53 protein-coding genes and 1 riboswitch (1 of these 54 running past the window's edge) are annotated in these 57,671 nt (G+C 42.0%); of the genes, 15 read left to right on the top strand and 38 right to left on the bottom strand.

Features of this window, described 5'->3' with window-relative positions:
• Window positions 1–237 precede the first annotated feature (237 nt).
• A complete protein-coding gene (locus tag O2Q26_RS14095) occupies window positions 238–1,296 on the top strand; it encodes a hypothetical protein (protein WP_289216504.1) in 1,059 nt (352 codons plus the stop codon).
• Between the two features lie 34 nt (window positions 1,297–1,330).
• Here the strand turns inward: O2Q26_RS14095 and O2Q26_RS14100 are convergent, their stop codons facing one another.
• Window positions 1,331–2,185 (bottom strand): MurR/RpiR family transcriptional regulator, encoded by an 855-nt coding sequence (locus O2Q26_RS14100; RefSeq protein WP_289216720.1) that lies wholly within the window; start codon window positions 2,183–2,185, stop codon window positions 1,331–1,333.
• Between the two features lie 138 nt (window positions 2,186–2,323).
• Between O2Q26_RS14100 and gnd the strand changes: the two genes are divergently transcribed.
• From gnd to gntK, 3 genes are all read left to right on the top strand, one after another.
• Window positions 2,324–3,220: a phosphogluconate dehydrogenase (NAD(+)-dependent, decarboxylating) gene (gnd, locus tag O2Q26_RS14105; RefSeq protein ID WP_289216505.1), complete on the top strand. Its 897-nt coding sequence runs from the start codon at window positions 2,324–2,326 to the stop codon at window positions 3,218–3,220.
• Window positions 3,221–3,273: 53 nt separating this feature from the next.
• Window positions 3,274–4,629 (top strand): GntT/GntP/DsdX family permease, encoded by a 1,356-nt coding sequence (locus O2Q26_RS14110; protein WP_289216506.1) that lies wholly within the window; start codon window positions 3,274–3,276, stop codon window positions 4,627–4,629.
• Between the two features lie 87 nt (window positions 4,630–4,716).
• Entirely contained in the window at window positions 4,717–6,261 is a 1,545-nt protein-coding gene (gene gntK / locus O2Q26_RS14115; protein WP_289216507.1) for a gluconokinase, read from the top strand.
• A 102-nt stretch (window positions 6,262–6,363) separates the two neighbouring features.
• Here gntK and O2Q26_RS14120 read toward each other — a convergent pair whose 3' ends face one another.
• Window positions 6,364–7,203 (bottom strand): MBL fold metallo-hydrolase, encoded by an 840-nt coding sequence (locus tag O2Q26_RS14120; protein ID WP_289216508.1) that lies wholly within the window; start codon window positions 7,201–7,203, stop codon window positions 6,364–6,366.
• A 232-nt stretch (window positions 7,204–7,435) separates the two neighbouring features.
• Between O2Q26_RS14120 and manA the strand changes: the two genes are divergently transcribed.
• Complete coding sequence (manA, locus tag O2Q26_RS14125) at window positions 7,436–8,392, top strand: mannose-6-phosphate isomerase, class I (protein ID WP_289216509.1); 957 nt, start codon at window positions 7,436–7,438, stop codon at window positions 8,390–8,392.
• A gap of 910 nt (window positions 8,393–9,302) precedes the next feature.
• On the opposite strand, the gene O2Q26_RS14130 is transcribed toward manA, so the two are convergent.
• The 7 genes from O2Q26_RS14130 to O2Q26_RS14160 all read right to left on the bottom strand — a co-directional run bounded on the left by O2Q26_RS14130 (window position 9,303) and on the right by O2Q26_RS14160 (window position 16,777).
• Complete coding sequence (locus O2Q26_RS14130; protein WP_289216510.1) at window positions 9,303–10,169, bottom strand: ROK family protein; 867 nt, start codon at window positions 10,167–10,169, stop codon at window positions 9,303–9,305.
• A 4-nt stretch (window positions 10,170–10,173) separates the two neighbouring features.
• Window positions 10,174–11,610, bottom strand: a complete 1,437-nt coding sequence (locus O2Q26_RS14135; protein WP_289216511.1) for a sucrose-6-phosphate hydrolase — start codon at window positions 11,608–11,610, stop codon at window positions 10,174–10,176.
• Window positions 11,611–11,676: 66 nt separating this feature from the next.
• Window positions 11,677–13,077: a sucrose-specific PTS transporter subunit IIBC gene (locus tag O2Q26_RS14140; protein WP_289216512.1), complete on the bottom strand. Its 1,401-nt coding sequence runs from the start codon at window positions 13,075–13,077 to the stop codon at window positions 11,677–11,679.
• A 192-nt stretch (window positions 13,078–13,269) separates the two neighbouring features.
• Window positions 13,270–14,259 (bottom strand): LacI family DNA-binding transcriptional regulator, encoded by a 990-nt coding sequence (locus O2Q26_RS14145; RefSeq protein WP_289216513.1) that lies wholly within the window; start codon window positions 14,257–14,259, stop codon window positions 13,270–13,272.
• A gap of 70 nt (window positions 14,260–14,329) precedes the next feature.
• Window positions 14,330–14,539, bottom strand: coding sequence for a hypothetical protein (locus tag O2Q26_RS14150; RefSeq protein ID WP_289216514.1), 210 nt, complete (start codon window positions 14,537–14,539; stop codon window positions 14,330–14,332).
• 132 nt (window positions 14,540–14,671) lie between these two features.
• Complete coding sequence (locus O2Q26_RS14155) at window positions 14,672–15,268, bottom strand: class I SAM-dependent methyltransferase (RefSeq protein WP_289216515.1); 597 nt, start codon at window positions 15,266–15,268, stop codon at window positions 14,672–14,674.
• 525 nt (window positions 15,269–15,793) lie between these two features.
• Complete coding sequence (locus O2Q26_RS14160) at window positions 15,794–16,777, bottom strand: ABC transporter substrate-binding protein (protein ID WP_289216516.1); 984 nt, start codon at window positions 16,775–16,777, stop codon at window positions 15,794–15,796.
• A gap of 161 nt (window positions 16,778–16,938) precedes the next feature.
• A riboswitch (purine riboswitch) is annotated at window positions 16,939–17,041 on the top strand.
• 229 nt (window positions 17,042–17,270) lie between these two features.
• Here O2Q26_RS14160 and ade point away from each other — a divergent pair.
• The gene (gene ade, locus O2Q26_RS14165; RefSeq protein WP_289216517.1) at window positions 17,271–19,043 is read left to right on the top strand and encodes an adenine deaminase; all 1,773 of its coding nucleotides are present in this window, start codon (window positions 17,271–17,273) and stop codon (window positions 19,041–19,043) included.
• Window positions 19,044–19,120: 77 nt separating this feature from the next.
• Window positions 19,121–20,542 (top strand): hypothetical protein, encoded by a 1,422-nt coding sequence (locus O2Q26_RS14170; RefSeq protein WP_289216518.1) that lies wholly within the window; start codon window positions 19,121–19,123, stop codon window positions 20,540–20,542.
• A gap of 185 nt (window positions 20,543–20,727) precedes the next feature.
• Here the strand turns inward: O2Q26_RS14170 and O2Q26_RS14175 are convergent, their stop codons facing one another.
• Complete coding sequence (locus O2Q26_RS14175) at window positions 20,728–22,299, bottom strand: EAL domain-containing protein (protein ID WP_289216519.1); 1,572 nt, start codon at window positions 22,297–22,299, stop codon at window positions 20,728–20,730.
• A gap of 189 nt (window positions 22,300–22,488) precedes the next feature.
• Between O2Q26_RS14175 and dhaK the strand changes: the two genes are divergently transcribed.
• From dhaK to O2Q26_RS14195, 4 genes are all read left to right on the top strand, one after another.
• On the top strand, window positions 22,489–23,484 hold the full coding sequence (gene dhaK, locus O2Q26_RS14180; protein ID WP_289216520.1) for a dihydroxyacetone kinase subunit DhaK: 996 nt from the start codon (window positions 22,489–22,491) through the stop codon (window positions 23,482–23,484).
• A gap of 18 nt (window positions 23,485–23,502) precedes the next feature.
• Window positions 23,503–24,120 carry a dihydroxyacetone kinase subunit DhaL gene (gene dhaL / locus O2Q26_RS14185; RefSeq protein WP_289216521.1) on the top strand — a complete coding sequence of 206 codons (618 nt, stop codon included), beginning with the start codon at window positions 23,503–23,505 and terminating at the stop codon, window positions 24,118–24,120.
• A 3-nt stretch (window positions 24,121–24,123) separates the two neighbouring features.
• Window positions 24,124–24,504, top strand: coding sequence for a dihydroxyacetone kinase phosphoryl donor subunit DhaM (dhaM, locus tag O2Q26_RS14190; protein ID WP_289216522.1), 381 nt, complete (start codon window positions 24,124–24,126; stop codon window positions 24,502–24,504).
• Window positions 24,505–24,718: 214 nt separating this feature from the next.
• Window positions 24,719–26,908 (top strand): FUSC family protein, encoded by a 2,190-nt coding sequence (locus O2Q26_RS14195; protein ID WP_289216523.1) that lies wholly within the window; start codon window positions 24,719–24,721, stop codon window positions 26,906–26,908.
• A 26-nt stretch (window positions 26,909–26,934) separates the two neighbouring features.
• On the opposite strand, the gene O2Q26_RS14200 is transcribed toward O2Q26_RS14195, so the two are convergent.
• Window positions 26,935–28,977 (bottom strand): catalase, encoded by a 2,043-nt coding sequence (locus O2Q26_RS14200; RefSeq protein WP_289216524.1) that lies wholly within the window; start codon window positions 28,975–28,977, stop codon window positions 26,935–26,937.
• A gap of 273 nt (window positions 28,978–29,250) precedes the next feature.
• On the opposite strand from O2Q26_RS14200, the gene O2Q26_RS14205 reads away from it, so the two are divergent.
• The 4 genes from O2Q26_RS14205 to O2Q26_RS14220 all read left to right on the top strand — a co-directional run bounded on the left by O2Q26_RS14205 (window position 29,251) and on the right by O2Q26_RS14220 (window position 33,846).
• Window positions 29,251–30,273 carry an AimR family lysis-lysogeny pheromone receptor gene (locus tag O2Q26_RS14205; protein ID WP_289216525.1) on the top strand — a complete coding sequence of 341 codons (1,023 nt, stop codon included), beginning with the start codon at window positions 29,251–29,253 and terminating at the stop codon, window positions 30,271–30,273.
• A 248-nt stretch (window positions 30,274–30,521) separates the two neighbouring features.
• On the top strand, window positions 30,522–30,665 hold the full coding sequence (locus O2Q26_RS14210) for a hypothetical protein (protein WP_289216526.1): 144 nt from the start codon (window positions 30,522–30,524) through the stop codon (window positions 30,663–30,665).
• Between the two features lie 239 nt (window positions 30,666–30,904).
• Window positions 30,905–33,367: an alpha-amylase family glycosyl hydrolase gene (locus O2Q26_RS14215; protein ID WP_289216527.1), complete on the top strand. Its 2,463-nt coding sequence runs from the start codon at window positions 30,905–30,907 to the stop codon at window positions 33,365–33,367.
• 131 nt (window positions 33,368–33,498) lie between these two features.
• Window positions 33,499–33,846 carry a YflT domain-containing protein gene (locus O2Q26_RS14220; RefSeq protein ID WP_289216528.1) on the top strand — a complete coding sequence of 116 codons (348 nt, stop codon included), beginning with the start codon at window positions 33,499–33,501 and terminating at the stop codon, window positions 33,844–33,846.
• 65 nt (window positions 33,847–33,911) lie between these two features.
• On the opposite strand, the gene O2Q26_RS14225 is transcribed toward O2Q26_RS14220, so the two are convergent.
• The 27 genes from O2Q26_RS14225 to fabG form a co-directional block, all read right to left on the bottom strand.
• A complete protein-coding gene (locus tag O2Q26_RS14225) occupies window positions 33,912–34,955 on the bottom strand; it encodes a galactitol-1-phosphate 5-dehydrogenase (protein ID WP_289216529.1) in 1,044 nt (347 codons plus the stop codon).
• Window positions 34,956–34,973: 18 nt separating this feature from the next.
• The gene (locus tag O2Q26_RS14230; protein ID WP_289216530.1) at window positions 34,974–35,129 is read right to left on the bottom strand and encodes a hypothetical protein; all 156 of its coding nucleotides are present in this window, start codon (window positions 35,127–35,129) and stop codon (window positions 34,974–34,976) included.
• A gap of 18 nt (window positions 35,130–35,147) precedes the next feature.
• Entirely contained in the window at window positions 35,148–36,179 is a 1,032-nt protein-coding gene (locus tag O2Q26_RS14235) for a zinc-binding dehydrogenase (RefSeq protein ID WP_289216531.1), read from the bottom strand.
• A gap of 14 nt (window positions 36,180–36,193) precedes the next feature.
• Complete coding sequence (locus O2Q26_RS14240) at window positions 36,194–37,453, bottom strand: galactitol-specific PTS transporter subunit IIC (RefSeq protein WP_289216532.1); 1,260 nt, start codon at window positions 37,451–37,453, stop codon at window positions 36,194–36,196.
• A gap of 51 nt (window positions 37,454–37,504) precedes the next feature.
• Window positions 37,505–37,789, bottom strand: coding sequence for a PTS sugar transporter subunit IIB (locus O2Q26_RS14245; RefSeq protein WP_289216533.1), 285 nt, complete (start codon window positions 37,787–37,789; stop codon window positions 37,505–37,507).
• 20 nt (window positions 37,790–37,809) lie between these two features.
• Window positions 37,810–38,094 carry a PTS sugar transporter subunit IIB gene (locus O2Q26_RS14250; protein ID WP_289216534.1) on the bottom strand — a complete coding sequence of 95 codons (285 nt, stop codon included), beginning with the start codon at window positions 38,092–38,094 and terminating at the stop codon, window positions 37,810–37,812.
• A 13-nt stretch (window positions 38,095–38,107) separates the two neighbouring features.
• On the bottom strand, window positions 38,108–38,581 hold the full coding sequence (locus tag O2Q26_RS14255; protein WP_289216535.1) for a PTS sugar transporter subunit IIA: 474 nt from the start codon (window positions 38,579–38,581) through the stop codon (window positions 38,108–38,110).
• Between the two features lie 26 nt (window positions 38,582–38,607).
• Entirely contained in the window at window positions 38,608–40,665 is a 2,058-nt protein-coding gene (locus tag O2Q26_RS14260) for a BglG family transcription antiterminator (RefSeq protein WP_289216536.1), read from the bottom strand.
• A 211-nt stretch (window positions 40,666–40,876) separates the two neighbouring features.
• A complete protein-coding gene (locus O2Q26_RS14265) occupies window positions 40,877–41,536 on the bottom strand; it encodes a carboxymuconolactone decarboxylase family protein (RefSeq protein ID WP_289216537.1) in 660 nt (219 codons plus the stop codon).
• 272 nt (window positions 41,537–41,808) lie between these two features.
• Window positions 41,809–42,117, bottom strand: coding sequence for a PaaI family thioesterase (locus O2Q26_RS14270; RefSeq protein WP_289216538.1), 309 nt, complete (start codon window positions 42,115–42,117; stop codon window positions 41,809–41,811).
• Between the two features lie 113 nt (window positions 42,118–42,230).
• Entirely contained in the window at window positions 42,231–43,415 is a 1,185-nt protein-coding gene (locus O2Q26_RS14275; RefSeq protein WP_289216539.1) for a thiolase family protein, read from the bottom strand.
• Between the two features lie 20 nt (window positions 43,416–43,435).
• Window positions 43,436–44,587, bottom strand: coding sequence for an acyl-CoA dehydrogenase family protein (locus O2Q26_RS14280; protein ID WP_289216540.1), 1,152 nt, complete (start codon window positions 44,585–44,587; stop codon window positions 43,436–43,438).
• An 86-nt stretch (window positions 44,588–44,673) separates the two neighbouring features.
• Window positions 44,674–45,894, bottom strand: coding sequence for an acyl-CoA dehydrogenase family protein (locus O2Q26_RS14285; protein ID WP_289216541.1), 1,221 nt, complete (start codon window positions 45,892–45,894; stop codon window positions 44,674–44,676).
• 51 nt (window positions 45,895–45,945) lie between these two features.
• Window positions 45,946–47,181: an ABC transporter substrate-binding protein gene (locus tag O2Q26_RS14290; protein ID WP_289216542.1), complete on the bottom strand. Its 1,236-nt coding sequence runs from the start codon at window positions 47,179–47,181 to the stop codon at window positions 45,946–45,948.
• A gap of 81 nt (window positions 47,182–47,262) precedes the next feature.
• A complete protein-coding gene (locus tag O2Q26_RS14295) occupies window positions 47,263–47,970 on the bottom strand; it encodes an ABC transporter ATP-binding protein (protein WP_289216543.1) in 708 nt (235 codons plus the stop codon).
• Window positions 47,963–48,727, bottom strand: coding sequence for an ABC transporter ATP-binding protein (locus O2Q26_RS14300; RefSeq protein WP_289216544.1), 765 nt, complete (start codon window positions 48,725–48,727; stop codon window positions 47,963–47,965). Before O2Q26_RS14300 ends, O2Q26_RS14295 begins: the two co-directional genes overlap by 8 nt.
• A gap of 3 nt (window positions 48,728–48,730) precedes the next feature.
• A complete protein-coding gene (locus O2Q26_RS14305; protein ID WP_289216721.1) occupies window positions 48,731–49,753 on the bottom strand; it encodes a branched-chain amino acid ABC transporter permease in 1,023 nt (340 codons plus the stop codon).
• Between the two features lie 9 nt (window positions 49,754–49,762).
• Window positions 49,763–50,626 carry a branched-chain amino acid ABC transporter permease gene (locus O2Q26_RS14310; RefSeq protein ID WP_289216545.1) on the bottom strand — a complete coding sequence of 288 codons (864 nt, stop codon included), beginning with the start codon at window positions 50,624–50,626 and terminating at the stop codon, window positions 49,763–49,765.
• A 120-nt stretch (window positions 50,627–50,746) separates the two neighbouring features.
• Window positions 50,747–52,426, bottom strand: coding sequence for a long-chain-fatty-acid--CoA ligase (locus tag O2Q26_RS14315; RefSeq protein ID WP_289216546.1), 1,680 nt, complete (start codon window positions 52,424–52,426; stop codon window positions 50,747–50,749).
• Window positions 52,427–52,466: 40 nt separating this feature from the next.
• The gene (locus O2Q26_RS14320) at window positions 52,467–53,234 is read right to left on the bottom strand and encodes an SDR family NAD(P)-dependent oxidoreductase (RefSeq protein WP_289216547.1); all 768 of its coding nucleotides are present in this window, start codon (window positions 53,232–53,234) and stop codon (window positions 52,467–52,469) included.
• A gap of 15 nt (window positions 53,235–53,249) precedes the next feature.
• Complete coding sequence (locus tag O2Q26_RS14325; protein WP_289216548.1) at window positions 53,250–53,651, bottom strand: acyl-CoA thioesterase; 402 nt, start codon at window positions 53,649–53,651, stop codon at window positions 53,250–53,252.
• A 76-nt stretch (window positions 53,652–53,727) separates the two neighbouring features.
• Window positions 53,728–54,297, bottom strand: a complete 570-nt coding sequence (locus O2Q26_RS14330) for a TetR/AcrR family transcriptional regulator (RefSeq protein ID WP_289216549.1) — start codon at window positions 54,295–54,297, stop codon at window positions 53,728–53,730.
• A gap of 108 nt (window positions 54,298–54,405) precedes the next feature.
• On the bottom strand, window positions 54,406–55,575 hold the full coding sequence (locus O2Q26_RS14335) for a thiolase family protein (RefSeq protein ID WP_289216550.1): 1,170 nt from the start codon (window positions 55,573–55,575) through the stop codon (window positions 54,406–54,408).
• A gap of 22 nt (window positions 55,576–55,597) precedes the next feature.
• Complete coding sequence (locus tag O2Q26_RS14340) at window positions 55,598–56,371, bottom strand: SDR family oxidoreductase (protein ID WP_289216551.1); 774 nt, start codon at window positions 56,369–56,371, stop codon at window positions 55,598–55,600.
• Between the two features lie 90 nt (window positions 56,372–56,461).
• On the bottom strand, window positions 56,462–56,863 hold the full coding sequence (locus O2Q26_RS14345) for a MaoC/PaaZ C-terminal domain-containing protein (protein ID WP_289216552.1): 402 nt from the start codon (window positions 56,861–56,863) through the stop codon (window positions 56,462–56,464).
• A complete protein-coding gene (locus O2Q26_RS14350; protein ID WP_289216553.1) occupies window positions 56,860–57,309 on the bottom strand; it encodes a MaoC family dehydratase N-terminal domain-containing protein in 450 nt (149 codons plus the stop codon). The genes O2Q26_RS14345 and O2Q26_RS14350 overlap by 4 nt, the downstream gene beginning before the upstream one ends.
• Before the next feature lie 18 nt (window positions 57,310–57,327).
• A protein-coding gene (fabG, locus tag O2Q26_RS14355) for a 3-oxoacyl-ACP reductase FabG (RefSeq protein WP_289216554.1) crosses the window boundary here: on the bottom strand, window positions 57,328–57,671 show its 3' end. It continues 421 nt past the right edge of the window; the window shows 344 of its 765 coding nt (coding positions 422–765); the start codon falls outside the window, past its right edge — the gene reads right to left on this strand; it ends in the stop codon at window positions 57,328–57,330.

Here is a 57,671-nt window from a genome sequence, read left to right on the forward strand (position 1 = left end):
GGAAGAGAGTGCTTGGTGAGATCCCGCAGGACGGGACGTCCGAGGAAGCTCACCGCGCTCCCACGGAAAGCGAGTCATTCCCCGCCGCCCTGATCCACTCACCAAATGTCTCGAAATCAAGTCTTCCACTATCCTGCCAGTTAGTTTAACTAATGAAACTCACAACTATTTCAGGACGTTCACCCACTTCTTTTTCTTTGCATAAAGTACTTACAAATGCAGAGAGGATGTGAGGCGATGAGTACAAACCAGCTTCACTATTATGCTGGAGACCATACCGCTAAAGGATTTTACCCATTATATGCTTCGAATCTCCAGGATCTAGACCATGTCATCCGGTTAAAAGGTGGCCCAAATGATATTAAAACAAATGTCTTGAAAAAAATTGCAGAGAAATGGAGCCGTGAGGGATTTCTTTTAGAATTCATGCATAGCTCTTCCGATCATGAAGCCCTTGACGGGTTGATCAATCCTGAATTGAAGATCGGTCTATACAGCGGTCCCAGCCACACTCGAGGGTTTGGCCGATGGACGATGAACTGTATCGATATTGATAAACTGTTAAAAACAGAGGAACAGGAAAAAGTTGCACACTATCGATCAAAAATAAAAGAAGCTTGGAATTATGCCCATGAGGCTTTTCAAACAGGGCTTGAAATTCATGATGATTTAGAGGTCATTTATATATCCAACATGGACTTTCAAAGAGCTGATCAACTAACAGATGACTTTATTCAACATTTAAAAATGAAGCCTCTAAATGCCTCCCCCATCACTAAGCATCGATTTTTCGGAGCTTCGACTCCCGGCGGTGTGTTGGATCACATTCCTAACTTGACCGAAAATCTAACCCACCGTTATTTTGTTAAAGGTCGGGCAGGAACAGGTAAATCAACCTTTCTAAAAAAAGTCGCTGCTGAAGCAGAGCTGAAAGGTTACAACGTAGAACTTTACCACTGTGGATTTGATCCTGAAAGTATAGATATGGTCATTGTCAGAGAGGTGGGGTTTTGTGTGTTTGACAGCACAGACCCTCATGAATATTTCCCTGAAAAAGATGGAGATTCTATCGTGGACCTATATGCTGAAACAGTTAAAGCCGGAACCGATGAGGCACATGCCGAAGAAATTGCTGAACTGACTACGGGCTATAAATCATTCATGAAAAAAGGCATCGATTATTTAAAACAGGCTAAATATTTTAATGATGAACTAAGCAACCTTTATGTCGTACCTCCCTCGTTCGAGAATGAATTGTTTCATTCAGTTCTCCAGGACATTAGCCAATATGCGTAAAAAAAAGCGGGCTGAGTGTTTTCAGCCCGCTTTTTCATAATCTTTTCAGGGACATCGCTTCCCTCATATTTTCCAATGAATTTTTCCCTTTTTGCTGAAGAGCGATCATTAGATTGGTATAAAGGGCATCCATAATGCTCAGCTGTGCAATTCTGGAAGAAAATGCTTCTGACCTGAAATCTGTTTCTTCTGAGACCGTGTAAAGTGAAATATCCGCTTCTTTTGTAAGAGGTGACTTTGCGAAATTCGTGATGGCAATCGTTTTTATTCCACGCTCATTCAATATTTGCAGTACATCGAGTGAATCTTTTGTTGTACCAGAGTGGGATATGATGACGGCCACATCATCTTTAGTCAGTTGAGATGCAGACATTAACTGCATATGTGAATCAAGCTGCGTGCTGACCATTAACCCCGTCCGTATGAATTTATGGTAGCCGTCTAACGCCACGACAGCGGATCCCCCGCAGCCATAGAATTCTATCTTCCGCGCATTAAGTAATAGCTGGACAGCCTCTTCGATGGCCGTTCCATCCAGAATCTGCAACGTACTTTCTAACGTCTTACTATTCGAACGAAAAACTTTTTCAGAAACAGTGGACACGCTGTCTCCATCATTGATCTCTTCGTGGAGATCTTTGATTGGTGTAACAATTTCAGCTGCAAGGGCAATTTTGAACGCCTGGTACCCCTTAAAGCCGATCCTTTTACAAAAGCGAAAGACGGTCGATTCAGCCACATCCAGTTCATCTGCAACCTGGTTAATCGTGTGGTGAACGATGATCTGCGGGTTATCCAAAATGTAGTCAGCAATTTTCTTTTCTTTATCACTGAACTTTGAATAATGACTTCTAATTCGTGCTAATCCATGTTGTCCTTCAGTCTCCATCATATTGACCTCCTGTTTTAACTATTATTCTCATTATATAAGAAAAAATATTTTTTTAAATGTCTTGATAACGAAAAAATTTTTGATATAATTGCCTCAAGATAAAAAAATATTCTTTTTACAAATGGAGGAACTACGATGAAAATAGGGATGGTCGGCCTTGGAAAGATGGGTCTTAACCTCACACTTAACATGCTTGATCATAACCACGAAGTATTAGGTTATGACACAGATTTAACAGTACAGGAAAAAATTGATAATGAAAATTTCACTTATCACAGCTCTTTAGATCAGCTTGCAGCTAGCCTGCCGAAACCCCGAGTGCTTTGGATGATGGTTCCAGCAGGTAAAATCACAGAACAAGTCATTGAGACACTTTCTTCCCATTTAGAAGCTGGAGATATGATCATTGACGGGGGAAACTCGAATTACAAAGATACTCTTCGCCGCTCTGAATTTTTAGAAGAAAAAGGAATTTACTTCTTTGATTGCGGAACAAGTGGAGGCATGGATGGTGCAAGAAACGGCGCATGCACGATGGTCGGAGGAAATCCTGATAAATTTAAACATATCGAACCTATTTTTGAAGACGTTTCCATAGAAAACGGATACTTGTATACAGGAAAAACGGGCAGCGGACACTTCCTTAAAATGATCCATAACGGCATTGAATATGGAATGATGCAGTCCATAGCCGAAGGTTTTGATATTTTAAGTAAAAGTGAGTTCGATTATGACTATGAAAAAGTCGCCAAAGTGTGGAATCATGGATCTGTGATCCGCTCCTGGCTGATGGAACTGACAGAGCAGGCTTTTGGGAAGGACGCCAAACTAGACGATATCAGAGGGGTGATGAATTCATCTGGTGAAGGAAAATGGACAGTCGAAACTGCACTTGATGTACAAGCCGCTGCTCCTGTTATCGCCCTATCATTAATGATGCGTTACCGTTCACTTGAGGATGACACCTTCACAGGTAAAGTCGTCGCCGCTTTGCGAAATGAATTCGGAGGTCACGAGGTCGTCAAACAATAGTCTATGTCACAACCATTTGAAAGCGTTTAATTATTTTAAAGGGAGGAATTTTTATGTCTGATGTATCATTGATTTTTATAGCCATGGCCGGAATTTTTCTATTATTATTTCTAGTTATCCGCACAAAACTTCATGCTTTCGTAGCTTTACTGCTTGTCAGTTTAATCGTAGGGATAGCAGCAGGAATGCCGCTTGGAGATGTTATCGATTCAATGGAAAGCGGTATGGGCGGAACCCTTGGGTTCGTTGCGATCGTTGTAGGTTTAGGTGCGATGTTCGGGAAGCTGCTTGAAGTTTCTGGCGGTGCTGAACGTTTGGCACAAACATTAATCGCCAAATTTGGTGAAGATAAAGCCCAGTGGGCGCTAGGAATCACAGGTTTCCTTGTAGCTATCCCGGTATTTTTTGATGTCGGTTTCATCATCCTCGTCCCTATTGTGTATGGTTTAGCTAAAAAAGCTGGAAAATCCATCTTGTATTACGGGATCCCTTTACTTGCGGGTCTGGCCGTTACACACAGCTTTATCCCTCCGACACCAGGACCAATTGCCGTTGCTGACTTAGTCGGCGCTGACTTGGGATGGGTTATCTTGTTTGGTGTTCTAGCAGGTATTCCATCTATGATTCTAGCAGGACCAATCTTCGGTCGTTACATCGCTTCTAAAATCGATGTCGGAGTTCCCGAATATATGCAAATCAGTGAAGAAGAACAACAAAAAGAATACGATAAGGACCTTCCAGGATTCGGTCTGATCACTACGTTGATTCTAATTCCTTTAGTGTTGATCTTAGTGAATACCATTTCTGAATTAACCTTAGCAGAAGGAAACGTGTTCAGAAGTATCGCTACATTCATCGGTCACCCGTTCGTAGCTCTGACTTTTGCTACGTTACTCACTTTTACACTACTTGGAACAAAACGCGGATACACACGTGATGAAGTGCAGGAGATTGCTACAAAAGCGATGGAACCTGCCGGAATCATAATACTAGTAACAGGTGCTGGTGGTGTATTCAAACAAGTATTGATCGATTCAGGCGTTGGAGATGTTCTTGGTGAGATTATGATTGATTCAGCATTGCCGCCCGTGCTCCTTGCGTTTGTCATCTCTACGGCAGTTCGTTTGGCTCAAGGGTCAGCTACCGTTGCGATGGTAACAGCTGCAGGACTTGTCTCTCCATTGATTGAAACATTAGGATTAGAAGGTCCAGTGCTTGGATTAGTCGTTATCTCCATTGCTGCCGGTGCTACCGTTTTCTCTCACGTCAACGACTCTGGTTTCTGGCTTGTAAACCGTTACTTTGGTCTGGATGTAAAGGATACCTTGAAATCCTGGACCGTCATGGAAACCATCATTGGTTTCGTCGGTTTTGGAGTAGTATTCGCCATCAGCTTCTTTATATCGTAAAATTAAAATTATAGAAGAAAAAGGGATAGCATATGCCTGTCCCTTTTTCTTGTTAAACTATTCAAATCGCATGGGAGGATAACAGCTATGAATGCTCTATCTTATTACTTAGGTGTTGATATTGGTACAACAAGTACGAAATCTGTACTTTTCAATAAAAAAGGTGAACTCATTACGAAACACACAATCAATTACCCTCTGCACACTCCCAATCAGCTGGTGGCTGAACAGAACCCGGAAGAAATATTCGAGGCCGTTCTAGGAACTATCAGAGAAGCTCTCAGAAAAAGCCACATACAGCCTGAGGATCTTCAGTTCGTTTCCTTCAGTTCAGCAATGCACAGTTTAATCGCTGTCGATGAACACGGGGAGTTGTTGACCAACAGCATTACATGGGCCGATACCCGAAGCTCTATCTATGCAAAAGATATTAAAGAAAATCAAAACGGCCACGAAATTTACTTACGGACAGGCACTCCGATTCACGCGATGTCCCCACTTTCAAAGTTAGTGTGGCTAAAAGCCGAACAGCGTGAAATTTTTGACCAAACAGCCAAATTCATATCGATTAAAGAATATGTATTTCATAAACTATTTGGAGAGTACATTGTCGATCATTCCATAGCTTCTGCTACCGGACTATTCAATTTGGAAAAGCTTGATTGGGATGAAGAAGCGTTAGCTGTAGCCGATATATCAATCGATCAATTATCAGACATCGTTCCTACCACTCACTCCATCTCCGGTTTAAAAGAAGAATATATAAAATTCCTCGGCTTGAAGGAAAATATTCCTTTCATCGTCGGTGCGAGTGATGGCGTATTATCTAACCTCGGAGTCAATGCCATCGATCCTGGTGTAATTGCTGTAACAATCGGAACAAGCGGGGCGATTCGAAGCGTAACCAACAAACCAACCACAGATCCTAAGGGTCGGATCTTTTGTTATGCGCTGACTGAAGACCACTGGGTCATTGGTGGTCCTGTAAACAATGGTGGAATGGTGCTTCGCTGGCTGCGGGATGAATTTGCAGCCGCGGAAGTAGAAACGGCCAAGCGTCTTGGAATCGATTCTTATGACGTGTTGACCAAGATTGCGACAAATGTTCCGGCCGGATCTGACGGGTTGATTTTCCACCCATTCCTTACAGGCGAGCGGGCACCGCTATGGAATTCAAGTGCGAGAGGTTCATTTTTCGGACTCAGCATCCACCATAAGAAACAACACATGGTCCGTTCCGTTTTAGAAGGGATCATCTATAACTTATATACGGTCCTGCTCGCGCTTGAAGAGCTCACGGGCGAACCTAAACGCATCCAGGCCACAGGCGGATTCGCAAGATCGGAAGTTTGGCGGCAAATGATGACAGACATTTTCGATAAACCTGTTGTAGTCCCTGAAAGCTACGAAAGCTCCTGTCTCGGAGCAGTAGTCCTTGGGATGTACGCTACAGGCGAAATTGAAGATTTCAGCATCGTATCGGATATGCTCGGGCACACTCATACGCATGAACCAGTAGCAGAAACATCAGCTGTATATCGTGAGCTTCTTCCGATTTACATCCGTTTATCTCGTAGTCTACAAGAAGAGTACGAATCGATAGCCGAATTTCAACGTAACCACATTCAGTAAAATAAAGCGCTCCCTCCTAGTGGAAGGGAGCGCTTTTGATTTGTACCCTTTTTCATACTTCCAATGAGAAGTTGGTTAAGTACATAAAGGGAGCTGTCCTCTCTAATCTTTTTTTTCATCACCTACGAATTTTCCATGTTTAGGCACAGCAATCTGTTCAAATTGGGAGTCTAATTTATCCAGATTCTCCTTCAAGGTGGCACCTCTCATAGGAAAACCATGCCCAGTAACGGCTAATTTTGGGTTCAGTGAATTGAGTTTTGCCACAGACGTCCGTGCCTGCTTCCAATTCATAGTCAAGTAGCGAGGCGGACCGCTGATCTCCTGCTTCTGAGTAAGAACCTTTGATAAATCCTCTTGTTTAACGGTAATAAATGCATCCCCCGCTATCAGTGCTCGATCTTCTTCACGGAATAAAGAGATATGACCTTCCGTATGACCTGGGGTGTGAATTGATTCCCACCCTTCCATGTGAGGTACTGTACCATCTTCTGGAAGTGGACGAATATGTTCGCTAATATCGATTCCTTCGTTCGGGAACATACGTGACATTTTAACGACCAGCCCGCCTTCTACGCTAGTATCCGGTTCAGGATAATCTTTTTTTCCAGTTAGATATGGCAGCTCATCACGATGCGCGTAAACCGGTACTCTCCAATGCTCAGCAAGTTTCCCTACTGCACCGACGTGATCGAAATGACCATGAGTGAGAATGATAGCTTTCGGGCGGTTGTGCTCTCCATATATTTCATCTGCCGCTTCCAGTATGCGATCCGCTGATTTAGGCATACCTGCATCGACCAAGACCCAGTCTTGTGGTTGGTCCGGATGACCGACAAAACACACGTTAACGACTTGGATCGTAAGGCAATGAATATCGGCAGCGAAGGATTGTTTAATGCCTGTGGCTACTGAAGTGACAGGAATCAATCTATCTTCCATTTTTATGCCCTCCTTTTTAGGTACATGTTCCCGCTGTAATTTGATCCTACACTTCAACGAGAGGTTTAAAGGAATCAATTAAGGTTTGCTTTTATATCAACTTTAAAAACCCGATATATATGGGTAAATAAAATCTTTTCTTTGCTTTAAAACGCTGTCATCTTCACCGTAAACTTATGGTACAATGACCGTTAGAACGTATAATAAGCGACGAAGGTGTGTGTAAAACGCCATGTATAAAGAACCCATTTTTCTACATCCCGAATTTAAAGAGCGTATTTGGGGCGGAACAAAACTTAAAAAGATTTTCAACTATGACATCCCCTCTGATACAACAGGGGAATGCTGGGGGATTTCCGGTCATGCAAATGGACCAAATACCATTTTAAATGGACCTCTTAGTGGTAAAACCCTGGCCGAAGCATGGGAGCAGCATCGTGAACTATTCGGAAATGAGGAGGGCGAGGAATTTCCTTTACTCGTCAAAATCCTTGATTCCAAGAAAGACTTATCAGTCCAGGTCCATCCTGATGATCAATATGCACGTGAAGTAGAGAATCAAAACTACGGCAAAACAGAATGCTGGTATGTAATCGACTGTGAGGAAGAATCAGAAATTATTTTCGGTCATCACGCTAAAAATAAAGAGGAACTCACTTCTATGATAGATCGCGGGCAGTGGGACAGCTTACTGCGCAGAATTCCCGTGCAGCCAGGAGATTTCTTCTATGTGCCTAGCGGGACTATTCATGCTATCGGCGAAGGTATTCAAATATTAGAAACTCAGCAGAGCTCAGATATTACGTACCGCGTCTATGATTACGACAGAACGGGTGCCGACGGTCAAAAACGGGAGCTGCATTTAGAACGTTCTTTAGATGTAACAACGGTACCTCACTTGGATCCTGATCTAACTAGAGAATCTTATTTAGAAGCGGGGCTCCGCTTTGAGAAACTCGTCGGGGAAAAATATTTTACTGTGCACCACTGGGATCTTGATGGAAAAAGTAATGATCTGATCCCAGGTAAGTATACGTTAGTCAGTGTACTTGATGGGGAAGGATTGGTTCATATCGGTTCAGAAGATTTTTCGTTTAAAAAAGGCGACCATTTCATTATGCCTGCTACAGTGGCACACTTTAAGATGAGCGGAAAAGCTAAAATGATTAGTTCACGATCCAACAAATAGCATATTCAAACGTACAGCTTAAAGCAGCCGTACGTTTTTTTATTTACTGCATTATTATCCTAAGCACTATTCTTACATTTGCAGAACCACTTCTTACATTTCCCTAAATAAAAGGCTAGATTAAAGTTCCGTGTTGATATTCAAATAAGCTCCCTATTCTTTAAGACTCAGTTTCGAGACTTTTGTAAGAGAATATGGTACCTTCAGAAAACGGATCGCTTTCCGCGGGCATGTGGTGAGTTTCCTCAGGCTTCGCCTTCCGGGATCTCACCTATCATGTACATCCCGCAGGAGTCTCACCGTTTTCTAAAGCCACCATAAGATTGTAAGGTACTCGAAACTATCACCAAGTTCAGAAATATTAACCAGTGCTTGAAATAATTTAAAAATACCGCGTATCCCTGGAGTCTCTCCATATCCTGGATCATCTTGCTTTTGTGAGGATAATGGAAACATCTTATACGGTTCTTATATAAAAAATAACTGCTTTAGAGTGATAACCAGCGAGACTTTTTGTTCAAAAAAATGCCTGGAAATACCTTAAAGTACAGCGAGTATTAAATCTAAAATACTATATACCCTCCACTGGAGTTTAATCCTCCCAGTATTACTAAGAAAGTTTTTAAAGCGATTTCGAGAAGCAAATCATAGTTAGGGGCAGCGGGGAATGGTGAAGACTCCTGTGGGAAGAGAGTGTTTGGTGAGATCCCGCAGGACGGAACGTCCGAGGAAGCTCAACGCGCTCCCACGGAAAGCGAGTCATTCCCCGCCGCCCTGACCCACTCACCAAATGTCTCGAAATCAATTCTTTAAATATCCTGCCATATTGTTGAATAACTCACTTATCAATATCAACAACCACCTTTAACTTAGCCAAATAAAAAAAGATTTCGACCGAAGTCGAAATCCTTTATTTCATAGCCAGTCCAAGAGCACCTTTGACTCCTGCTTCATTCGTCAATCCTGGCGGCACGATATATTCATTTATATTTTCTTCAGTCAGTCTTGGGGAACTTACATATCCATTAAGCATCTCGACGACCTTTTTACGGATCAGATCAAATAAGTGGGTCTGCTGCATGACTCCGCCTCCCATGATGATCCGTTCTGGAGAGATAATATAAATATAGTTCACTAACGCTTGAGCTAAGTAGTGCGCCTCAATTTCCCATACGCGGGGATCCTCAGACAGTTCTACACCAGCCTTTCCCCACCTTGCTTCGATTGCAGGGCCGGAAGCCATCCCTTCTAAACAGTCCTGGTGATAAGGACAAGCTCCTGAAAAAGAATCTTCCTCATGTCGACGGACTCCGATATGCCCCATTTCAGGGTGAGACAATCCTTTTAATGTTTGGCCATTAACGACGGCACCCGCTCCGATACCTGTACCCACTGTGATATACAAGCATGTATCTACGTCGGTCGCATTCCCCCAGCGTGATTCAGATAGCGCTGCCACGTTAACATCCGTATCGACTGTTACAGGTACTCCCAGTTTTTCGGATAGGCTATCCGCTAAGGGAAAACCGATCCAATCGATTTTAGGGGTTTTCTGAATTTGACCGTATGTGCCCGCTTTTTCATTGAGATCGATTGGGCCGAAACTTCCCACTCCCATGCGTTCAATTCCTTTACCCTTAAAAAACTCGTAAACTTTAGGCATAGTAATTTCTGGTGCTTCAGTCGGAATTACGATTTTTTCAAAAATACTTCCTTCTTCATCTCCAATAGCACATACAAATTTCGTGCCTCCTGCTTCTATGGCTCCTAATTTCATCTCATCACCATCCTTGACTAGTTATATCAATTGTATCATTTTTTAAATTCCAGGCTTGTACATTTAATTCACCTTTTACCTGAAGAGAACGATTATCTTCCTTAGCAAAAATACGCGAGGTAAAAACTTCTTCCCCATTGTTCACAAAAACCTCTAATGAGGAGTGGTCAATAAATAACTGAAGATGACGCAGGCCTTTAGGTAAACGACAGCTTCGTGTTTCCAGAGATCCATCCACATAGCTTGGCCTTTCCATTGTCAGAAGTGATGTTTGTCGGTCATAACGTAACGTAGTGTAATCAAATAACTGTACTTCTTCCACTTCTCCCTCTAATTGAAGTTCAGAAACTCTTGAGATTGACCCAGACCATTCCCCTTTCACATCTTCAGAAAAGCTTTTAGAAGCGCGCAAGTTTTTCATTTCTTCTAATGGAAGCTGATGAATACGCCCATCGATCAGCACTAATTCACGGGGCAGTGTCATCTGATGGATCCATCCATTCTTAACAGTTGGCTGCTCTGCTTCATTTTGGTCAGGGACGCCCATCCATCCAATAAGAATCCGGCGGCCCAAATCATCCATTGTAGTCTGAGGAGCATAAAATTCAAATCCTCGATCAAGCTCCACGAATGGATCGTGTGACAGCTCCGCTTTTTCATAATCAAGTCGACCGACAACATAACCAGATTGATACTGATTATTAAAATCTATCCTATCAGCCTCAAGCCCTTGAGGAGAAAACAGTAAAACCTCCTGCCCGTCCAGCTCAAATAGATCAGGGCATTCCCACATATAGCCAAGATCGCTAAACGGAGGACGATCAGCTTTTGCAATCATTCCCCTGTGTGTCCAACTTTCTAAATCTTCGGATTCGAACAACGCGACGGAACCAACCTCATCTTCTGTCTGAGCCCCGATGACCATATACCACAGCCCATTATGAAACCACACTTTCGGATCACGGAAATGAGGAGTGTATCCTTCTGGGAGTTCGAGTTTTACTCCCTTTTTTGAAAAAGTTACACCATCTGCAGATTCCGCAAGGCATTGGTAACTTTCTCTCTGTCCGGATTCGTCTTTTACATTTCCTGTGTAAAAGAGCTTTAATAGGCCATCGTCATCTACCGCACTTCCAGAATAACAGCCATTTTTATCAAACCAATCGCTAGGCGTGAGCGCAATCGGCTCTAGTGACCAGTCAACTAAATTCGTTGTACTGTAATGCCCCCAGAACTTCGCCCCATGACCCGTGTGGAACGGCATCCACTGAAAGAAAAGATGATATTTACCTTTCCATTGGATCCAGCCATTAGGATCGTTCAATAAGCCAACCGGCGGCGCCAAATGATAGGAAGGGTAGTACGGATCGTTCCTTATGTCACCGTGGTGATTTTTAACCGCCTCGTAAGCTTGCTCTCGTAATTTGCTGTCATGCGTCATAGAAATATCTCCTTATGGAATAAAAGGAGACCTAGCCGCGTGCCCAGGTCCCTTTTGAAAATATAATTATTTTTTCTTGTCTAGCATCTTATCATTAAATCCAAACAAGTACGTCAAGATGAACGCTACCGCAATCGCGACAATATTGACGATCAGGTAACCGATGATTTGTTCATTCAAGTAAAGCAGTGATCCTGGAATAACCGTAATAGCTAAGCCTGTTGCCTTCAAGTTGAAAATCGAAGCAAGGAAACCAGAAACACCGCCACCGATCAATCCCATAAGAAACGGCTTCATGTAGCGAAGGTTAACACCAAAGATTGCCGGTTCTGTAATACCCAGAAACGCAGACAATGAAGATGGGTAAGCTAGCGCTTTAAGTTTATTGGAGCTCGTTTTAACACCAACTGCAAGAGCCGCTCCACCTTGAGCTGCAATCGCACCTGTGATGACAGGGTTGAACGGGTTATACCCTAAATTCTCGAACAATTGGATTTCTAAGAAGTTGAAGATATGGTGTACCCCAGTGACAACTATGACCTGGTGGAACAGACCGATTGTCAAACCACTTAAACCGAATGGAAGATCCAGCAAGAATAGCATAGCCTGAAAAATTCCGTCCTCTGCCGTATGCAGAATAGGTCCAAGTACGAAAAGGGACAAAGCTATCATAACTAGTAATACAATGAACGGTGTCAAAATTAAATCAAGCGCTTCAGGTATTCGTTTACGACACGCTTTCTCTAGTTTAGCACCAACCAAGCCGGCAAAGAATGCTGGAAGCACAGAACCTTGATAACCGACGATCGGGATGAATCCAAACATGTAAATTGGTTCAGCATCTCCCGCTGCCACTGCCCACGCATCAGGTAATGCAGGCGATACAAGCATGAGTCCTAATACGAGACCGATGACCGGGGTTCCTCCAAAGACTCTAAACGTCGACCACGCCACTAATGCTGGCAGGAATATGAACGCAGTATCTGTTAAAACTTGAGTGAACAGAATGATATTTTCAGGTACACTATCTGGTGTCAAACCGAACATAGCTAAGAATCTTTCCTGGATCAATAGTCCGCGAAGACCCATAAACAGCCCTGTAGCTACAAGAACGGGGATAATCGGTACAAATACATCACCGAAAGTACGTACAGCCCGCTGGAACATCGTTCCCTGCTTTTTAGCTTCTTCTTTCATTTCAGACTTGGAAGATCCTTCGACTCCAAGATTCGTTACTTCTTCATAAATACGGTTTACTGTTCCTGTTCCGAAAATGATTTGGTACTGTCCAGAGTTATAGAAAGCACCTTTCACTTTTTCAATGTTCTCTAAGCTCTCTACATCAACTTTTTCCCTTTCATGCACCATGACTCTCAAGCGTGTTGCACAGTGTGCGATCGACTGAATATTTTCTTCACCGCCGACCGCTTCAATGACCTGCTTAGCAATTTCATTGTTACTAGCCATTGTTAAACCTCCCTGTTGGTTAGATATGTGATCGATTACACAACGCTAAAACTAAAATGATTGCGCTATCAAATTTCAAAACAAGGAATCGATTACACATTAAGTAAATAAAAAATGTAAGCGTTTGTAAATTGTTTTCGTAAAAAGATTACAACTGTGTGTAATCGATTACATATCATTTATTGATTTATACTATACACTATCTCTTTTTATAAGTCTATAGGTTTGAATAAATTTTTCTTTTTCTTTTTTTTGTTTCAGTTGCTGGAGCAACAACTCCGCTGCTTTTTTCCCTGCTTCTTTATTGAAATAATCAATCGTTGTCAGAGCGGGCGTCACATATTGAGACAAGGTTGACGCACCAATTCCTGCAACGGCCATATCCTGAGGAATTCGGATTCCTTGTTCTCTTAAATACTCCATCGCGCCAATAGCCATGCGATCGGTTACGACAAATACGGCAGTAGGAAGATTGCCTTCATTGCGCTTTACTATTTTCTTCATACTTTCATAGCCAGATTCAATACTGAAATCACCTAGTTGTATCCATGAATCATTAGTTGGAAGTTGGTGCTTTTCAAGCGAATCAAAGTAACCTTTTTTTCTCTCGATCCCGACTGAGGGATCTTCCTCTCCTACTCCGATAAATGCTATTTTTTCATGACCCTGACTGATCAGCATGTTGGTCATATCGACAGAAGCGTGATAGTCATCATATACGATAGAAGTTACCCCAGGAAGATCTTGCCCTAAGGAGATAAAAGGAAGAGCGGCACCCTCGATGGTAGAGATCAAGCGGTCGTTGATGTTTGTAGCAAGTAAAATAATACCGTCCACGTGACGGCTTTGCAGCAAACGAATGTATTCGATTTCTTTCTCTTTATTTAATTCGGTGTCCGTCAATAAGATCTGGAAGTTTTCACCAGCTACTACTTCGTTGATCCCACTGACAACACGGCTTGCTGTCTCTGTACTTATTTTCGGCAGGATGACGCCAATGACCCCTGATTTCTTTGTGCGCAGTGATTTGGCGGATAAACTTGGGATATAGCCGGTCTCTTCTACTATTTTCATAATGCGCTTCCGAACTTCATCACTCACATACCCGTTATTGTTCAATACCCGGGAAACCGTAGTTCGAGAAACATTAGCCAATTTTGCAATATCATTTATAGTCGTCATATCCGCGCCTCCAACTGTCATTATCTACAATTATTTTAGGGGATATACGAGCTATTGTCTATGAGAGCTATTAACTTCTTTGCTTACCAAAAGCAGAAAACTTTTTTATGTCTCTATAAAAATCGTAGCAATCCCGGCACAGTTCCATCCATTTTGTCTTTCCATCCGTTACCGTCACCATATCTTTTTCTTCTACGAGTTCCTTACATTTCCAGCAAGTCGTTCTTATTTGAATTACATCCTCTAAACCTTTCCTATCCAGCTCATTGAAATAGCTCATCAAAAGGTCACTCCTTCGTATGTTTGTCCATACTATACTCCTTCGTCCGATAAGCTGCTAATCAGCAAAATATAACCTTCTATGCTTTTCTTTATTAGTAAAACTACTTTTACAGGAGTGATTTTCATTTTTTCACTTATTGATAGAAGCTGTTATTTGAAGAAACAATCCGTTATAAAAAGATTTAACCGTGTCAATATCAACACCTGCTTGTTTGAAGAGCTCTAAAGTGTCTCTATTTAAGTGGCAGCCATCACACACCTGCTTCCATAAAGGTGTCAAAAAATCCTGTGTACGAGCGACCCACTGTGGATCTGTTCTCACATGTTCAAAAAGAAGTATTTTAGCTCCAGGGCGACTTACTCTCTTCAATTCTTTAATTGCTCGATCAGGTTCCGGAATTGTACAAAATACGAGTGTTCCAACAATTGAATCAAACGAGTCATCCTTAAAAGGAAGAGTTTCGGCTCCTGCTTCATGGAAACGGATAGTAACGTTTGATTTCATTGCATTTTTGAAGGCATGATTAATCATCCCAGAGTTCGGGTCAATAGCATCAACAGAATGTACATCTTTGTAGTAAGGAAAATTCAAACCTGTTCCAGCCCCTAACTCCAACACTCTTCCTTCTGCAAGTGTTACTAGTTCTTCTCTTATTCTATGAAACCTTTTTTCTTCAATTGGCTTCATGGCCGCGTCATAAATAAAAGGAAATACTCTTCCAGTCATGAAACTCCCCCCTTTTTATTTGTTTGTTTACCCTTTATTAAAATCAAAAATCCATCTTTAGCGTTATTGTTGATTTTTTCATAAGAGAATTATTCAATGATATGGCAGAATTGCTGAACAATTGGTTTCCAGAAAACTGGAGTTCATTGCCGTATTAAAAGTCAGGGGTGGCCGGAGTTGAAAAAGAATCCTCTCCCAGAAGGAGCCGCTTCAGTCATTCCTGTACTATAGGCAGTGTGCGCTCTATAGCAAGTCTTTCAATTTGAAACAAATACTTACATCTAGATTTCTGCTTTTTTCATTGCAGCGGTTTCGAGATACTTCTAGGGAAGAGGGGCGGATGGAAACGGTGAGACTCAAGGAGGCTCAGCGCCCGCCCCGCTGAAAGCGAACCTTTTCCCGCAGCCCCTAAACTCCCTCTATGTCTCGAAACTGTTCAAAAATACGGAGCTTATATGAATATTAACTGGGAACTTTAAGAGAGATAATCCAAAAAACCTCACATCGAAATGTGAGGTTTTAAAGCTACTCATTTTCTATCAAAGCGTCTGTCAATTCAACCGCCAGTCTTTCTGCTGATAAGGGGCCAGCAAACGTACCCATATCTCCTGGAAGCTCATACGTATGACCTTCTTCTACAAAATCAAGGTTTGTCCATGCTGGATTATCCTCTAATTGTTCGAACACATTATCCTCCTCTAAAACTAGATAGAAGAATCGAGCATCCTGGTAATTTTGAAGTGCCTCAATATCAGTTTCCAAAAATCCATAAATCTCCGGTTCTTCTGTTTCCACGGCATTATCAACGCCGATTTCTTCTAGAACTCCTGCTACCACCGAGTTATCAGTGAAGTGTCTCATTATAGTAGAGTCTTGGGCTGTGAAGGCTTGTGTAACAACTGCCTCAATAGTGTCCAGGCCAGCCTCATCTAACCGCTCGGATTGCTCGCTGAAGGTATCATCCAACTGTTGTTTCGTTTGTTCAGCTTCCTCCTGCTTGTCAAAAATCTCGGCCGCAGTATCGAATTCATTAAGTAAATGTTCATATTGATCATCTGCGTCTTCTTCCGAATAAGGCGAGAACATGACGGTTGGAGCAATTTCTTCAAGTTCCTCAGCGATACCTTCGTGATTATATTTAGCTCCAATAATTAAATCTGGCTCTAATCTTGCGATAGCTTCAAGGTTCGGTTCAGCACGAGTCCCTACATCTTCTGTCGAGTCAGGAAGCGGATCCCCTACGTTTATCCATTTATTATACCCATCTACATCTGCTACACCCACCGGCTCTATCCCAAGTGGTAATACATGTTCCACGTAGGACCATTCCAATACAACAACATCCTCAGGCGTTCCTTCAATCGTTTTTTCCCCCATACCATCTTCTATCGTTACACTTCTTTTCTCTTGTTCGTCCTCCTGATCAGTTGTTGAGCTTTCCTCTGAATCACTGCAGGCAGCAAGAAGCAGCAATATCCCTGCTATCAAATAAATGGTAACATTCTTCATCACAACATCTCCTCTCTCTTAACATTTAATCCATATGTACATCGTTCAATTGATAAAGATTATCATTATCAATACTATGATAGTCTTTTTGTTTTTCTAAGTCAAACAAATTTCCTGCTAAAAATTGACGGCTGAAAGGATTTCTTCTATACTATCGAATAACATTCAACGATATTTTCTAATGTATAGGCTTGAGAATAAGGCTCAGGTGTTTCTACCCAGGCAACCGTAAATTGCCGGACTACATACTTTCTGAAGGGACTCGTATACCCTCAGAAAGCATGGTACACCTGGACAGCTGGTCCAGGTTTTTTTTATTTAAAGTCATGAAGCGTAATGTCGATTCATTGATTGAGTTTCACCACCTTACAAAGTAAAGCAACATCATCCATCCTCTTAAAAGAGCAGGATGATGAGTTCGAGCTCTTACTAATTATCCTCAAAAATTTGAATGCATCATGTAAAAAGACAATTTATAAAAGGAGACTTCCCCATGTCCATATCAATGCAGCAGCGCAAAAATCTGGCAAATACAGCTCTTGGTCACAGAAAGGCGGACACTGTTATTACCAATGGTATCCTTGTGAACGTTCATACAAAGGAGTACGAAAAAGAAAAAGATATTGCTATTACCGACGGATGCATCGCTTTTATCGGGGATTGTTCCTCATTGATCGGTGACGAAACCGTAGTGATCGATGCGAAAGGTAAATATATTACACCCGGTCTCATCGACGGCCACATGCATGTAGAAAGTACGATGCTCAGTGTCACCGAGTTCGCCAAAGCCGCCCTTAAAAAAGGAACGACAACGGTTTTTATGGACCCACATGAAATTGCTAATGTCTTCGGTTTAGAAGGGGTCCGCTGGATGCACGAAGAAGGACAGCACTTACCCTTGCGCGTATTTACTACTGTACCTTCCTGCGTACCTGCAACTGATACACTGGAAGATGCAGGCGCCGAATTGCTCCCAGAACATGTGGAAGAAGCTTTAGGGTGGAAAAACGTAGCCGGTTTAGGTGAAGTCATGAACTTCCCAGGGGTTGTCTACGGCGACCACAAGATGACGACTGAAATTGAAGCGACAATACAATCCGGGAAAACCGTGACGGGGCATATACCTGCTGAAGACCCTAAAATGCTTCAAGCCTATGCAGCATCAGGCGTAACTTCATGTCATGAAACGGTGACTAGAGAACAAGCCCTGGCGAAATTGCGGATTGGAATGCATCTCATGATCCGGGAAGGTTCAGCCTGGCAGGATGTGAAACAATTGGCCCCGATCATTACAGAGAATCATATGCCTACAGAAAACATGTCGCTCATCACTGATGATGTATATCCACAGACGTTGACAAACCAGGGTCACCTTAATCACGTTGTTCGTAAGGCGATTCAAGAAGGGATCGATCCTTCCACAGCAATTCAGCTGGCGACCATTAATATTGCAAATTATTTCAATTATGGAAATGAGCTTGGAAGCATAGCTCCTGGCAAAAGAGCTGATCTTCTTTTAATAGAAGAATTAGAAAACGTAGACCCAAGTACCGTAATCGTCGGAGGTGATATCATTTATGATAACGGACAATATCAAGTCGATTTCCCTACCTACACATATCCCGAAAAAGCTAAAAACTCTGTTCACCTTAAAGAACCTTTAAAAGCCGAGGACTTCTTTGCTAAGAGCAGCCAGTCCCATGAAACAGAGGTGAATGTTATAGAGGCGGTTGAAAATAATGCGAGGACTGTTAAATCGCACGCCCGGCTCCTTGTAGAAAACGGGGTGATACAGATAGACCATGAGCAGGATATCATTCGTCTCTCCTGCATCGACCGTCACCACCGGTCAGGGGAAATTTCCAATGCTTTTGTTAAGGGATTTTCTATTAAAAAAGGAGCTGTTGCTTCCACGGTAGCGCATGATAGTCATAATTTACTTGTCATGGGCGTGAATGAGGAAGATATGGCTATAGCGGCCAATCAATTAGCGAAGATCGGTGGAGGAATGATCGTTGTTGAGAATGGTAAAATACTTGCAGAAGTCCCACTTCCAATTGCCGGACTGATGTCAGATCAGCCTTTGGAGTCTGTAACCGAGCAAGTGGTGAAATTAGAAAAAGCGTGGTCACAGATTGGCTGCAAAATGAATGCTCCCTTCATGACTTTCTCTTTAATTGCACTGCCCGTCATTCCAAGCTTGCGCATCACGAATCGCGGACTGGCTGATGTAGAAACCTTTGAGTTGATTCCTTTAGAAAGGTAGACACCCATCTTTTGGGAATGGCATAGGTTATTCCTAGACCCTCTGTGTCTATAAGATGGTCCAGGAGGCGATGGGTCGTGGAACTGACCGTTTCCCATTGGTTATATGGGTTCTTCACATTCCTTATCATCCTAACGATGATATTTCGTAAAGGCGTCGTATTTCCGACGTTAGTTGGCACATTTTTCGTTGCGTGGGTATTCAGCGGAAATTTGATAGGTGGATTTACGGCTATATTCAATGCAAATTTAGTAGCGGCACGTGAATTATTCAACATCTTTTTAATCATTACGTTTATGGTCGCTCTTTTGCATTCCTTGAAAGACCTTGAGGCTGACCGAAGGATGATTGAGCCGATCCAGAAGGTGATGATCAATAGCCATGTTTCGTTTTTTGTATTAATAGCGGTAACCTATGTCATCTCTCTGTTCTTTTGGCCTACTCCTGCTGTTCCGCTTATCTGTGCGCTGCTTGTGCCGGCCGCAATTAAATCTGGCCTGCCTGCAATGAGTGCCGCAGCGGCCGTTGCGCTTGCCGGTCAAGGAATGGCGCTATCTTCGGACTACATTGTTCAGGTCGCACCTGGCTTATCAGCGAAATCAGCTGGAGTTTCCACTGCAGCTGTTATGGACCAAGCGCTTATCCTATCCTTGATTACAGGAGCTGTTGCGATTGGGACGGCCTACCTTTTGCATCGTAACTCTTTCCGTGTAAGGACGGATCCTCGTAATGAGCTGGAGATCCAATCGATGCAGGGATTGAAAAACCAACATCACAGTCAAAACAAAAACTTGCACTTATGGAGCAAAACATTTGCAGTAATCTTTCCGCTGTCCATGCTTGCCGTTATGCTTTATATGGTTTCTACAAAGCTGACCGCTGGTCGTATGGGAGGATTTGAAGGCGGGGATGGGGCCGCCTTCATCGGCGGCGTAGCCGTTATTTTACTGTTGCTTTCGACTGTTGCTTTTGGCAAGCACCGTGCTCTCGATTATATTAGTGATCATATTACGGAAGGTTTCGTTTTTGCGTTCAAGGCAATGGGGCCTGTCATTCCGATCGCGGGCTTCTTTTTTCTTGGCAGTCCAGATTTTTCTGGCGATATTTTATCCGTTTCGGAAGCCGCAGGACCGGCTCTTTTATTCGATTTAGTCCAGTCCACACACGATATGGTTCCTCAAAATGCATTTTTAGCAGCTTTCAGCATTTTAATTATTGGAATCATCACAGGGCTCGACGGTTCAGGTTTTTCAGGGTTACCTTTGACTGGAGCACTGGCTGCCTCACTTGCCAACAGTGAGATCGATCCTGCTACACTCGCTGCTATAGGTCAAATGGGGTCGATCTGGACAGGTGGAGGAACCATTATCGCATGGTCCTCTTTAATAGCAATTGCTGGATTCTGTGGTGTATCAGTCATGGATTTAGTACGGAAAAATTTTGCGCCGGTCATAATCGGACTTGTCGTTTCTACTTTTCTTGCCATGTTCATATTTTGAAGCAGCTGGCTTCTGCATTGGAAGCCAGCTTATTTTACGTGGGGAATGTTTCTTGACTGATGTATGTAAACGTGGATAAACAAAACAAATTAAAAGTCCAGAGTAGACCGGACACTTTCCAAACGGATACCTGACGTTGGAGTATTAAATGAGTTATTGATGAACAAGAACATTTCGTACTCTGATTAGAACTTCGCCTGATCCCTGACGACGATGACCGCATGAGTCATTTCGTTATTCTGCCCTAGAACAGGCGTCCCTCTTGCTTCCACATCCACCCAACTTCCATCGATGTGTTTGTAGCGGTAGTTTGCTCGTTGAACTTGTTTAGTCGCCACCATTTCTTTGAATTTGTTGTAGACCCTCTCTGAATCTTCAGGATGAATAAAATCGAAAATTTGCTCTCCAAAATAGCCATCAGACGTATACCCAAGCATTTTTTCATGTGAAGGGGAGGCGTACTCCACAATCCCTTTCCTATTGATGACTTTAATTAGATCTGTGATGTTATCAGCAATGAAACGATATTTTGATTCGCTTTTACGCAACGCTTCTTCCGTTTTCTTTCTATCTGTAATATCCACGCTCGAGCCTATCACCTCAATGATCTCTCCGCCTCTGCTGATCGGTCTCAGGGAAGAAATATAATGAATACCATTCACTTCGGCTTCATAAGTGACTCTTTTGGATCCGCTCCAAGCTTTTTCATAATAAGCGGTTTTTTCCTCCGCCACTTCGTTCGGAAGGAATTCTTTCATCTCCCTTCCTACGACATGCTCAGGTGTCAGTCCCATTCGATAAAGTAATTCTCCATCACATAAAGTATGAATAAATTTACCGTCACGTTTGACGAATTTAAGAATCATACCTTGTTGTTTACGAACCGTTTCCAAAAGCTCCTGGCGCGCCATTTGTAATTCTTCTTCCATCCAATTTTTGTACGTGACATTTGAAGGTAGACCATGCTCTTCAATGACACGGTCGACAATGTGCATCTTCCTCACAAACTCTTGAGCAGGAACAGGTTTACTAAACAAAAAGCCTTGAGCTTCATTACATAAATTCCGCTGTAAGAAAGCAACATGTCCTTTTTGCTCGACTCCTTCGGCTACTACTTCAAAATTGAGCTGATGAGCCATGACGATCATTGTTTTTACAAGCGTGGCATCGTTATTATCCTGTGTGCAATTCTGGATGAACGATTGGTCGATTTTGATTTTATCGATCGGAAGATTTTTTAAATAATGAAGGGAACTATACCCTTTTCCGAAGTCATCAAGGCTTATTTGAACCCCCATAGCTTTCAATTCCCGCAGTACTTCATTCGCAACATCTATATCCATCATCATACTTTCAGTTATTTCCATCTCAAGACAGCCAGGATCAATTCCTGTTTCTTCTAGAATGTCTCGAACCCTGTCGATAAGGTCCGGCTGGTAAAACTGCCTGACAGACAAGTTTACAGACATGATAATAGGAAACAAACCCTTCTCACGCCATTCCCTGACTTGATAGCATGCTGTTTTAAGCACCCAGTCCCCAATCGGAATGATCAAGCCTGAAGATTCAGCCTCCGGTATGAATTGCCCTGGCGGCATCAGTCCGTACTCGGGATGTTCCCATCGTATTAAAGCTTCTGCACCTGTTATTTTTCCTGTTGTCAAATCAACTTTCGGCTGATAATACAGTCGAAATTCGTTGGATTTTAATGCTTGCTTAATTGTGTGCTCATTAACGAGGTGAGACGGATCATCCATTGTTTAATATCCTCCTTAACAGTCCTTTATTATTATATCGGTCAATCTTTTACGCTGCTTAGCTTTTTACTAATAAATAAATAACTTAATCACGAATTGATTCGTAATTCCTCAAAGTTTGTAATAAAATGAAAGCGTATACTTTATTCAGAATATGAGCCAAGCCAAAAACAAAAAGGAGAGGTTCAATTGAAAAAGATCGTTAACAATCCAGAATATGTTGTACGGGATATGCTAGAAGGGTTGATAGCTGCACATCCTGACGCTCTTAAACAAATCCCGGAAACTACAGTCGTCGCAAGAAAAGATGCTCCCTTGCAGAATAAAGTAGGGATAGTCAGTGGCGGGGGAAGCGGACATGAGCCTGCTCATGCAGGCTATATTGGAGACGGGATGCTGGATGCAGCGGTTTGTGGGGAGATGTTCACTTCTCCGACCCCGGATCAAGTCTTTGAAGGCATTAAAGCTGCCGACGGAGGCGCAGGGGTTTTCCTTGTGATCAAAAATTACACCGGAGACGTCATGAATTTTGATATGGCTGCTGAACTGGCGGAAGCCGAAGGCATTGAGGTTGAGAAAGTTATCGTCAATGATGATGTTGCCGTTGAAGACAGTTCTTTCACAACTGGACGCCGCGGCATAGCCGGGACAATTTTCGTTCATAAAATTGCTGGAGCTAAAGCAGCAGCCGGCGGATCATTGCAGGAAGTCAAGAACATAGCAGAAAAGGTTACAGCCAATGTACGCTCCATGGGGATGGCACTTACTCCTTGCACTGTGCCAGCAGCAGGTAAACCAAGCTTCGTTTTAGAAGATGACGAAATGGAGATTGGCATCGGAATACACGGCGAGCCGGGCATCGAAAGGAAAAGAGTTACTTCTGCAGACGAAATTGCTGAAGAGCTTACGAACAAAGTACTTGAAGACATTGAGTTCAACCGTGGCGATGATGTAGCACTCATCGTCAATGGGATGGGCGCTACTCCAGAAATGGAGTTGTATATTTTAAATAAAAAAATAAATGAAATTTTATTAGACCGCGGTTTGAATATTCATAAAACCTTTGTAGGAAATTACATGACGTCCCTTGAGATGTCAGGATGCTCAGTCACACTCCTGAAGCTGGACGAAGAAATGAAACCTTTGCTTGATGCCGAATCAAGCGCACCTGCTTTTCGTATCTGATATGAAAGGAGAATCATTATGGAACTTACGGCTCATGACATCATTACATGGATGAAAAAGACGAATGATAAAATCCAAAGCAAAAAAGAATATTTGACCTCCCTGGATCAGGCTATAGGAGACGGGGACCACGGCATTAATATGGCCCGAGGTTTTAATGAAGTCGTTGTCAAACTCGACGATAGTAGTTACGAAAGTGTCTCCGATGCACTTAAAGATACGGCTATGACGTTAATGAGTAAAGTCGGCGGTGCGGCTGGCCCTCTTTATGGTACAGCGTTCCTGAAGTTGTCTACTTCGTTGAAAGGGAAAAGTGCGGATTATACTCATTTCTTAAATGGTTTAGAAGAGTCACTAGCAGGATTGAAGCAGCGCGGGAAGTCACAAGAAGGTGAAAAAACCCTCATTGATGTTTGGGCTCCTGTTATAGAGAAAATGAAGGAAAGTGATGACTTCGATGCAAGTCTGCTCAAACATACGGCAGAAGACTCTATGGAAAAAACAAAAGATATAAAAGCTACCAAAGGACGCGCTTCTTATCTAGGTGACCGTTCAATCGGTCATCTAGACCCAGGTTCCGTCTCTTCCTTTTATGTATTTGAAGCTTTGGCTGAAACTATTGAAGGAGGTCGATAACGCATGGAACCAGCAGGTATCGTACTCATTTCACACAGCGCAAAAGTTGCGGAAGGGATTAAAGAAATCATTCATCAGGTAGCGAAAGATGTGCCTATCGAACTTGCCGGAGGTACGAATGATGGGCGAATCGGGACAAGTGTCGAAAAAATCCAGACAGCCATCGAACGAGCGCATACTGACAGTGGTGTTTTGCTTATTTACGATTTAGGAAGCGCCATGATGAACGCGGAAGTCGCTGTGGAAATGAGTGAATTCGATGATATTGAAATAGCTAATGCTCCATTATTAGAAGGTGCTTACGTAGCGGCTGTAGAATCTGGAATGGGCAAAAGTCTGGCTCAAGTGAAATTAGCTGCTGAACGAGCACTGCATGAAGACTAGATCGTGGTTTTAGCAGCGTATGAAATTAAATAGGCTATAAAGCAATAAATAACCGTCCACTTTTCTTTTGAAAAAGGACGGTATTTTTATTAGAGCGCTTACTTCTTCTACATTTACTATCGACAAGCGGAAAAGGTTGCTTCCTTCCCTCTCGGTCATTATGATAATAGAATAGACGGCTCTACAAGACTAGCAAATAGAGGTTGATCATCCATTGAAAAATTTATTAAAAGAACCCTACTTGTTAAGCCGTTTCCTCGCTTCAGATCCTGGAAGGAAACGGCTTAACCAAGCGGGAAAAGCCACCCTCAGCTTAATCTTCTCGGTTTTCACCGTCCTCATCATTATTAATTGGGCGGATGGTCCTGAACTCACTCCAGCAATCATGGGCGGAATCGCTGGCATGATGGGAATTTTAGTCGTGAGTGACGACACAACGAAACAAAAAAAGGTGACGACTCTCCTACTAAGCTTATCAGCTATGGGAGGCGTTACCTTTGGTTCTCTTTTAGCTTATAACGCATATCTCGTCTCGGCATTGATGATTGCTATCATATTCAGCGCTTTTTATTTCTCGAAATATGGAAGCCGCTACTTTTCTTTAGGTATGATTGCATTCATGACAGTTTATTTTGCATCGTTTTTAAAATTACCTTCAGAACAATTTCTCTGGTTTTATATGGCAATTTTCATCGGAGTAACTTATGCCTATTTGAATAACTTTATTCTTTTTAAAGGATCGGCCCAGCTATTAAGAAGAAGCATGAATTCATTCCATAGACAAGCCAACCTTACGTTCAAACTCCTGATGAAGATGCTGGAAGGTTCTTCTACAAGCGACAGGTATAACAAGCGGCTTTTGTACAATGTGAAAAAACTGCGCGAATATGCCGGGCACGTATCGGCAGATTTGAATGTACATGATATTAAAGAATTGTGGCCGGGTCTTACTGCCGCTCAGGTGAAGTTATACGTGTTCGACACTGCTATGTTCGTAGCCACATTAGCAGATTCTCTCACTCAACTTAAAGAAAATGAAGGACTTGAAGCTGCTGACGTGAGATACCGTTTAGCTAAAGTGGTTTTTTCTCTTCAAAAGGCTGATGTACTTGCAGTGGACTACGATGAAGAGAATTTGAGGGAAGCTCAGAAGGCCATAGGTGAACTCAGGTCAATAATAAATGATCTATTCACTCAATATAAGGGCGATCCACAAGGGTGGCACTATCTGTTAAGACGCATCGAATCCACCGCAAATCATGTGACGCGCGCCGCCCTCTCTATTCAACAAGTAAAAAATGAAGAACCATTAACTCCCTCAGATGATAAAAAAGAAGAGCAGGAGGAAGAATCCCCAACAGATCAGCCCGATAAGAAAAAAGGGCTTGAACCAACTACTAAAAAAGCGTACCAGGCGCTAGTCGCTGGATCCATATCGATCGTGGTCGGGTATGCCATCTCTCCCGTTCAGCCATATTGGGTCGTACTTACTTCGTTCATCGTTTTACTAGGAACACAATCAGTCGGACGCATTTACTTAAAAGGACTGCAGCGCTCTATAGGTACCATTATAGGAGCGGTGATCGGATTTTTCTTAGCCAATCTCGTGTCAGGTAATTCCCAATTAGAAGTCTTTCTGCTTTTTGCAGTCGTATTTTTTGCTTTTTATTTATTGACTGTATCCTATACGATGATGAGCCTTTTCATCACGATGCTCATTGCATTTATGTATGACTTAATGCTTGGCGGGATCAGCTTCTCCTTACTAAGTGCCCGTGTTATTGACACGATTGCAGGTGCAGGTATCGCTCTTATAGTTTCTTCTTTTCTTTTTCCGACAAAGACGAGAGATAAGGTATACGAAACCTTCAGCGAATATTTAGAAGAACTCGATATTTATATGACTCAATACATCCGCAGTTTTACAGAAGAGATTAATATTAAGGAGCTCGCCGATCAGGCTTTTACACTTGACGAGAAATTGCAAGCCGTTTTAGATGAAGCGGAGCCGATCATGCAGCACGCTGGTACTCGTCGTCATTCTGAACTGCCTAGATGGGTCACTATATTTACAGCTATCAACTATTACGCCGACCATTTAGTAGCCTCCTCTTACCTCAAAAACATAGGCTATCCTGAACAAGTTCGTCAAACCTTTCCAACATTAGAAAATCAGATGTCCCACAACATCACGACTATAAAGAAGATATTGGATGGAGATCAGACGGGTGGAACATTATACACGTTACAAGAGGAACGAGAGCTAATTGAACGCGGCGCGCCCTTGGAAGAGCAGCACTATATCGACCTCGTACACCATGTTTACTATATTTGGCGCGTGAATCAATCGCTTATATTACTTGGTGAAAAGTTGGGCGCATCTCAAACAGAAAAATCCTTGTAGAAAAGAATTCTACAAGGATTTTTCATTTATACGAGCTGTCTGCTCCAGTGACGGTGCTCAGCGATCGCTTCCGTAAACTCTTTAACAAAAGCTTGCGCATCATCTCCGTGAACGACACCTGGACTATTTGTGATCTTCGCTTCCTCCAGCCACTTCTTACCGTGGTGCGTCGCCCCGATCGGCTTGAAATGAGAAAAGGCTTCATTTATAAAGTACATCGCATCTTTATGTGTTTTCTCGCTTATCTGACTGCCGCCCACAGCATAGATAGCATCGAAAAGGACGGATTCACCAGTTAAGAACGTATGGCCCACTTTTACCTTTGCACCATCAGCACCTTTCAGGGTTCCTAACTTATCGCTTACGATTTCTGGCTGGATGCCCTTTCCTTTCAGTCCATCCAGGATTGAACTGACTTCTGAACCATCGAATCCTTCAGCTATTAAAACAGCTACTGTACGAGTCTGAGGTTTTTTGTTCGTATTTTCCTGACTTAAAGCTGGAGAAGATTTTGTTACACCAGAACCGCCTGTCTGCGGGATCTCAGCACCAATATTTTCAGCAAACCCCTGTGCTAATTCAAGGCTGACATTGGCGTACATATCGACTACCTGCTGCTGGATAGAAGGGTTTTTCACTTTACCTAATTCAAAACTGAACGCCTGAATAATATGATCTTTCTCTGCATCGCTCATACTATTCCAAAAGAGTGTGGCTTGAGAAAAATGATCTTTGAAACTCTCACTTCTTGCTCTTACTTTACGGCCTTCCACTTTCTCCTGGTAATGAACATAACCGCCTTCCTCCTCAGTAGACGTTTCAGGGGTATTATCGGCCAACGAGTTTTTGTGATAACTGACAGGTCCCTTATTGATTGTCATACGTCCATAGCCGTCACGCTGATTATTATGGAAAGGACAAACAGGTCGGTTGATCGGCAGTTCATGAAAGTTAGGTCCACCAAGACGGATTAATTGTGTATCCGTATAGGAGAACAAACGCCCTTGAAGAAGAGGATCATTTGAAAAATCAATTCCTGGAACGACATTACCCGGATGAAAAGCGACTTGTTCTGTTTCGGCAAACACATTATCCACATTCCGGTTCAAAGTCATTTTACCGACTATTTTTACTGGGATATCTTCTTCAGGCCAAAGCTTAGTAGGATCTAATATATCAAAATCAAAGCTGAATTCATCCTCTTCTTTGATCACCTGGACTCCAAGCTCATATTCAGGATAATCTCCTGCCTCAATTGATTCATAGAGATCACCTCTGTGGAAATCCGGATCTTTACCGTTTATTTTTTGTGCTTCATCCCATACCAGTGAGTGCGTGCCGAGCAGTGGCTTCCAGTGGAACTTCACAAAGTGAGCTTCCCCTTGATCATTGACGAATCGAAACGTATGGACCCCGAAACCCTCCATCATTCGGAAGCTGCGAGGAATCGCTCGATCTGACATTGTCCACATCACCATATGTGCCGACTCCTGATTATTAGCAACAAAATCCCAAAATGTATCATGAGCCGAAGCTGCCTGCGGCATTTCATTGTGAGGCTCTGGCTTCACTGCATGTACGATATCAGGAAACTTCAGTGCGTCTTGAATGAAAAACACGGGAATATTGTTTCCGACAAGGTCATAATTTCCTTCTTCCGTATAAAACTTTGTTGCGAACCCGCGGGCATCACGTACAGCTTCTGCAGACCCTTTATTGCCTGCAACGGTAGAAAATCTTACAAAGACAGGAGTCTTAACTGATGGATCCTGCAGGAATCCAGCTCTAGTATATTCCTTCATTGATTCATATACTTGAAACTCGCCGTGAGCAGCAAAGCCACGGGCATGTACGATTCTTTCAGGAATTCTTTCGTGATCAAAGTGAGTCATTTTCTCCCTGAAGTGAAAGTCTTCCATTAATGTAGGGCCGCGCTCTCCCGCTTTTAGTGAAAACTCATCTTCAGATACTTTTGTTCCATGGTTGGTCGTCATTTTCTTACCGCGATCATCTGTGCGAAATTTCTCCAGCTGTTCATCTTTCTTATTCTGCTCATTGTTTTTTCCCATAGAATGTAACCCTCCCTGAATGGTTAATTATGTATATTAAATACTATATTTATATACCACTACTGCCTTATACCTAAACTGTCTTACATTAAAATTAAACAATATTCAGACATATATAATACTGTCTGTTAAACTAAATAAGTCATATTTACTATCACAGCCTTACATTCGCAAGTAAAATATACAGTTTAAGGAGGTATTTTTCTTTATTTTCCCAATAATTCATATATAATTAAAGGAACAATGTAGATGAGTAAATAGGGAGGGTCAATCATGGGGTGTCATAATCTTATAGAACCAAGTCCGATTACACAGATTCAAATAAAACAAACCTCTACTGTTTATAAGACGTATCATCAGCTACTGAAGGTCCATTCTCGAACCGAAGCTACCACCTTAGTCAAGGATTATTGCTTGAACACCTCTCCAAAGACATTTGAAGACCAATTGGCCTACCTGGAATTTCTGTACATGAACGATTTTTATCAAGAAGCAGAATCACTGCTTAACACTGAACCATTCACAGATGAAGCGACAGCTCTTTATCAGATTTTATTAGACAGGAAGAAATCCCCTCTCACTTATCAGCAACTCCGCAAATTGGAGTCGCTTGAATTTCAGCATCCTTCCACCCAATGCTTACACTTTTTTACAATTGTTTATGGGTATTATGATTTAAAAAGATATACCGGGCTCGATAAGTATATGGAAGACTGTTTTGAATCATTAAACAAAGTGAACGAACCCTTATTTCATTATTTCATGAAGTTAAGATTCGAAGAGTTAGCCTTTCAGCATTATTGGAAGACTAATAATATACTCTTAGCAAAAAAGCATGCCTACAAATACTTGAATAAAGTAATTTCCCCCCACCAATTATGTAAAATGAACCACATCCTCGCTTTATGTCATGTTTTTGACAGTTTCGAGTATTCTTTTGAATACGCTCAAACTGCTTTAGAAATCGCAAAGGATTATGAATTGGAATCATCCATCAATTCTATTGAAAACCACACCATTCCGTTTATATGTGCTTTCCATCAGCGAACAGAACATATTACCACTGCAGATCCAATTGAAACGGCTCATTTGGCCATAGCCGACCGTGATTTTAAAAAGGCTCAACACATTCTGCTTCCTCTTAAAAATCCAACCCCTTTTCAACAAACTTACTTGGGCGTCGCTACAAATAGTAAAGAAATGCTTATAAGTGCCCATGAAAGATTCAAACATGAGAATGGTGATCTGTTTTTCGCCAATTTGCCTATCCATTATTTAAATCGATATTTATTTTAGAAAAATCACGTTTCTCCTTATCGTGATTTTTTTATTTCAATCATTTTATTTTATTAATATAGTGTTATAATGGATCTAATTACCAGTTAAACTTTTATACAGCCATCACTCCAACCTCACATCCTCGTTTAACGCCGTCATAAAGATTTAATACCATCCCAGACCCAGTGCAATAATCGCTCCCTTGTATTTAATTCAAAATTGCAAGACCTGGATTTTCAACATCAATAAAATACAGGAGGTTTGTAATGAAAGCTTTAATTCCGTCCATTCTGTTGCTTGTTTTATTGATCGGTGCCTCAACTACTGGAGAAACTGAGTATACAAAGGACCCAGGGGATCCTGGAATGGGGTCTATTAAAGGGAGTTTTTATGTAACACTATCGATTTAAACTTCAATGCTGACTTAAAAAGGTATATCCTTATGCAGGATATACCTTCAGCTCGTTTAAAGACATCAGAATTCTATGTATAAATTTTCTTGATTGTCAAAGACGACTGCGCCTCTGATGAAAAGTTAAGTTAAAACATCACCTCTAAATACAAAGATGACTCCATTATACTATATACATTTTCTTGAAACCCCTGTATTATGAAAGCGATTACAAAAAAAGAAGAAAGGGATGATATTTTGAAGAAATTACTTGTATCTATCGGGATTATTATTTTTTTATTGTCTTTTGCGCAATCGGTTGCACAATCGACGATAAGTGCTGATGACCATGTTTATGAATCAGTAGTTGTCAGAGGAAGCGCTGATTCTTTGGATTGGAGCTCTGACAATAACCCACTTACATACGACGAAGAACAAGGAGCATGGGTAAGTGAACCCATTTATTTAGAGGGCGGCAAAAATGTAGAGTTCAAGTACGTTTATGACGGGAACTGGATGGAAGGAAGCAACTTGGAATTCACTCCTCCACAGGATGGAAAGTATACATTTGTCTTTGATCCAATGGAGAAACGTAAGGTTACTGTAACGCTTGCCGACACTTCAAGTGGAAGTCTGACGTTAGAAGTTAAAGTACCAGCTGAAACTCCTGATTGGGTAGTACCGACCATAGCTTCAAACAAAAACGACTTCAATTACACGGCAAGTCCACTTGAAAAATCAGCAGAGGATACTTACAGAATTGAGGTTAAAGGAGAAGCTGGAGAGACTCTGGAATATACGTACAGTTTAGGAGGAGAGTCTTATCAGGAAAAAATAGAGGCACCTCGAGAAGCAATTTTTACGACGGATAATAAAGTTTACAAGGACGAAGTTACAGAATGGGAGAACATTCCCGTAGCGAACAAAGTGACACATAATTTCAACCATGAGCCATATACACCAGACAAACATGATGAAACTACCATCAAAGTGACGGTTGAACATTACGGTCCTATTGATCAAGGAGCAGTCTACTACACTACCGATGGGTCAACGCCACAAGGAACTCGAGGGAGCGTATCGAACGGAGAAGTCTCTCCACTAAAAATAAAAAATATGGAAACGAATGAGGAAGGGTTGCAAACTAGTCTTTTAGAAGCAACGATTCCTAAACAAAAAAATAATACTCGTGTGAAATATAAGACTGATGTTTGGGATTCGGCAAGCGAAGGATCACAGTTTGCTGATAACAACGCCTTGACCTCTGAAGACGCTACAGAGTTCGCATACTATGTGGAAGATTACCAGTCACCTGAATGGGCTAAAGAGTCTATGATCTATCAAGTGTTTGTAGACCGTTTCCGTGATGGTGATGAAAGTAATAATACATCTGTAGACCCTTCACTTCCCGAAGATGAACGCTTAAAAGGATGGATGGGCGGAGACCTTCAAGGGGTTATTGAGAAGTTAGATTATATTGAAAGTCTTGGGGTTAATACAATTTGGGTATCACCTATTTACGAAGGTCCTTACTCACATGGTTATCACCCTACAGATTTTCTCAATATTGACGATCGATTTGGAAGTAACGAGCTGATGAAACAATTAGTAGATGCAGCTCACGAAAAAAATATGAAAGTCGTTTATGACCTCGTACCTAATCACGTTTCCGATCAACATGAATTCTTTCAGGATGCCGTCAGCAAAGGGGAAAGCAGCTCGTATTATGATTGGTTCACTTTTCTAAAATGGCCGGAAGAGTATGAAACATTTTACGATGTAAAAGAATTACCAGAATTGAATAACGACCATTCAGAAACAAGAGACTACATGCTTAATACTGTCGTACCATTTTGGATGGATGAAATTGGTGTAGATGGGTTCCGCTTAGATTATGCCAAAGGCCCCAGCTATAGTTTCTGGGTGGATTTCCGTCACGCTGTGAAACAAAATGATGCTGAAGCATTCATTTTCGGAGAAGTTTGGGATGATCTGGATAAAATTAATTCTTACTCCGGAAAACTTGACGGGGCGATTGACTTCGAAACACAGTCTGCCATTTCCGATGCATTAATCAATGGAGAAAGCATGAACGAATTCGGCACATCTCTTACAACTATTTTCGATTCGTACCATGAAGAGTTCATTCCAGCTACATTCCTGGACAGTCATGACGTTCCACGATTCATTTATGAAGCTGATGGCAGCGTCAACACGATGAAAAACGCGGCTTCACTGCAGTTCACTTTACCAGGGGCCCCTATCATATATTATGGAAATGAAGTAGGCTTATCACAAAGCGGCGACCATAACCTTGTAGACGAGTGGAAAGATCGCTATTACCGCGAGATGATGCCTTGGGATGAAGAAGAACAAAACTTAGATTTAAAAGCGCATTATCAGAATTTGACTAAAATTCGGGATGACAATAAAGCGTTGACACATGGCGAATTCAATGTCATCCATTCTAATCAGGACACTCTCGTCTATGAACGTACGCTTCCGCAAAATAAAGTAATCGTTGTAGTGAATCAGGGAGACAACGATCAGTCTGTCGAACTGTTTGACCTGTATAATCAAAAAACGCCAAACAACGTTCGCCTGACTTCTTTATTAGACGGCACAAAGCTGAAAAGTAAAAAAGGGGAACTTAACATTGAAACTCCCGCAAATTCTGTAGAAATATATGAAGTGAAAGGCAAACTAAAAGCAGATAAGTAATAGCAAAGGACAGCCTCACTCTTAAGTGAAGCTGTCCTTTTCGATACGAGTGTGCCGATTACTATGTTTCACGTCAGAACGTATTGGGAATCACAGGTATATAAATCAAACCAATCCAAGGAGTGTATAAAATGCCATATATTAAAGAATTTACAAATGACGAAAAACTTATGGAAGCTGTTCAAAAACTTCAAAATAACGGAATCTCAAGCAAAGAGATTTATGTATTATCCCACGACGATGACCGTACAAAGCGTATTGCTGACAATGCCAACGCAAATACGATTGGTCTTTCAGAACAAGATGTAAAAACCTTTGTAGGAAATATCTTCAGTAAAAAAGGGGATGAGCTCCGTGCTAAGCTTCAGGAAATAGGTTTTTCTGAAGAGGATGCTCACGAATATGAAGAGGACATGGATGAAGGAAAAGTACTTCTGATTGTTACAAGCAATGAGAATGTAGAGCACATCCTAGTATAATTTAAAAATCTGCCTGAGAGGGCAGATTTTTTTTGCTTTATTTCAATGTGAAGAAGAATCTCACTTTAAGGTTCAAACAACACCTTTACGTAGTCTTCTTTTCGATTAATGATCCGTCCGAACGTCTCAGGACCGTCGTGTAAATGCAGCTTATGAGAAATCATCGGTTTCACGTTTATCTCACCGGTTCTCATATAATGAACGCTGGCTTCCCACTCTTTTCCCGGAAAAGGGGAAGATATCGCATTCCAGGAGCCTAACACTTTTAATTCATTTCTAACGATTCTTTCAAAATAAAATCGTTCAATTTGAATGTCTGCATAAGGAATCCCCATAAAAACCACTTCGCCTCCCTTTTTTGGAAGAGCAAAAATTTGAGCTGATGTGACGGGTGATCCCGCTGATTCAATAGCGACATCTACACCTTGTCCCTTTGTATGCTCGTTAATTTGTTCGTGAGCAGCTCTTTCCACCGAATTGATCAATACGTCCGCACCTACTTTTTGAGCTGTTTCAAGTTTCACTTCATCAATATCGATGGCATAGACTTTTTTTGCACCGAAGATTTTTGCCCATTGAATAGCCAATAAACCTATACTGCCGCAGCCCATAATCGCTACTTCTTCTCCTGGCTCCATAGTCGTTCGATAGAAGCCGTGAGCTACAACCGAAGATGGTTCTATGAGTGCAGCTGTCTCGAAATCCACCTGCTCTGGAAGTGAAATGATATTCTCTAAAGGGAGTTTCACATATTCAGCATAAGCTCCTGGATGACGGGCCCCAATGACCGTTAGGTGCTCACATCGTGATAACTCTCCTTTTCGACAGCTCTCACAGCTGCCGCAATAATAGGTGGGGCACCCGGCCACCCGGTCCCCCACTTGAATGTGTTCAACTTGCGAGCCAACCTCTGACACTATTCCAGAAAATTCATGACCAAACGTCATCCCTTGTATATAAGGCCCTAATTTGCTATACCTTGAGATGTCTGATCCGCATATCCCAACAGCCATTACTTTCACAATTACATCGTCTTCTTTTTCGATCGCAGGTTCTTTTGTTTCTTCAAATCGGAGGTCTTGTTTTCCATATAGATTGAGGGCTTTCATCGCTCTCCCCCCTTTCCATCAACTTGTAGTTTCTTGAGCGTTTTTATTCCTCTGAACTATTTTATAAATGGCAGCACCTACAATAATCGTGTTAAATATGGCCTGGTATTCAAAATAAACTTCACCTATTCCCCTCATAGGTCCTAACATGAAATCCAATAGTGCATCGACCATTTCATACCCCTCCTCTTTTTATTCCACAGGTTTTAAAAGTACCTTAATAGCTTCACCGCTTTTAATCGCATCATATGCCTGTTCCCATTGGGTAATATCATACTCGTGAGTAACCATCGCTTTGGCATTAACACTGCCATTATTCATTAATTCAAGGGAAGGTTCCCAGTCATCTGACTTTTGACTGCGGCTTCCTACTAAACGGATTTCTTTTTGAATAATTTTTTCAAGGTCAAAAGAAACTTCAGGTTCAGCGAAAATTCCGACTTGAGCATATTGCCCTTTTTTCCTAAGAAGGTCGAGCCCTTGTTTGGCTGCTGGAGCTGCCCCAGAACATTCAAAGACAACATCCGCGCCATATCCATCAGTCAAACTATTGACAAGCTCTTTAATATTTTGTTCCTGAGTGTTTACGGCATAGTCTATTCCGATTTCCTCTGCTTTTTTCAACCGAACTTTGTCATTAGTCAAGCCAGTAATCAGCACAGTCGCTCCACGGCTTCTTGCAACTTGTGCAGTAAACAGACCGATCGGTCCCGGACCAATGACAACGACAATATCTCCTTCATTGATCTTTGTTTTGGCTACAGCATGATAGGTACAAGCCAGCGGCTCTGTCATTGCAGCAGATTGGAAGTCCACATTATCAGGGAGGTGGTGCACACTGTCCTTACGGGCAATCAAGTATTTGGCGAATCCACCGTCCTGCTGTGTCCCCAAACCTTTTCGATAATTACATAAATTGTAATCGCCTGAACGACAATACTCACATTCGCCACAAATATAGAAAGTCGTCTCAGAAGTGACACGATCTCCTACTTTAAATTCAGTCACTCCTTTACCAATTTCAACAACTTCTCCAGAGAATTCATGTCCCAGCGTTACGGGAGCAGCCACTTTATAATGGCCCTCATACGTATGAATATCCGAGCCACATACACCAGCATACTTCACTTCAATTTTCACTTGGTCAGGTCCTGTTGTTGGAATCTCTTTCTCTTGAACCTCTAAATTTCCAAATCCTAATTCCGTCTTAACAAGTGCTTTCATATGAATAATCCTCCTTAGTTAAAGAGCGCAAATACTTTATAAATAACCCAGTTCACCATATTTCCACCCTGGTCAATACTTGATATACTTGCCGATCCTTCCGGCATATCAAAGTCAGCATTGACTGCCATTTCTGTAAATATCGGTGCAACGTCTGTCGCCAAATACAAGGACAGCGCAATCATAACAGTACCGACAATCACGGAATGAACGATGTTACCCTTAGCCGCACCTACAATAAATGCCACAATGAACGGAATCGTAGCCAAGTCACCAAAAGGAAGCAAGGCGTTCCCAGGTAGGATGACAGCCAATACGACAGTTACGGGTACAAGAATGAGGGCAGTTGAGATAACAGCCGGGTGACCTAATGCTACCGCTGCATCTAATCCTATATAAATCTCCCTGTCTCCGAATCTTTTAGACAGCCATTCACGTGCTGATTCAGAAACCGGCATCAGGCCTTCCATTAAAATCTTCACCATACGAGGCATCAGTACCATAACGGCAGCCATTGCCATACCGATTTCTATAACTTCTCCAGCTCCATAGCCAGCTAAGATACCAATTGCTGCTCCTAGAAACAACCCGATAAAAATTGATTCCCCGAAGATTCCAAATCGCTTTTGAATCGTATCCGGATCAGCATTCCAGTTTTTCACTCCAGGTACTTTTTGAAGAAGACGTACTAAGAAAATACCAGGTGCATATGAAATAGTACTCCCTGTTGCAATAGACACGCCCGGCAGTTCATAAAATTCACTGACCATCGGCGCTGTCCAGTCAGCAACCTTTAAGCAAACAATCTGGAAAATTACTGCCGCAATCAATCCTTGTACAATACTTCCTGAAATGGCATAAACCATCGCAGCCATGAATGTATAATGCCAAAAGTTCCAAATATCAACGTTCATCGTTTTTGTCGTTTTCGTCGCCAACATGATAACGTTTACAACCAGACCTAAAGGAATGATAAAGGCTGCAACTACGGAAGCCCATGCTATGGAAGACGAAGCCGGCCAGCCGACATCAATTACATTCAACTCCACACCTAAGCGATCCACCATTCCCTGAGCAGCTGGTCCTAAGTTGTTAACTAGTAAATCTACAACTAGGAAGATACCAACAAAGGCAACTCCAATCGTCAAACCCGAACGAAATGCCTTTCCCGGCTTTTGTCCGAACAGTAGCCCTAGTAAAAAGATAGCTACTGGTAATATGACGGTAGCACCCAAATCAAGAAAACCTTGAACTATATCAACAAAACCTTGCATATGAACCTTCCTCCCTACACTCGTTTAGTTAGCTTCACTCGCCTTTGTCTCTTATTTTTTTAATTCTTCAAGAATCTGTTTCTTCGTATCTTCTGTACCAATCCCTGTTAAAAAAGAACGGGCATTAATGACTGGGAACGGATATTCTTTTTTTGTCATCGCTGTTGTGACAAGTAGATCAGCTGTATCTTCGTACCCTCCAACCTCCGAAATCTTGATTTGTACTAGATCTACCTTCAAATGATTCTCTTTCGCCATATCTTCAATTGCTCCATTTACGACGGTTGAAGTGGCTACTCCTGCTCCGCATGCTACTAATACTTGTTTCTTTTTCATTATCATCCATCTCCCTTAAATTATTTTTTCAGTTCTTCAAGAATCTGTTTCTTCGTATCTTCTGTACCAATCCCTGTTAAAAAGGAACGAGCGTTAATGACTGGGAAGGGATACTCTTTTTTTGTCATCGCAGTCGTGACAAGTAAATCAGCTGTATCTTCGTACCCTCCAACCTCTGAAATCTTGATCTGTACTAGATCTACCTTCAAATCATTCTCTTTCGCCATATCTTCAATTGCTCCATTTACCACGGTTGAAGTGGCCACTCCTGCTCCGCATGCAACTAACACTTGTTTCTTTTTCATTTCTATGACCTCCTTAAAGTTTTGTGAAATCCAGCTTTTCTTCGATAAACTCTTTAATATTCTTCTGACTTTTTTCTTCTACTAAATATCTCAGCGTCTCTTCGTTTTGAAAGAGCTGCATCAGCTTTTGCAACAGGGATAGTTGTGAATGTGATTCGTTCATCGCCAGTAAAAATACAATTCTCACCGGGGTCGTTTCACTCTCGTCTCCCATCACTCCAAAATCTACGGGTTCTTTTAATATCCCTACACTGATCGTTTTACGATTCACGTGTTCAATATCGGTGTGGGGGATTGCCACAGAGAACCCTGCGGTTGGAAGTCCTGTAGCAAACTCTTTTTCTCTCTCAATAATTGCTTTGATAAAGCTCTCTTTTACTAGATTTTTATCTACAAGGTTTTGGGACATTTCTGTAAGAACTTCTTCTTTTGTTGCAGAATGTATATCTGGTAAAATAACCGATTCATCAAAATAAACTTCATTCAATATCTTCACCTCGTTATTTCAAATGATTAATCGATAGAATAGGAAGCTAATACGTTATGGATTTCATGAACAGAATTTGCGTTGATGATTCGGTCACGATCTGTTTCTGAACCTGCCAGCTTAAGAAGCTGCATGAGGGCATGAATGTGCTGCTGCTTATCAACTGCGGCAATGACAATGATGATGTTGATGGTGTAATCTTCACTGAACTTCACGCCTTTTTTTAATCGCAGCAGGCTCATCCCTACTTCGTTTACGCCTTCCTCAGGAGCAGCATGGGGAATAGCTATATTAGGACCCAAAATAATATAAGGATCTCTTTCCGTTTGATTGACCATAGCCTGAACATACCCAGCTTCAATTTTTCCTGAGTTTAGTAAAGGCCTCACACTCTCTTCAATCGCTTGTTCCCAAGAAGTAATCGAATGTCTTATTGAAATATTCCTGGCTGGAATCAGCTCATCTAAATTCAAATCCCCGTTTCGGACATTTTGTTTCAAAGAGGATTCTTCATCACGGTTAATGTAACGTTCCAAATCTCTCGCTAATTCTTTTTCATTGTGAATCGTCGAGTGGTTTTTAATTATATCCAGCAGGTGTGGCACCGTGATGTCATTAGCCATGTAACCATGAAGTTCGAGCATCACTTGCTTTCTTAACCGGTACTTTTCTTCCCAGCTGAGAAATGCTTTTGTAACGAACAGCTTTTTATTCGTTTCAAGAGATGTTGCGGAAAATACGACATCGTAATCCAGGCCATACTCCAAAAATTCCCGTACTGATAAAGAATCTAAAAAGATGAATTCAGGAAACAAATCTCTTAACTCATTAAACATAAGTCTTGAAACAGAAACACCCTGTGGGCAGACAACAATCGCTTTCACTTTTTCCTGGATACTGTCCCCTTGCTTTGTCATCCATCCGCCAATCAACATCGTGATGAAAGTGAGTTCATTCTCTGGAATTTCCTGCCCTATTAATTTCTTTAGTGGTGCTGTCGATCGTTTCACTAAATGATGTAACTCTTTGAATTCCTTACTTAATGAATCTTGAATTTCCATCGTTTCTGTCAACTGATATTTAACGCGATAATAAGCCGGCTTTACATGCTGGAGAAGCTTATTCAACAGTTGGTCTCGATCCTGTAAATAAATGCAGGCACTTTTTTCAAACTGACGGACCATTTGGTCAATAGCTGGCAGTAAGTCTGGAATGGCGTCATTATCCGTTAAGTAATCGGACCAATAGACGTTAGCTGTTAATAAGTGCAATGTCATAAATAATCGTTCTTGAACCGGTATCTGCTCAGTATCTTGAAATATCTCTTCTGTTGCCAAGTATTCTTTCGTATCAGACAATTCCTCATATTTGATGGAAAAGAACTGAACTTCATTTCCCTTTTCAATTCTTCGTAAGATTAAAATGAGAATGTATGGCATGGTTGCCATTTTCTCATCAGTGAATTTAAGGTTAAGTTTGTTTTCTACTTTTTCTATTCGTTTGTTTATATCCTCTATTTCTTCATTGTTAATTCGGGCGAGCTTGCGGATTCTTTCCGCACCTCTGCCGAGCTGGAGCAGTTGATACGTAACATTAATTAAAAGTTTACGAACTTGGAATTCTTTACCTTCTAATAGATAACCAGACTTTCTAGTGTAGCGGATCGTCAAACCGTAATCGTTTATTAATGACTGTGCCTGTTTTAAATCAGATAGAATCGTGTTTTTACTAACTTCTAGTTCACTAGTGAAATGGCTTAATGAAAGCTCTTCTTCACTGCTTAACAGCATCATGGTAATAAAATATACTCGCTGATCCTCGTTCAGAAAAGGAGTTTCCAAAGGAACAATCTCCTCTTCACCGCTTATCATCGTAAAAACAGACTGATCAATGATGAAATGGCCTTGTCGTGTTCTCTCAATGACAGGAAGGTTTTTAGCCACCAACCATTCATTGATTTTGTTAAAACTGTAACCAAGCTGTCGGCGTGATAAGTCGTATTTATTCTCTAATACCATACTAGTGATACTCGGATTACTGATAAGTTCATCCAAAATTGTTTTATTACGATCACTAAGCGACAACTTAACTCCTCCTTCCATTCAAATGATAGCACCGCACACCCCACTCATGAATACGCTTTCATCACAAATGAGCGGACATTTTATGTACAACCTCGTGATTTACATTAATAATCACAGACTCAGTGCTGATTTATCAGCATCTTTCGACTATTGTTCAACAAAAAAACCTCTATTTTGTTTGACCAAAATAGAGGCTTTACATTTCCTCCTTTTATTCAGCGTCATAAGCGTTCAACGCGTTTACAGAATGGGCAATAGCTGAACCTGCTTTTAAAGCCGTTGCTACAAAAATACTTTCCGCAATTTCCTCTTTTGAAGCTCCCTGGCTTTTAGCCCCTTTCGTGTGAATGTCTATACAATAAGGACAACCTGTCGTATGAGCGACAGCTACCGCAATCAGCTCTTTTTCTTTCGCAGATAAGACACCAGCTTTCATCGCCTTCTTATCAAAATCTATAAACCCTTGAAACGCATCACCCGATAACTTTGCAAATTCTTTGATTCTATCAAAATACTGCTGCTTGTACAGCTCTTGGTCCGAATTCCCGTCGTAAGCGTTAAGAGCATTTCCTCCATGAGCCACTGCTGACCCAGCTTTTAAAGCAGTGGCCACCATAATACTTTCGCTTACCTCCTCACGGGAAACGTCTTGTTTTTTTGCATTGTTTACATGAACCTCAATACAGTACGGGCACCCTGTCGTATGCGCGACTGCAATTGCTATAATCTCCTTGAATTTAGCTGTAAGTTCCCCCGGAGCTACAGCCTTTTGGTCGAATTCCACGAAAGCTTTGAAAGCTTCTGGTGCTAAGTCGCCAAGCTCTGGCAGCCTTGAAAAATACGATTTTTTATATAGTGCGTCATCTGTCATATATATCCCCGCCTTTTTATAAATTCATTGATTATTTTACTGAATTTTCTTATATATTAAAAGGATTTGAGTTTTGATTAGGAGTAAAGAGGGATAAAATTATTAAAGTAAAAAAAAGAAATACAGCTCTCGCCCACATTCATCAATAGCATAAATAAAAAAAGACCCTATTACGGATCTTTTTAATGAAACCCATATACCACCCGTTCTCCCGTTTAAAGTATATGAATAATTGACGACCGCAAAAAAAAATTCCATGAATTAGCATAGCTCTAATCTTCACGAATAAGCTTAAACGTTCCTGTACCTTTTGCAATCATTTTTCCTTCTTCATTAAATAACTCACCTTCTGCAGCAACGGTACGGTATCCTTTCTGAAGGATTTTCCCTTTTGCAGATAGGTGACCTTGCGATACCGGATTAAGGTAATTTACATTTAAATTGATCGTCGTGCAGCGTGTTTTCGTCGTCGATCGGATGGTCATTCCTAATATAAGATCCAGCATGGTCGAATGGACTCCTCCATGCAGCGTTCCATTAGCATTTAATAGCTGATTAGAAATAGGAAGCTTCAGGATCACTTCTCCCTCTTCAAAATGAAGAATTTCAAACCCGATATGTTTAAAGAAAGGACTAATTTCAAACTTTCTCTTATTTTATCTATTGATCTAGTCATGCACACTTCACCTTGCTTTCAGATTTGTTCAAACATCATAGCCATCCCTTGTCCCCCACCCGCACACAGGGCAGCAACACCAAGCTGTTCTTTTCGTCTTCTCATTTCGTGAAGGAGGGTCGTTATTATTCTTGCGCCACTCGCACCTACGGGGTGTCCAAGTGCTATGGCACCTCCATTTACATTAACCTTTTCCGGATCTAAAGAGAGCTCACGAATAACTGCTAATGCTTGAGCGGCAAAGGCTTCATTCAGTTCGATAAGACCGATATCCTGAACTTGTTTAGATGTTTTTTCTAATAGCTTTTTTACTGCAGGGACAGGTCCTATCCCCATAATTTCTGGAGAAACTCCTGAAGCTGACCAGTCGATTATTCGAGCGTGTGGCTGGAGGCCTAATTCTTTTGCCTTCGATTCTTTCATAATAACGAGAGCGGAAGCCCCATCATTCCTTCCACACGCATTCCCGGCAGTGACTGATCCATCCTTTTTAAAGGCTGGTCTTAAAGAAGACAGCTTTTCAAAGGTCGTCTCGGGGCGAGGGTGTTCATCGGTCTCCATTAGGAAAGGTTTCTTTCTATCTGTTATTTCAATAGAAACCATTTCTTCTTTGAATTTCCCTTCATTTATAGCCCTGCTGGCACGATGTTGGCTTTCCAGGGCAAAAAAGTCTTGATCTTCTCTGTTTATATTAAACCTTTCGGCGACGTGTTCAGCTGTCATCCCCATCCCAAGATCGTCACCGTAAATTTCCTGCGGCTGCTGACCCACTTCTACATTAGAATCGACTAATCTAGTTTGATCACCGCCAAAACGTGAGTTGCGAATGTAAATCGGTGAGTTGCTCATACTCTCTGTACCACCTGCAACTACAATTTCTGCTTGACCAAAGGTAATTTGCTGAACAGCTGAAGCAATGGATTGCATCCCTGACGCACATAACCTATTAATTGTATAAGCAGGAGAAAACTCTGGAATTCCGGCACGTAATGCGGCAACTCTAGCCACATTGGAAGACTCCGTGGTTTGCCTCACTTCACCCAGAATCGTTTCGTCAATATGCTCAAGTGGTATTCCCGAGCGTGAGACAGCTTCTTTTATAACGATGGAAGCTAAATGACCAGAGTTCAATTTTTTCAAAGATCCTCCATATCCGCCGATAGGAGTTCTAACCGCGCTTACAATAACAAAGTCTTCTGTCATGAAATCCCCCTCCTTACTACTTAAAGACTGTATTCTTTTCTCAACTGGCCGGCTATGATATTTTTTTGAATTTCAGAGGTCCCCTCATAGATTCTTGTAATTCGTGCGTCACGAAAAAATCGCTCTATCGGATAATCGGATATATAGCCGATTCCTCCGTGGACTTGCACCGCTTTATCAGCCACGCGGTTGTAGACTTCCGACCCGTATAATTTCAGCATAGCTGCTTCTTTTATAATTTTTTCACCTTCATCTGCCATCCATGCTACTCGATAAGTAAACGATCTTAATGCCTCAATTTCCACAGCCATTTCCGAAACCATATGAGCGACAGCTTGATGATCAATAATAGGAACACCGAATTGCTCGCGTTCTTGTACAAACTGCATGGATATATCCAGCAATTTCTGTGATGAACCGAGATTTCTCGCAGCTAAACCAGCTCGACCAGTTGCTAAAATTTTCAAGGCATTCACGTAGCCCTGCCCTTCCTCTCCTAGAACATTCTCAGCAGGTACCTTGCAATCTTCTAAAATAAGCTCTGCAGACTGCGACCCGTGGAGCCCCATCTTCGGTTCAACCGCTCCCACGTGAAAGCCGGGGAAGTCTTTTTCTACGATGAAGGAAGTAATCCCCTTTGCTCCTTTACTAGAATCTGTAACAGCCATGACGGTGAAGATGTCAGCTTCCGTTGCGTTTGTAATATAATGTTTAGTTCCGTTTATTATATAGTGATCCCCTTCGAGTACGGCTGTAGTTTTTAAGTTTGTGGCATTCGATCCGGCACTCGGTTCCGTCAGAGCAAAAGCTCCAATTGATTCACCACTCGCTAGTGCCGGCAAGTACTTGCTCTTCTGCTCGTCATTCCCAAGCTCCACGATTCCTACGGTCCCAATCCCTGTATGACCTCCTATCAATGTGGTGTACCCATTGTGGGTTGCCCCAATCTCTTCATATAGAGCGCATTTCCCCACCATCCCGATGCCGAGACCTCCATACTCTTCTGGAATGCTTAACCCGAATAAGCCCATCTCTTTGGACATATCAATAATCCGTTTAGGAATTTTGTCTTGCTTTTCAATATCCATAGCCACCGCTTCCACTTCTGTCTGAATAAAATCGCGCACGCTCTTTTTAAGAACCTGAATATCATCTTCTAAATGAAAATCCATGACTTCACTCCTTTTAATTGCATTCGAACAAAATATATAATAAAAACGAAGTCTTTGGGGTTATGCCCAAAGCTTCGTTTCTACCTCTAGCTTTTCCCTCTAACAGAAACCTCTTCTTTTTCAAAAGACCAGGCTGGCAATGAGTTATCCAGCTGTTTATCCGATCGATAACCGAGTAAATATTCAGCTTGCATAATGGTATGAATTTCTCGGGTTCCTTCATAAATGACAGGCGCTTTCGAATTTCTCAAAAATCTTTCCACAGGATAATCGTGAGAGTAACCGTAAGCTCCATGTATTTGTACAGCATCATTAGCTGCTTCATTAGCGAAATCACATGCCTGCCATTTTGCTAATGATGTTTCCCTCGTATTTCGCCTGCCTTGATTTTTCAGTTCACCTGCGCGAAATACCAGCAAGCGGGACATTTGATATCCTGCTTCCATTTTAGCGAGCATTTGCTGGACTAATTGGTGTTTCCCGATTTCCTTCCCAAATGTTTCTCTTTCATGACAATATTGGACACTTTCTTCGATGCAGGCTTGTATTTGTCCGCAAGCTCCGGCTGCTACGGTAAACCGTCCGTTATCTAATGCCGCCATAGCTATTTTGAATCCTTCTCCTTCTTTTCCAAGCAGGTTCTCTTCAGGTACTTTTACATTGTCAAAAAATAATTCTCCCGTATTGCCCGCTCGAATACCTAGTTTGCCTTTGATCGCTTGTGATGAAAATCCTGGCATAGTCCTCTCTATAATGAATGCTGAAATACCTTTGTGTTTTTTAGTTTTATCTGTATAGGCAAAAACTAAAAAATGATCAGCATAGTCACATAGGGAAATCCACGTTTTTTGTCCATTGAGAACGTAAGAGTCCCCATTTTTCACAGCTGTAGTTTGTAAGGAGGCGACATCAGACCCCGCGTTTGGTTCAGTTAATCCGAAAGCTCCGACCTTTTCTCCCTTAGCTTGCGGGATAAGATATTTTTCTTTTTGAGCCTCGTTTCCCCATTGTAGTAATGTCATGCTGTTTAACCCTGTATGCACAGAAACTGCTGTCCTGAACGCTGTATCACCTCTCTCCAGCTCTTCGCAGACGATAGCTAGTGTATTATAATCCATCCCGCTGCCTCCGTACTTTTCCGGAATACATACTCCCATCAAATCCAGCTGAGCAAGTCTTTTTAGAATAGACGGTTCGAAATGCCCTTCAGCATCCCATTCTTGGATATAAGGATTGATCTCTTTATCAACGAACTGCCGAACAACTTTTCTGACCATCTCCTGCTCGTCGCTTAATTCAAAGTGCACGGTATCACCCTTTCCATTTTGATTCTTCCAATCAAAAGCTTTAAGGTTGCTTTATTCATCTACTTCTATTGCAATGACCTCGCCATCCTCTATTGCGACAATACGCGTTTCTGTTCTAAATCCTCCGTCTTCACCAATCTCAGGTATCGTATACACTTGTTTATCTTCCGGTAATTGCTCGAGTCCAGCCTGCATGCTAGATCGAATAGCCTCGGGATCATCGACAGTTCCTGCTTCCTTCATCGCTTCCATAAATATATAAAGGGAAACATAGTGGAAACCAGCTTCAGAGCCTGGATCCTCATCGTATTCATTACGGTATTTTTCTACGAATTCATCCGTACCAGGATAACCTGAATCTACTAGAGGGGTTACTCCAACGGAACCTTCGAACAATTCATAGGAATCCTCTTCCGCCACTTTTCTCATCTCATCAAGCTTTGCCTGATCCATAACAATAAATCCGCCTTCAAACCCTAGCTCTCTTGCCTGTTTGGCTAATTTAGCAGTCGGTTCAGAAGGTCCGCCAATAAACAAAACATCCGGATCATTTTCTAAGGCGTTCGTCACAATAGTAAAGAAATCTGTTTCCTTGGAAAAATCAATAGAAGAATCGTACACGACTTCTCCTCCCGCTTCTTCCCAGTGAGGGAGCAATTCTTCAGCCCAATCTTTTCCATACTGGGAAGCTGTCGGCAGTGCAGCCAGCTTCTCTCCAAATCGTTCCATAGAATACTCAGTAAAAGGTTCTACATATACGTCATAACGAGGCGGAATCCTGACTGTAAGAGAGTTTCCTGCTTCAGTTACCGCTGGCTCACTTGTATAAGCACCTATAAGAAAATTGTCCTCCTCATTGAATACCTGCATTGCATTAATCCCGCCACTGTGAGGCGCATAAATAATAGGTGTCTGATTTTCTTGTACGAGCCGCTTGGCATTAGATGCAGTTTCGTTTGGCAGATACTTATCATCTAAAGGAACTAAATTAAACTTGTAAGTCTGTCCATTAACATCGAATCCTCCACCATCATTAATTTCTTCTGCAGCCAGCTTCATCCCGTTCAAAGACCTTTCACCATAGTAAGCAGCCGCTCCACTCAAAGGACCACTAAAACCAATATTGACGACCTCCTCGCCTTCTTCAGTTTCAGGCTCTTCGACTTCTGTATCAGCCTCTGTTTCTTCTTCACTTGAAGCATCGTTAGACGTGTTTTCAATACACCCTGTCAAAACGAGTACGAAGGACAACATAATAAGGAAAGCTAATAACCGTAACAATTTCATTTACTTTTCCTCCCGTTTAATGGTATTCGCTTAGAGTCGACTGCCTTGAATAATTCTCTTTCCCTTTACAGTTGATTATCTTCAAGCACCAATATAAGCCTTACGCACAGAATCATTAGTGAGTAGCTCGTTAGAAGATCCTTTTACCACAATCGAACCACTTTCAAAAACATAGCCTCTATCAGCTATTTTCAATGCCGCATTGGCATTTTGCTCAGCTAGCAAAACCGTGGTCCCTTCTTCATTTATCTTTTGAATAACATCAAACATTTGTTCAACAATCAAAGGAGCTAAACCAATTGAGGGTTCATCCAGAAGAAGAAGCTTCGGTCTGGACATCAAGGATCTGCCGATAGCAAGCATCTGCTGCTGCCCGCCACTAAGTGAACCTGCAGCACTCTCTTTCTTTTCCTCCAAGATCGGAAATAATTCATACACGTGACCAAGTGACTTTTTCACTTCTGCTTTCTTACGGCGATGAACATATGCCCCCATGATTAAGTTTTCATAGACGGTCATCCTGTCAAATAATTCCCTGCCTTCTGCACATTGGACGATGCCTGCTTTGACAATGCGATCCGGGGACTTCTTCTTAATAGAAGAGCCGTTGAACAGAATGTCACCGTCGCTCCATTTTTCAATACCACTGATCGCTTTAAAAACTGTGCTTTTCCCGGCTCCGTTCGCTCCTAGTAAAACGACCAATTCTCCTTCATTCACTTCAATATCAACGTTTTTAATCGCTGTAAAACTTCCATAATCCACGGATAACCCAGCAAGCTTAAGCACTAGCATCGCCTCCCAAGTACGCTTCAATGACATCCTGATTGTTCATTATCTCTTCAGATGAACCTTCAGCTATTTTTTCCCCATAGTTTAAAACCATGATCTTGTCTGCAAGCTTCATAATCATTTGCATTTTGTGTTCGATAAGACATACCGTAATGCCTCGCTTAACCATTTTCTTCATGAGTTCTGCCAGTCCTTCGGTTTCCCCAGAGTTTATCCCTGCAGCTGGCTCATCTAGAAACACGACTTCAGGATCGGTAGCCAGAGCTAATGCAAAAGCTACACGCTTTTTTTCTTCCTGAGTGATGTTGCCGGCCAGCTGATCTGTTATGTTCGTCAAACCGACAAAATCTAATACTTCCATCGCTTTATCTTTACACTTCTTCTCTTCTTTCTTATAGCGCTTTGTTCTTAACACAGCGTCCAATAAGTTGTATTTCGTCCGAAGACGATGGCCGACAATAACGTTGTCCAATACCGTGGCTTGTTCAAAAAGATTCGTCGTTTGGAACGTCCGGGCTACACCTAGTTCAGCAATTTTATTCGGCGGAAGCTTGGTGATATCCTTTCCCCTATAAATAACCTGTCCCGAGGTAGGAATGTAAGAACCACTGACTAGGTTAAAAAAAGTGGACTTGCCTGCCCCGTTAGGTCCGATAATCGCATTGATTTTCCCTTTTTCAATTTCAAAATCAACATCTTTCACTGCTGTCAGACCACCGAACTGTTTCGTTAAATTCCTGGTTTCTATGAGCATCCGTTATCCCTCCTTCACTTTGTCTTCTCGCACATCTTTTGAATCGGAATAGGTACTCTTCCATTTTTCTGCCGGTGTTTTCTTCTTTTTATTGAACCATTTCATTTTCCACTCACTGACCATCCCTACAATACCTCTAGGGTAAAATATGATGATCAAGGTCAGCATCGGCCCAAAAATCAACATGCGGTAATCTTGTAAAAATTGAAGTGACTGGGAAACGGAAACAATTAAAATTGTTCCAACAACCGGACCCGCTAACGTTCCGATTCCCCCGACAAGTAAATACGTAAGTAAATCAAAGATAATCGCCGTATATCCAATATCGGGACCGATAAATCGAATGAAAGATGCATATAACGCCCCAGCTAGTCCCGCAAAAAAAGTGGAAAGGACAAAAACGGTTAACTTGTTTTTCATAGTTGAAATGCCGATCGTTTGAGCAAGTTCTTCACTGTTTCTAATTGCTATGAACGTACGGCCAGTAAGAGAGTGCACAATCCGGTACATGACGAGAACTGTCGCTAATAGAAAGAATAAGATGAGATAGTATTGTGAGGTGGCACTCTGGAAGGATATTGGACCAATATTTGACGGTGCCGGAATGCCGATCAAGCCACGAACTCCTCCTGTTAAGCTATCCCACTTATCGATAACGAGATAGATGACATATCCGACGCATAACGTGTAAATCGCAAAAAAGTGCTCCCTGGTTCTAAGGGCAATCAATCCAATTAGAAATCCAATTCCGCTAGTAATGATGCATGCTAAAATCAAAGCCACCCAATAATTAAGACCGACTTTAACAGTCAACAAGCCTAATGCATAAGCTCCAATAGCGAAAAAACCGGCATGGGCAAGCGATAAATACCCAGTATAACCTGCTAAAATATTCAATCCATAAACCGCAATACTCCAAATGAACGATAACGTCAAAATATGAAGCCAATACTCATTTTGGATAATAAACGGGATGACCATGGCGCCGATGATCAAGGCAATCAATGCGATGCTTTTTTTAGTCATTGCCGGCACTTAAAATCCCTCCTTCGAAAACAATCCTTTTGGTTTGAAGGACAGAATGATGATAAGTAATACGAAAGCTATAACATCCTTATAATCATTGGATATATATGTGGCCCCAAGGCTTTCTGTGAACCCGAGAATATACCCTCCCAGGATCGCTCCTGGTACACTCCCCATCCCACCGAGGATGATGATGACAAATGCCTTTAAAATAACAAGATGCCCCATCCCTGGAAAAACTAGATTGATAGGAGCAGACAAAGAGGCGGCGATAGCTGCTAACCCGCCAGAAATCAAAAAGGTGAGCATTGCCACTTTATTTGTATTGATCCCTACTAGATGTGCCCCTTTACGGTTTTGTGCCATAGCTATAATAGTCGATCCCATAAAGGTCTTTTTCAAAAAGAGATAGAGAAGAATCATGACTACGATCGCCCCGACATTTATCAACACTCGCTGCATCGTCAATGTTGTACCGAACACGTTAACGACCTCTCCATAAGGAGTACTCATCGTGCGATAGTCCGCTCCCCAGACTAATTGAGCTAACGCTTCAAGAAACAGTAGAATTCCTATGGCTGCGATTTTGTCATGAATAGGCGGCGCATTTTTCAGTGGGTTAAAAACAAGGCGTTCCATCAATACTCCCAGCAAACCGACAACGACTATCGAAATGGCGATTGCCAGCCAATAGTTGAAATTCCACAGAAGCATCGAAGTAAGAGTCACATAAGCACCGAGCATGTATAAGGCTCCATGAGCAAAGTTGGGAATGTGTAAAATTCCATAAACAAGGGTCAGACCTAAAGCAACCAGGCTGTAAACACTTCCTATGGTTAACCCATTAAAAAGCTGCTGCGTGAGAATATCCATTCAACTACCCCTTTGGCCTCACGAATAAGCGGGAGGTGATATTCATCTAACACCTACTGAATAGTTAGTATGTATTAGGTGAAAAGACTAACTCTGAATCCTCCGCGTATTAGCAATGCCTTATTTTTTTGTTTCCTCGAATCGCACCACTTCTTCCTCCTGAAGCTTACGCCACAAAATCTTTCCGCTGGCCGTTGTAGGAAATTCCTCTCTGAATTCAACTATACGAGGATATTTATAGGCAGCCATCTGCTGTTTCGACCACTCTATGATTTCCTGTTCAGAAATCTCGCCTTTGTAACCTTTATTTAAAATGATAAATGCTTTGATCTCTTCTCCTTTCCGTGGATCAGGTATACCTACGACACACGCTTGTTCAACTGCCTCATGGTTATACAAACTAGTCTCAACCTCTGTAGGCCAAACATTGTAACCCGAGGCATTGATCATACGTTTTACACGATCAACAATGAAGAAATACCCCTCCTCGTCAACACGGCCAATATCTCCAGTTCTAAAGAATGATTTTCCATCAATCTCAATAAAAGCGCTTTCATTTTCCTCGTCCCTGTTATAATATCCGATCATCACCTGGGGGCCATGAACTACAATCTCTCCAATCTCTCCAATTTCTCCAGGTTCCTTTTCACTTTGATCGACTGGATCTATAATTCTTGAATCCACATCAAAAGATGGGATGCCTAAGCACTGCATTTTTGGCCGTTCAGGCGGGTTGAAGTGGGTTTGAGCAATGGTTTCAGATAGACCATACCCTTCCGTAAATTCTAAACCCGATAATTTAAAAAGCTTCTCTCCGAGGGCCTTAGGAAAAGCAGCTCCTCCTCCAGAAATTCCAATTAAGGTTGTTAGATCTTCAGGTTGTAATTCAGGATTGGCAAGGAAATCAACGAGCATAGTGCTTATCGTTACCCAATGAGTACACTTCTGTTCTCTAATTAATTTCCGAGCCGTCTCACGGTCCCATCTCGTCATGATCACCATCGTACTACCGCTGAAAATAGGCATATGCATACTGTGGACCATTCCCGTTACATGAAATAATGGTAAAGTCATCAGGCTTTTTGATCTTGAGGTTAGGCGTGACCAATGAGATGCACCTACTGTATTTGCCTGAACGGTTCGGTTCGTATGCATACATCCTTTAGGCAATCCTGTCGTACCAGAAGTATAAGGAAGAACCGCCAGATCATCAGCTTCTAATCGTTGATCATGTGGTTGGATATTCGAACGGATAGCATCTTTCCACAGAAAGAAGTTCTCATTATGAAAGACTGCCGGGGGAGCTAGTGCTTCCTGAGGTATATCTTTTTCCTCACCTGTATAATCTGAATATGAAGCAATAATTAATTGTCCAAGAGTGGTCTTATTTATTAAAGGCTGGACTTCTTCTGAAAGTTCCTGACCAATGATCCCATTTCGAATCTCACAATCTTTAACATAAAATTCAAGTTCATTCGACTTCAGCATAGGATTGACTGGGACTACTACGGCTCCAGCTCTTAGTATGGCATAAAAACTTATAACGAACTGAGGTGAGTTCTGCATGAATAAAAGAACCTTCTCACCGCTAGTCACTCCAAGATGTTGCTGTAAGTATCCCGCCAGACTCTCCACCTCTTGAAGCAGCTCACGGTAAGATATGGAGTGCCCATAGTAATAAATCGCCTCATGGTCAGGGTACCTGGCAGCTGATACTGTCAGATTGTCATATAAAGAGTTTTCGGGAATGGTCAATGATTTTGTAACGTTCGGCCAAAATTCATAATGCTTCGTCTGCATAAATAAATCCCTCTCCTTTTTAATGGCTTTTCCTATCTAATTAAGTAATCATCCACCCTCCATCTACGAGTAAATCTGTACCTGTCATGTATGAGGCTTCTTTTGAAGCTGCGAAGGAAATGACATTAGCGATTTCCTCAGGTTTTCCGACACGCCGCAATGCTGTATTCTTTACAATTGCCTGTTCAAATCGTTTGTTCTTTAACCCTTCTTCTGTCAATGGTGTTTCTGCGAATCCAGGGGATACTGAATTCACACGCACTCCATGTGGAGCCATTTCTACAGCCAGTGCTTTAGTAAAGTTTATTACCGCTGCTTTTGAGGAACTATAGTGAGGAATCATTGCGCCCGCCTTATGACCGGATAGAGAAGCGACGTTTATAATGGCACGGTTCTCCCCACTGTTGTTGTCTATCATGATTTTTCCTAATGCTTTGGAAACGAGAAAAACGCTCTTTGCATTCGTATCTTGAATACGCCCCCATTCACTGGCAGGCAGGTCTAAGATAGTGGACGTACCCGAAGCCCCTGCGTTATTGATCAACACATGCAGAGTTCCATAATTTTGCGTTATGAAATGAGCTAACTCTTCAACATCCTCTTCAGCCGTCACATCCGCTCGAAAGATTTCGGCCACGGGCTCGCTCAAAGAGGAATTGATTTGCTCAGCTGCTTTTTCCAGCTTAGAAACGGTCCGTCCGACAAGAACTACTCGTGCACCTTCAGCAGCCAAGCGAATAGCCGTCTGCTCCCCTATACCGCTTCCTGCTCCTGTAACTACTGCGGTAGAACCAGAAAATCTTCTCACTTTATCACCCCAACTTTAATTTGTAACAAGCTGCTCCTCTAGAACTTCTCTTATTTCTGCAGCAATAGCCTCGCTTCTTTGTTCCTCGTAATTGAAATGAACAATGGCGGCTTCTGCTTTAGCTATAATGTCCCCTGTTTCTTTCGCTTGAATCGAATGATTAAAGCGGAAACTTTTTGTACCTATACTCGATATCCATGTGAAGATCTCCAATTCCTGGTTGAAGTAAGCCTGACTTAAGAAGTCGCACTGAGTGGAAGCGATAATAAATTGACCAAATGTCTGATGATCTTTCAGAATGTGTTGAAAGAACTTCCCGCGCGCTTCTTCTAAGTAAATGAAATAACTCGTATTATTCACGTGTCCTGCGGCATCGGTCTCACAAAACCTTACCGTGGTTTCTGTTACGTATTTCACGTTCAGCACCTCCATCCCGTTGAATTATACTGACTAGTCAGCATCTACAGGCCAACATGAAACATGGCCGAATGCTCTATTCTTTTTTGTTAATGCCATTTAAAATCATTTCAAGATAAATATCGGTCAATTGTTCATCAGAAACTTCACCTTCTGGATGAAACCAGTAATAACTCCAGTTCGTCACCCCAAGAATTCCGCGTGTTATCATATCCGCATTCAAATTCTCCTGAAAGTATCCTTCCCTTATTCCTTCTTCTACTATTTGCTGCACATTTTTTCGGAATAAGTCTCTTTTTTCCATGTTCTGTTCCAAATACTCAGGGGCAAGGTTACGCATTTCCCTGAAGAAAATCCTCGCGCTTTTCTTTTGATTCTGAATACTATGGATAAGCATAAAAATAGTTGCGCGAAGCTTAGCCCGGCTATCTTTTGACGGATCGTTAAGAATTTCTTCCTGGGTTTTCAAAAGAAATTCAATATAGCCGAGGTGAATATCCCTGAGCAGCTCTTGTTTACTTTTGAAATAATAATAGAATGTTCCCTTAGTAACTTGAAGTTCGTTTGTAATATCTTCTATGGACGTTTCTGTGAAACCTTTTCTATCGAATAAATGGATACCAGAATGAATCAGCTTTTGTCTCATGAAAAAATGTTCCTCTCATTTAAGTATGGTATAACTACTATGATGTCCTGCCTATAAACCCGGCGGTAAAATTATATCATACCTAAAAGCACAGTCTTTTCAGTAGAGTCAGGGGCGCTCGATAATTGTCGCTATCCCTTGACCGCCTCCGATACAAGCGGTTATTAGAGCGAATCTTCCGCCTGATCGATTCAGCTCATAGAGCGCTTTAGTCGTAAGAATCGCTCCAGTAGCCCCCAGTGGATGTCCATGTGCGATAGCTCCTCCATTAATATTCACCTTGTCCAGGTCCATTTCCAGTTCTCTGTTGCAAGCTAACACTTGACCGGCAAAAGCCTCGTTAATTTCAATTACATCCATATCATGTAGAGAGAGCCCCGATTTTTGCAATACTTTTTTTGTTGCAGGCACGGGTCCTATACCCATAATATTTGGATCGACGCCTGCTACAGCACTTTCACGTACGATGGCTAACGGTTTCACCCCGGACTCTTCCGCTTTCTCTCTCGACATCATAACAAGTGCCGATGCTGCATCGTTCAACCCAGAGCTGTTCCCTGCTGTAACGGACCCACCTTCCACAAATGCCGCCTTTAATTTAGATAACCCTTCAATATTTGTTCGCGGACGTGGATGCTCATCAATTTGAAATTGAATAGGATCACTTTTTCGAACGGGTACTTTTATGGGGATGATTTGCTCATCAAAACGTCCCTCTTCCATAGCACTCGCCATTCGCCGCTGACTTTGATATGCGAATTGATCCTGTTCCTCTCTACTAATCTGATATTCTTCCACTAGATTCTCAGCTGTTATCCCCATTGGAGGGTCTCCTATCTCTTTTGGGGCCAATTGAGATTTTCTGAATTTAGGAGGGGCAGGACTATACGCCTTCTCCGGGCGTTCCATTAAATAAGGAGCTTGACTCATGCTTTCTGTTCCACCAGCTACGTAAATATCTCCCTCCCCAGATCGAATAGCCTGGGCTGCTAGATTGACCGCATTCAACCCTGAGCCACATTGTCGATCGATGGTTAAGCCTGGCAAATTAATTGATAGTCCCGTCTGCAGAGCGGATAATCGAGCAATATTACCTCCTCCGCTAAGTACGTTACCGAAAATAACATCCTCAATAAGTTCCGGATCTACCTGAGCACGTCGTATGGATTCTTTGATCACTTCTGCACCTATAATATGAGCAGGTATAGAAGCCAACGTTCCTCCTTGTTTCCCAATAGCTGTACGCACAGCTGAAACAATCACTGCTTCTCGATTCATAGTTCCAACTCCTTAACCAGATTTACATAGCGTGTGATCCACCATCGACGATCATTACATCTCCTGTGATATAGTCCGATGCGGGGGCAGCGAGGAATACAGCAGCACCTTTCAAATCATTCTCCGAACCGAACTTTCTTAACGGAGTTCCTTTAAGGAATGCCTCTTCTCCTTTTTCTATTAAAACTTTCGACATCTTCGTAGGAAAGAATCCAGGAGCAATGGCATTTACATAAATACCTTTAGGTCCCCATTTGACAGCGAGATCCTTTGTAAAAGTAATCACGGCCCCTTTACTGGAATTGTAGCCGATCGTATTCATATACTCCGGGTCAGAACCTTTCAGACCTGCTACAGATGCAATGTTAATAATTTTTCCATATCCTTGTTCAAGCATCACCTTCCCGACAGCCTGCGACATGAGAAAAGTTCCTGTCATATTCACGTTTATCACTTTCTGCCATGCGGCAAGAGGCATCTCCTCCACTGGCGCCCCCCAGGTAGCCCCGCTGTTATTCACTAAAATATCAATCGTTCCGTATTTCTCGACTGTTTTATTCACGACCTTTTGAATATCCTCTTCACTTGTAATATCACACTTAAGTGCGAGTGACCCTGCTCCAAGCTTAGCAAGCTCGTCACTTACTTCCTGACAGGCCTCTTGTTTTCTTGAGCAAACGACAACATTTGCACCAGACTCTGCATAACCTTCTGCAATTTGTTTCCCTAACCCTCTTCCTCCACCAGTTACTATGGCCGTCTTTCCTGAAAGGTCAAACAATTGTTTAATATGCATTGGGGCTCCCTCCTGTACCGCTGATGGTTGGTTTACGGCTGCCTCGTCATTTCTCCTACCTGTTCGCTCTATCCTTATGTAGGAAATGCTTCAGATTTTTTTAAGTACGACTGTACCTGTAATGACTGCCCTGCCATCCTGATTCTCCGCATTCACTTCAAAGCTCATTTTTTCTTCACTGTCATCTTCCAATCTAGCATGCAGAGTGATCACGTCATCGATAAAGACCATCCCTTTGAAACGAATCGCGTAGTTCTCCATGAAGGCTTCTTCATAGTAGGGGGTAAACAGCTTCGCAAGATTTCCCATCGTCCACATCCCATGAGCAATGACTCCAGGCAGGCCAGCCTTTTCAGCTTCCTCGTCAATGGTATGAATGGGATTATAATCTCCTGACGCTCCGGCATATTTGATCAAATCAATTCTGGCTACAGGGGGAAGAGTGATTTCTTCTAAAGACTCACCAACCGGCAGACCTTTTAATGAATTCACACCCTCATCTCCCTTCGAACCGCTTCTGTAATAATAACGACCTGTTCCTCCGTAAAAATCAGTCGTCCTTCGAGGTCTTCCCCGAACCTATTTAATAGTAAAAATCCCATCTCTCCACTTTTTCCGTTTCTTTCATAGTAATCTTTGACCTCTGAATAACAGAGAATGTCTTCTCCTACAAGCAGCGGCCGCTCGTAATGATAGATTTGTTCACCATGTATGAGACCTTTGTTTGGAAGCTTCAACTCCTCAATCGTTCCATAATCAAAAACTCGAGGGAAAGTGGGTGGAGCAATGTTTTGGTGATAACGAGACTGCTTCCCTGTTTCTTCACAGACAAAAATAGGGTGAAGATCACCGATAGACTCGGCGAATTTTTTGACTGCTCCTCTTTCCACCGTGTTTTTCACCTTTGCTGATCGTTTACCTATGCCATGCGTGAACATGAAACCACTTCGCTTTCATTAATTTTTAGGCCCTCCGGCTACATACATCACTTGACCACTGACAAAAGAAGATCGTTCATCAGCAAAAAAGGCTACGGCATTGGCGATGTCCTCAGCTTTGCCGCTTCTTCCAACTGGAATGTTTTCTACACTTGCCTTAACTAGATCTTCAAACGAAATGCCAATGCGTGCAGCGGTTTGTTTCGTCATTTCAGTTTCAATAAACCCTGGTGCGACAGCGTTACACGTAATTCCAAATCTGCCCAGTTCAATTGAAAGCGTTTTCGTAAAACCTTGTAAACCAGCCTTGGCTGTTGCATAATTCGCCTGCCCACGGTTACCTAATGCAGAAGTTGATGAAA

The sequence above is a fragment of the Halobacillus campisalis genome (genome assembly GCF_030345335.1).
Classification (GTDB): Bacteria; Bacillota; Bacilli; order Bacillales; family Halobacillaceae; genus Halobacillus_A; species Halobacillus_A campisalis.

Excerpts from the sequence above, each read along its gene's own strand:
- O2Q26_RS14300 (WP_289216544.1), bottom strand. The coding sequence starts at position 48,727 with ATGCTCATAGAAACCAGGAATTTAACGAAACAGTTCGGTGGTCTGACA.
- gntK (WP_289216507.1), top strand. The coding sequence starts at position 4,717 with ATGAATGCTCTATCTTATTACTTAGGTGTTGATATTGGTACAACAAGT.
- O2Q26_RS14120 (WP_289216508.1), bottom strand. The coding sequence starts at position 7,203 with ATGGAAGATAGATTGATTCCTGTCACTTCAGTAGCCACAGGCATTAAA.
- O2Q26_RS14095 (WP_289216504.1), top strand. The coding sequence starts at position 238 with ATGAGTACAAACCAGCTTCACTATTATGCTGGAGACCATACCGCTAAA.
- O2Q26_RS14305 (WP_289216721.1), bottom strand. The coding sequence starts at position 49,753 with ATGACTAAAAAAAGCATCGCATTGATTGCCTTGATCATCGGCGCCATG.
- O2Q26_RS14145 (WP_289216513.1), bottom strand. The coding sequence starts at position 14,259 with ATGACGACTATAAATGATATTGCAAAATTGGCTAATGTTTCTCGAACT.
- O2Q26_RS14130 (WP_289216510.1), bottom strand. The coding sequence starts at position 10,169 with ATGAAATTAGGAGCCATAGAAGCAGGAGGCACGAAATTTGTATGTGCT.
- O2Q26_RS14100 (WP_289216720.1), bottom strand. The coding sequence starts at position 2,185 with ATGGAGACTGAAGGACAACATGGATTAGCACGAATTAGAAGTCATTAT.
- O2Q26_RS14315 (WP_289216546.1), bottom strand. The coding sequence starts at position 52,426 with ATGCAGACGAAGCATTATGAATTTTGGCCGAACGTTACAAAATCATTG.
- manA (WP_289216509.1), top strand. The coding sequence starts at position 7,436 with ATGTATAAAGAACCCATTTTTCTACATCCCGAATTTAAAGAGCGTATT.
- O2Q26_RS14155 (WP_289216515.1), bottom strand. The coding sequence starts at position 15,268 with ATGACTGGAAGAGTATTTCCTTTTATTTATGACGCGGCCATGAAGCCA.
- O2Q26_RS14220 (WP_289216528.1), top strand. The coding sequence starts at position 33,499 with ATGCCATATATTAAAGAATTTACAAATGACGAAAAACTTATGGAAGCT.
- O2Q26_RS14350 (WP_289216553.1), bottom strand. The coding sequence starts at position 57,309 with ATGTTCACGCATGGCATAGGTAAACGATCAGCAAAGGTGAAAAACACG.
- gnd (WP_289216505.1), top strand. The coding sequence starts at position 2,324 with ATGAAAATAGGGATGGTCGGCCTTGGAAAGATGGGTCTTAACCTCACA.
- O2Q26_RS14245 (WP_289216533.1), bottom strand. The coding sequence starts at position 37,789 with ATGAAAAAGAAACAAGTATTAGTAGCATGCGGAGCAGGAGTAGCCACT.
- O2Q26_RS14160 (WP_289216516.1), bottom strand. The coding sequence starts at position 16,777 with ATGAAGAATGTTACCATTTATTTGATAGCAGGGATATTGCTGCTTCTT.
- O2Q26_RS14230 (WP_289216530.1), bottom strand. The coding sequence starts at position 35,129 with ATGGTCGATGCACTATTGGATTTCATGTTAGGACCTATGAGGGGAATA.
- O2Q26_RS14275 (WP_289216539.1), bottom strand. The coding sequence starts at position 43,415 with ATGACAGAAGACTTTGTTATTGTAAGCGCGGTTAGAACTCCTATCGGC.
- O2Q26_RS14200 (WP_289216524.1), bottom strand. The coding sequence starts at position 28,977 with ATGGGAAAAAACAATGAGCAGAATAAGAAAGATGAACAGCTGGAGAAA.
- O2Q26_RS14150 (WP_289216514.1), bottom strand. The coding sequence starts at position 14,539 with ATGAGCTATTTCAATGAGCTGGATAGGAAAGGTTTAGAGGATGTAATT.
- O2Q26_RS14235 (WP_289216531.1), bottom strand. The coding sequence starts at position 36,179 with ATGAAAGCACTTGTTAAGACGGAATTAGGATTTGGAAATTTAGAGGTT.
- O2Q26_RS14340 (WP_289216551.1), bottom strand. The coding sequence starts at position 56,371 with ATGCATATTAAACAATTGTTTGACCTTTCAGGAAAGACGGCCATAGTA.
- O2Q26_RS14140 (WP_289216512.1), bottom strand. The coding sequence starts at position 13,077 with ATGGCTAGTAACAATGAAATTGCTAAGCAGGTCATTGAAGCGGTCGGC.
- O2Q26_RS14330 (WP_289216549.1), bottom strand. The coding sequence starts at position 54,297 with ATGAGACAAAAGCTGATTCATTCTGGTATCCATTTATTCGATAGAAAA.
- O2Q26_RS14175 (WP_289216519.1), bottom strand. The coding sequence starts at position 22,299 with ATGGATGATCCGTCTCACCTCGTTAATGAGCACACAATTAAGCAAGCA.
- O2Q26_RS14110 (WP_289216506.1), top strand. The coding sequence starts at position 3,274 with ATGTCTGATGTATCATTGATTTTTATAGCCATGGCCGGAATTTTTCTA.
- O2Q26_RS14225 (WP_289216529.1), bottom strand. The coding sequence starts at position 34,955 with ATGAAAGCCCTCAATCTATATGGAAAACAAGACCTCCGATTTGAAGAA.
- O2Q26_RS14240 (WP_289216532.1), bottom strand. The coding sequence starts at position 37,453 with ATGCAAGGTTTTGTTGATATAGTTCAAGGTTTTCTTGATTTGGGTGCT.
- O2Q26_RS14250 (WP_289216534.1), bottom strand. The coding sequence starts at position 38,094 with ATGAAAAAGAAACAAGTGTTAGTTGCATGCGGAGCAGGAGTGGCCACT.
- ade (WP_289216517.1), top strand. The coding sequence starts at position 17,271 with ATGTCCATATCAATGCAGCAGCGCAAAAATCTGGCAAATACAGCTCTT.
- O2Q26_RS14280 (WP_289216540.1), bottom strand. The coding sequence starts at position 44,587 with ATGGATTTTCATTTAGAAGATGATATTCAGGTTCTTAAAAAGAGCGTG.
- O2Q26_RS14205 (WP_289216525.1), top strand. The coding sequence starts at position 29,251 with ATGGGGTGTCATAATCTTATAGAACCAAGTCCGATTACACAGATTCAA.
- dhaM (WP_289216522.1), top strand. The coding sequence starts at position 24,124 with ATGGAACCAGCAGGTATCGTACTCATTTCACACAGCGCAAAAGTTGCG.
- O2Q26_RS14210 (WP_289216526.1), top strand. The coding sequence starts at position 30,522 with ATGAAAGCTTTAATTCCGTCCATTCTGTTGCTTGTTTTATTGATCGGT.
- dhaL (WP_289216521.1), top strand. The coding sequence starts at position 23,503 with ATGGAACTTACGGCTCATGACATCATTACATGGATGAAAAAGACGAAT.
- O2Q26_RS14290 (WP_289216542.1), bottom strand. The coding sequence starts at position 47,181 with ATGAAATTGTTACGGTTATTAGCTTTCCTTATTATGTTGTCCTTCGTA.
- O2Q26_RS14135 (WP_289216511.1), bottom strand. The coding sequence starts at position 11,610 with ATGACGCATGACAGCAAATTACGAGAGCAAGCTTACGAGGCGGTTAAA.
- O2Q26_RS14335 (WP_289216550.1), bottom strand. The coding sequence starts at position 55,575 with ATGAATCGAGAAGCAGTGATTGTTTCAGCTGTGCGTACAGCTATTGGG.
- O2Q26_RS14265 (WP_289216537.1), bottom strand. The coding sequence starts at position 41,536 with ATGACAGATGACGCACTATATAAAAAATCGTATTTTTCAAGGCTGCCA.
- O2Q26_RS14310 (WP_289216545.1), bottom strand. The coding sequence starts at position 50,626 with ATGGATATTCTCACGCAGCAGCTTTTTAATGGGTTAACCATAGGAAGT.